We start from the raw sequence: 57,671 nt of genomic DNA, 5'->3' as shown, positions 1-57,671 counted from the left end.
TTGTAGCAACCTTGTAAAGGCTAGGTGATATTCTATTTTTCTCGTACTTTGGTCGAGAGCTGAAACAAAACCGGCTCCGTATTCATTTTCAAATTGAACCACAAGCACATCTCCTACCTTAAAGTACGGCTCCCTCTTTGTTTTTGCTTTTGGAACTTTAAGAGGTTTCGGATTGACACTTTGTAGCTGAATAGCTAGTTTATCAAGTACTTTCTGTCTTTGTTTCAATGCTTTGCTGTCAATTTCAAGCCAGAACTTATCCGCTCCTTTTTCGATAATTTTGAGAGTTTTATTTTTTATGTCTTCTGGTAAATGTCCAATCTTCCACAAGGAGTAGGCAAAGGCTGTCCAATAAATCTCAGTATAAAAATCATCTATACAAAAATTATTTTCATCATTTAAAATATCTTCGATTATCTTAGCAATATTTTCGCCGTTTTTATATCTTCCCACTATGGTGTTATAGATATCGTAAGCATCATCGCTGTCTATAATCTTTACTCCGTCTATTGCCATTGCAACCTCCAGTCTAGTCTCGAACAGTCATTTTACAAAGGGCGAGATTCTCCAGTCCATCACTACCACCGATATAATTGTTTCAACACTTATTGTTTATATACATTTATGTATCTCTATCCGAATCTTGATGCGATTACTATCTGTACTCTTTATCGTAAATCGGAGGAAGATTAAAATACCTGTCTTCAATCTTGATTCGGGCACAGAGTAAGCTATCTTGATAGACATAGCCTTCAAATGGAGGGTATTTGTCTAAGCTTCATAGCCTAAATTTTGCTTATACCCTAAAAATGAAATGTCCCTTCCATCATTTTCACCGTATTGATTGACAAAATTGAAAATATTTTCTTTAGGGTATAAATGATCATGTTTGCTAAGAAGTGATACATATGAAACAGGAAAAACAACCCCTATATCTTCAGCAGATTGTTGAATTGTTCTTATTGGAACCAATCCCTCATCTGATGATATTGATAGTTTGCTCATTTTTACTGACCTTTCTTTAAGGATTTTTGACCAGTATGCCTAACAGCTTTATGAATACTATTAGGAATTAACTGCATATTATTAGGAGGGCTTTGCGCATTATGATGCCAGGTATAACTAGGAATTTTTTCATTTCCTGCTTTAATCTTCGTTAGTTGTTCATTAGTAAATTGATTTTTGGGCACTTGTTCACGTTCAATGGTTTTCCATAAATCTTTAGTGGCTGTCCTCATCTGTCCCGTATTTGTTCAAATATACGGCAAGCCTTTCAACAATTCGCATTGCCGCTTCATCTTTACTTGTTTCGGGAAAAGACAGTTCCCCGTCGTCCCCGATAATGGTAATCCGGTTGGTCGGTTTGCCCATCGCGATTGAAACATCATTGGCAACTATCACCGGTATTTTTTTCTTAATGCGTTTTTCCCGCGCATATGCCAATACATTCTCCGTTTCAGCGGCAAAACCGATACAGAACGGCGGGTTCGGCAATGAGGCAATAGAAGCCAAAATATCGGGGTTTTCATCCAATTCGATGGATAACGGTTTGGCATTTTTATCTTTTTTGAATTTTTGCGTACTCCTGTTTTTAACCTTATAGTCTGAGACGGCGGCAACAGAAATAAAAGCATCTTGTTTGTCGATTAAACGATGCACTGCGCGATGCATATCTTCGGCACTGACAGCTTGAACTGTATCGGATATGCCGAAAGGCAGCGCGGTTTGAAGCTGTCCGTGAATCAGGCTGACTTCCGCACCGGCGGCACGGCACGCCCGCGCCAAAGCCACGCCCATTTTCCCGCTGGAAATATTTGTGATGCCCCTGACAGGGTCAATGGCTTCAAATGTCGCACCTGCGGTAATCAAGATTTTCTTGTCCTTTAAAATTTTCGGTGTCCATAAATCCGGAAGCAGATCCAGCAATTCTGCGGGTTCCGGCATCCTTCCCATACCATTTTCTCCGCAAGCCTGTTCGCCCGAGCCCGGCATATAGACAGTAATGCCGTCTGAAACCAGTTGTGCGATATTCCGTTGGTTGGCAGGGTTGAGCCACATTTCCACATTCATCGCGGGAGCGATGGCAAGAGGACATTTCCGTGCGGCTGCCAGATTGGTCAGTAGGTTATCTGCCACGCCGTTACAGATTTTTGCCACGGTATTCATACTTGCCGGCGCAATCAGAAAAACATCCGCATTCCGGGTTAAGTTGATATGTTCCATACCGTTTGAACCGTTGCCGCCGTGCGTGTCGGTCAGAACGGGATTGCCGCTCAAAGCCTGAAAAGTCAGTGGAGAAACAAATTCAGTTGCCGAGCGGCTCATAATCACCGTAACCGAATGCCCCTGTTTTTTCAGCAGTCGCACCAACTCGCAAGACTTATACGCCGCAATACTGCCCGTTACACCTAAAAGAATATGTTTGCCCATTTTGACAATTTCTAATTACGAAGAAAAAACAGCAGCCATTCTATAACAAAGTACGGATACATTAGTTACCGTTTGGATACAAAATGCCGTCTGAAGCCCCGAGTTTCAGACGGCATATTCACAAAGGCGCACCAGTCAGAGGAGGGGGAGGAAGGGATTTTTGGAGGCGGCGCAGCATTTGGCAGAAATAAAAAACCTTATCCGACAGGGATATGACGAATTTCCCCAAAAAATCCCGCTGAAAGCATTGACCGTATTCGTCTTCGGGCGTATAGTTCGCGTCTTCGCTGCTGACGAAGCGGCGGTGATGAAGCAGTTCAAACGCTCTTTAACAAAACAGATTACCGATAAGTGTGAGTGCCTTGGGCCTCACACTGTTTGAAAGACAGACAAGATAATGTTTTGAACATTGTCCTGTCGGTTTCTTTGAAGCAGACCAGAAGTTAAAAAAGTTAGAGATTGAACATAAGAGTTTGATCCTGGCTCAGATTGAACGCTGGCGGCATGCTTTACACATGCAAGTCGGACGGCAGCGGGGTAGTGCTTGCACTACTGCCGGCGAGTGGCGAACGGGTGAGTAACATATCGGAACGTACCGGGCAGTGGGGGATAACTGATCGAAAGATCAGCTAATACCGCATATTTTCTGAGGAAGAAAGCAGGGGACCTTCGGGCCTTGCGCTATCCGAGCGGCCGATATCTGATTAGCTGGTTGGCGGGGTAAAGGCCCACCAAGGCGACGATCAGTAGCGGGTCTGAGAGGACGATCCGCCACACTGGGACTGAGACACGGCCCAGACTCCTACGGGAGGCAGCAGTGGGGAATTTTGGACAATGGGCGCAAGCCTGATCCAGCCATGCCGCGTGTCTGAAGAAGGCCTTCGGGTTGTAAAGGACTTTTGTCGGGGAAGAAAAGGTCGGGGTTAATACCCTCGGCTGATGACGGTACCCGAAGAATAAGCACCGGCTAACTACGTGCCAGCAGCCGCGGTAATACGTAGGGTGCGAGCGTTAATCGGAATTACTGGGCGTAAAGCGGGCGCAGACGGTTACTTAAGCAGGATGTGAAATCCCCGGGCTCAACCCGGGAATTGCGTTCTGAACTGGGTGGCTAGAGTGTGTCAGAGGGAGGTAGAATTCCACGTGTAGCAGTGAAATGCGTAGAGATGTGGAGGAATACCGATGGCGAAGGCAGCCTCCTGGGATAACACTGACGTTCATGCCCGAAAGCGTGGGTAGCAAACAGGATTAGATACCCTGGTAGTCCACGCCCTAAACGATGTCGATTAGCTGTTGGGCAGCCTGACTGCTTGGTAGCGAAGCTAACGCGTGAAATCGACCGCCTGGGGAGTACGGTCGCAAGATTAAAACTCAAAGGAATTGACGGGGACCCGCACAAGCGGTGGATGATGTGGATTAATTCGATGCAACGCGAAGAACCTTACCCGGTTTTGACATGTACGGAATCCTCCGGAGACGGGGGAGTGCCTTCGGGAGCCGTAACACAGGTGCTGCATGGCTGTCGTCAGCTCGTGTCGTGAGATGTTGGGTTAAGTCCCGCAACGAGCGCAACCCTTGTCATTAGTTGCCATCATTCAGTTGGGCACTCTAATGAGACTGCCGGTGACAAGCCGGAGGAAGGTGGGGATGACGTCAAGTCCTCATGGCCCTTATGACCGGGGCTTCACACGTCATACAATGGTCGGTACAGAGGGTAGCCAAGCCGCGAGGCGGAGCCAATCTCACAAAACCGATCGTAGTCCGGATTGCACTCTGCAACTCGAGTGCATGAAGTCGGAATCGCTAGTAATCGCAGGTCAGCATACTGCGGTGAATACGTTCCCGGGTCTTGTACACACCGCCCGTCACACCATGGGAGTGGGGGATACCAGAAGCAGGTAGGCTAACCGCAAGGAGGCCGCTTGCCACGGTATGCTTCATGACTGGGGTGAAGTCGTAACAAGGTAGCCGTAGGGGAACCTGCGGCTGGATCACCTCCTTTCTAGAGAAAGAAGGGGCTTTAGGCATTCACACTTATCGGTAAACTGAAAAGATGCGGAAGAAGCTTGAGTGAAGGCAAGGTTCGCTTGAGAAGAGAATCCGGGTTTGTAGCTCAGCTGGTTAGAGCACACGCTTGATAAGCGTGGGGTCGGAGGTTCAAGTCCTCCCAGACCCACCAATAACGGGGGCATAGCTCAGTTGGTAGAGCACCTGCTTTGCAAGCAGGGGGTCATCGGTTCGATCCCGTTTGCCTCCACCAAAACTTTGCAAATCAAAGTAATCCTGTTGCTTTTATTTTTTTATATTTTATAGCAACTTATTTTGATTTGCGGAGTAAAATAACGACGCATCGATCTTTAACAAATTGGAAAGCCGAAATCAACAAACAAAGACAATGAGTTTGTTTTGATTTTTACCCTTTGCAAAGGATAAAAATCTCCCGAGAGGGAAAAGAAGACAAACACAGAATTTGGGTGATGATTGTATCGACTTAATCCTGAAACACAAAAGGCAGGATTAAGGCACAACAAGCAGTAAGCTTTATCAGAGTAGGAATTTCAAGTCTGTTTCCCTAGTCAACGGGTAGACAGACGAAGTCAAAGAAGTTCTTGAAATGATAGAGTCAAGTGAATAAGTGCATCAGGCGGATGCCTTGGCGATGATAGGCGACGAAGGACGTGTAAGCCTGCGAAAAGCGCGGGGAAGCCGGCAATAAGGCTATGATCCCGCGATGTCCGAATGGGGAAACCCACTGCATTCTGTGCAGTATCCTAAGTCGAATACATAGACTTAGAGAAGCGAACCCGGAGAACTGAACCATCTAAGTACCCGGAGGAAAAGAAATCAACCGAGATTCCGCAAGTAGCGGCGAGCGAACGCGGAGGAGCCTGTACGTGATAACTGTCGAGATAGAAGAACAAGCTGGGAAGCTTGACCATAGCGGGTGACAGTCCCGTATTCGAAATCTCAATAGTGGTACCAAGCGTACGAAAAGTAGGGCGGGACACGTGAAATCCTGTCCGAATATGGGGGGACCATCCTCCAAGGCTAAATACTCATCATCGACCGATAGTGAACCAGTACCGTGAGGGAAAGGCGAAAAGAACCCCGGGAGGGGAGTGAAACAGAACCTGAAACCTGATGCATACAAACAGTGGGAGCGCCCTAGTGGTGTGACTGCGTACCTTTTGTATAATGGGTCAACGACTTACATTCAGTAGCGAGCTTAACCGGATAGGGGAGGCGTAGGGAAACCGAGTCTTAATAGGGCGATGAGTTGCTGGGTGTAGACCCGAAACCGAGTGATCTATCCATGGCCAGGTTGAAGGTGCCGTAACAGGTACTGGAGGACCGAACCCACGCATGTTGCAAAATGCGGGGATGAGCTGTGGATAGGGGTGAAAGGCTAAACAAACTCGGAGATAGCTGGTTCTCCCCGAAAACTATTTAGGTAGTGCCTCGAGCAAGACACTGATGGGGGTAAAGCACTGTTATGGCTAGGGGGTTATTGCAACTTACCAACCCATGGCAAACTCAGAATACCATCAAGTGGTTCCTCGGGAGACAGACAGCGGGTGCTAACGTCCGTTGTCAAGAGGGAAACAACCCAGACCGCCGGCTAAGGTCCCAAATGATAGATTAAGTGGTAAACGAAGTGGGAAGGCCCAGACAGCCAGGATGTTGGCTTAGAAGCAGCCATCATTTAAAGAAAGCGTAATAGCTCACTGGTCGAGTCGTCCTGCGCGGAAGATGTAACGGGGCTCAAATCTATAACCGAAGCCGCGGATACGTGCTTGCACGTATGGTAGGGGAGCGTTCTGTAGGCCGATGAAGGCGCATTGTAAAGTGTGCTGGAGGTATCAGAAGTGCGAATGTTGACATGAGTAGCGATAAAGCGGGTGAAAAGCCCGCTCGCCGAAAGCCCAAGGTTTCCTACGCAACGTTCATCGGCGTAGGGTGAGTCGGCCCCTAAGGCGAGGCAGAAATGCGTAGTCGATGGGAAACAGGTTAATATTCCTGTACTTGATTCAAATGCGATGTGGGGACGGAGAAGGTTAGGTTGGCAAGCTGTTGGAATAGCTTGTTTAAGCCGGTAGGTGGAAGACTTAGGCAAATCCGGGTCTTCTTAACACCGAGAAGTGACGACGAGTGTCTACGGACACGAAGCAACCGATACCACGCTTCCAGGAAAAGCCGCTAAGCTTCAGTTTGAATCGAACCGTACCGCAAACCGACACAGGTGGGCAGGATGAGAATTCTAAGGCGCTTGAGAGAACTCGGGAGAAGGAACTCGGCAAATTGATACCGTAACTTCGGGAGAAGGTATGCCCTCTAAGGTTAAGGACTTGCTCCGTAAGCCCCGGAGGGTCGCAGAGAATAGGTGGCTGCGACTGTTTATTAAAAACACAGCACTCTGCCAACACGAAAGTGGACGTATAGGGTGTGACGCCTGCCCGGTGCCGGAAGGTTAATTGAAGATGTGAGAGCATCGGATCGAAGCCCCGGTAAACGGCGGCCGTAACTATAACGGTCCTAAGGTAGCGAAATTCCTTGTCGGGTAAGTTCCGACCCGCACGAATGGCGTAACGATGGCCACACTGTCTCCTCCCGAGACTCAGCGAAGTTGAAGTGGTTGTGAAGATGCAATCTACCCGCTGCTAGACGGAAAGACCCCGTGAACCTTTACTGTAGCTTTGCATTGGACTTTGAAGTCACTTGTGTAGGATAGGTGGGAGGCTTGGAAGCAGAGACGCCAGTTTCTGCGGAGCCGTCCTTGAAATACCACCCTGGTGTCTTTGAGGTTCTAACCCAGACCCGTCATCCGGGTCGGGGACCGTGCATGGTAGGCAGTTTGACTGGGGCGGTCTCCTCCCAAAGAGTAACGGAGGAGTTCGAAGGTTACCTAGGTCCGGTCGGAAATCGGACTGATAGTGCAATGGCAAAAGGTAGCTTAACTGCGAGACCGACAAGTCGAGCAGGTGCGAAAGCAGGACATAGTGATCCGGTGGTTCTGTATGGAAGGGCCATCGCTCAACGGATAAAAGGTACTCCGGGGATAACAGGCTGATTCCGCCCAAGAGTTCATATCGACGGCGGAGTTTGGCACCTCGATGTCGGCTCATCACATCCTGGGGCTGTAGTCGGTCCCAAGGGTATGGCTGTTCGCCATTTAAAGTGGTACGTGAGCTGGGTTTAAAACGTCGTGAGACAGTTTGGTCCCTATCTGCAGTGGGCGTTGGAAGTTTGACGGGGGCTGCTCCTAGTACGAGAGGACCGGAGTGGACGAACCTCTGGTGTACCGGTTGTCACGCCAGTGGCATAGCCGGGTAGCTAAGTTCGGAAGAGATAAGCGCTGAAAGCATCTAAGCGCGAAACTCGCCTGAAGATGAGACTTCCCTTGCGGTTTAACCGCACTAAAGAGTCGTTCGAGACTAGGACGTTGATAGGTGGGGTGTGGAAGCGCGGTAACGCGTGAAGCTGACCTATACTAATTGCTCGTGAGGCTTGACTCTATCATTTGAAGAACTTCAAGGGATAAAAGCTTACCGGCTGATTCAGTCATCACCGAATATATTGATTAAGGCTTTACCGATTTGTAACAGTTTGAGTTTGGCGGCCATAGCGAGTTGGTCCCACGCCTTCCCATCCCGAACAGGACCGTGAAACGACTCAGCGCCGATGATAGTGTGGTTCTTCCATGCGAAAGTAGGTCACTGCCAAACACCCATTCAGAAGACCCCCGGAATCCGGGGGTTTTTGCTTTGCCCGGAAAAAATGTCGGGGATGGCGGGACGGAGTCCGTACGGTGTCCGGCCGGGTTTGCGGAGGAACGGCTTGAAACTTTTGGATATTCATTTTAGAATGGCGCGTTTTATCGTCCGCAGGATGCGGTTTTATTTAAAGGAAAAACCATGAAGAAGATGTTTGTGCTGTTCTGTATGCTGTTCTCCTGCGCCTTCTCCTTTGCGGCGGTAAACGTCAATACCGCCTCGCAGCAGGAGCTGGAGGCGCTGCCGGGGATAGGCCCTGCAAAGGCGAAGGCCATTGCGGAATACCGTGCGCAAAACGGCGCGTTTAAGTCTGTGGACGATTTGACGAAAGTTAAGGGTATCGGCCCCGCGGTGCTGGCGAAGCTGAGGGACCAGGCCTCGGTCGGCGCGCCCGCGCCCAAGGCCCCCGCCAAACCGGCAACGCCCGCAGCTAAAAAATAGGGCGTATGTGCCGATAAAGTGCCGTCCGTGGGCGGTATCTTTTTTTATGGGACGGGATGTCCTTAATGGCGGGCTGTTGAACGGCTGCTTCCCAAGAACATCCTGCGGTTTGCAACCGGCCTTATTCCGGTTGCCATTATAGGTGCCGATATGAAGATGGATGATAGGATGCCTACCCGGGCGGTGAGGGAGTTGGTTACCGTACGCGATTTTCTACGTTTTGCAGTCAGTCGTTTTAATGAAGAGGGGCTGTTTTTTGGTCACGGCAGTGATAATGCTTATGACGAAGCCGCTTATTTGATTTTGCATACGCTGAATTTGCCTTTAGATGTTCTTGATCCTTATCTTGATGCAAGATTATTGAGAGCTGAAAAAGAGAAGGTGTTGGCGATTATTGAGCGTCGTGCTGTCGAACATATTCCTGCCGCTTATTTGACGCGGCAGGCCTGGCAGGGTGAGTTTGATTTCTATGTGGACGAGCGGGTAATCGTACCTCGTTCCTTCATTTATGAATTGCTGGGTGACGGACTTCGACCTTGGATAGAATACGATGAGCTGGTGCATAATGCTTTGGATCTTTGTACTGGAAGCGGTTGCCTTGCCATTCAGATGGCGCATCATTATCCTGATGCCCAAATTGATGCGGTTGATGTGAGCTTGGATGCTTTGGAAGTTGCAGGGATCAATATTGAAGATTATGGTCTGGAAGAACGCATCCGGCTTATTCATACCGATTTATTTGAGGGACTGGCAGGCACTTATGATTTGATTGTTTCCAATCCTCCTTATGTGGATGCAGAGTCGGTTGAGGCTTTGCCTGAAGAGTATTTGCACGAGCCGGAATTGGCATTGGGCAGCGGGGCGGACGGATTGGATGCCACCAGGCAGATTCTTCTGAATGCGGCAAAGTTTCTGAATCCTAAAGGTGTATTGCTGGTGGAAATCGGGCATAACAGGGATGTATTGGAAGCAGCGTATCCGGAGTTGCCTTTTACTTGGTTGGAAACCAGCGGGGGCGACGGTTTTGTTTTCCTCTTGACGCGCGAGCAGTTATTGGGTGAAGAGTGAGTTGGAGGAGAATGCCGTCTGAAGACGATTTGTTTTCAGACGGCATTTTTACGATACCTTGTCTCGGGTTTGACGCTTGGCAGAGAAATCCTTACCATATTGTTTATAAGTTAATTGTTTTTATATCGCTATTGCAATGAAAAAATTATCTCGGATTGTATTTTCAATTGTCCTGTTGGGTTTTTCGGCCGCTTTGCCGGCACAGACCTATTCTGTTTATTTTAATCAGAACGGGAAACTGACGGCGACGATGTCGTCTGCGGCTTATATCAGGCAATATAGTGTGGCGGAGGGTATTGCGCACGCGCAGGATTTTTATTATCCGTCGATGAAGAAATATTCTGAACCTTATATCGTTGCTTCAACGCAAATCAAATCTTTTGTGCCTACCCTGCAAAACGGTATGTTGATTTTGTGGCATTTTAATGGTCAGAAAAAAATGGCGGGGGGCTTCAGTAAGGGTAAGCCGGACGGGGAATGGGTCAACTGGTATCCGAACGGTAAAAAATCTGCCGTTATGCCTTATAAAAATGGCTTGAGTGAGGGTACGGGATACCGTTATTACCGTAACGGCGGCAAGGAAAGCGAAATCCAGTTTAAGCAAAATAAGGCAAACGGCGTATGGAAGCAATGGTATGCCGACGGCAGTATCAAGACGGAAATGGTTATGGCCAACGATGAACCTGTCAAGATTCTGACTTGGGATGAAAGCGGCCGATTACTCTCGGAGCTGTCTATCCGCCACCATAAACGCAACGGGGTGGTTTTGGAGTGGTATGAAGATGGTTCTAAAAAGAGCGAGGCTGTTTATCAGGATGACAAGTTGGTCAGGAAAACCCAGTGGGATAAGGATGGTTATTTAATCGAACCCTGAATCTTGATGCCGTCTGAAATGGCTTCGGACGGCATTTTGTATGGATATATTGTTGACAATATTCTTCAAAATCCGACGGTGGTATAATTTCGGAATTTAATGCATATCTGCAAGGAGTAAGCCTATGAACAATTCAGTCATCACCGTCATCGGCAAAGACCGCGTCGGCATTGTGTACGATGTTTCCAAAATTTTGGCGGAAAACCAAATCAACATTCTTAATATCAGCCAGCAATTGATGGACGATTTTTTTACGATGATTATTTTGGTGGATACTTCAAAATGCACCAAATCGCGGCAGGAGGTTTTGGATTTGTTTGCGGAAGAGAGCAAAAAACTCGCGCTCGACATCCGTATGCAAAATGAAGAAATCTTCCAAGCGATGCACCGCATTTGAGTCGGAGGAATGTGATGAGTATCCAATCCGGCGAAATTTTAGAAACCGTCAAAATGGTTGCCGACCAGAACTTTGACGTGCGCACCATTACCATAGGCATCGATTTGCACGACTGCATCAGCAGCGACATCAATGTGTTGAACCAAAACATTTACAACAAAATCACCACAGTCGGCAAAGACTTGGTGGCAACGGCGAAACACCTTTCCGCCAAATACGGCGTGCCGATTGTGAATCAGCGCATTTCCGTTACGCCGATTGCCCAAATCGCGGCGGCGACCAAAGCCGATTCTTACGTCAGCGTGGCGCAGACTTTGGACAAGGCAGCCAAAGCCATCGGCGTGTCTTTTATCGGCGGCTTTTCCGCGCTGGTGCAAAAAGGGATGTCGCCTTCGGACGAGGTGTTAATCCGTTCCATTCCCGAAGCGATGAAAACTACCGACATCGTGTGCAGCTCCATCAATATCGGCAGTACGCGTGCCGGTATCAATATGGATGCGGTCAAGCTGGCGGGCGAAACCGTCAAACGCACGGCGGAAATCACGCCCGAAGGTTTCGGCTGCGCCAAAATCGTCGTGTTCTGCAACGCGGTGGAAGACAATCCGTTTATGGCGGGCGCGTTCCACGGCTCGGGCGAAGCGGATGCTGTGATTAATGTCGGCGTTTCCGGCCCGGGCGTGGTCAAAGCCGCGTTGGAAAATTCGGATGCAACGACTTTGACCGAAGTTGCCGAAGTCGTGAAAAAAATCGCTTTCAAAATCACACGCGTAGGCGAACTTATCGGCCGCGAAGCCTCAAAAATGCTGAATATCCCGTTCGGTATTCTCGACTTGTCGTTGGCCCCAACCCCTGCCGTCGGCGACTCGGTGGCGCGCATCCTTGAAGAAATGGGTTTGAGCGTCTGCGGTACGCACGGCACAACAGCAGCTTTGGCATTGCTGAACGATGCCGTGAAAAAAGGCGGTATGATGGCTTCCGGCTCGGTCGGCGGTTTGAGCGGCGCGTTTATCCCTGTTTCGGAAGATGAAGGTATGATAGCCGCCGCTGAAGCCGGTGTGTTGACACTGGACAAACTCGAAGCGATGACCGCCGTCTGCTCCGTCGGTTTGGATATGATAGCCGTTCCCGGCGACACGCCCGCGCACACCATTTCCGGCATCATCGCCGACGAAGCCGCCATCGGCATGATCAACAGCAAAACCACTGCCGTACGCATTATTCCGGTAACCGGAAAAACCGTCGGCGACAGCGTCGAGTTCGGCGGCCTGTTGGGCTACGCGCCTGTGATGCCGGTAAAAGAAGGCTCATGCGAAGTGTTCGTCAACCGGGGCGGCAGGATTCCCGCACCGGTTCAATCGATGAAAAACTGATTACGGTTTTGATGGGGAAATGCCGTCTGAAAGGCTTCAGACGGCATTTTTGTTTATGGGCATTGGGTAAAATGTCTTTAGAAAAGAATATTGCAAATTTAGAAAATCCCTGTGTCCTTATTTCTGCTTTCTTACGTCATTCTTTTAAAGGTGGGAATCTGGAAACCAAAAAAAACAATAGGAATTTATCCGAAACAACAAAACCTATCCGCCGTCATCCCCACGAAAGCGGGAATCTGGTTTGTTGTTCAAATAAATTCTGAAACTTTAATTTTGTCATTCCCGCGCATGCGGGAATCTAGAAATGAAAAACGACGAGAATTTATCAGAAATGACGGAAACTCAAAAAACCGGATTCCCGCCTGCGCGGGAATGATGAAATTTTAGGTTTCTGATTTTGATTTTCCGTTTTTGCGGGAAGGATGGGGTTTCAGATTGTGGGCATTATCAGTATTTTCTATTTGGCAATGTCTTTTACTGATTTTGTCAAAACGCATTTATGCCGTCTGAAAGGCTTCAGACGGCATTTTTGTTTGAGCCCGATTACTCGATATAAGTGAATTTTGCACGTTTGATATTGCACATCAATTCGTAAGGGATGGTTCCGGCCGCTTCGGCAACGGTATTGATGTTGACCGTATCGCCCCACAGTTCGACCTCGTGTCCCAAACCTTCTTGCGAAGCGTCCAGTTCGATGGTCATCATATCCATAGAGACCCTGCCGATGACCCGGGTCAATTTACCGTCGACGGCGACGGGGGAATTGCTTGGGGCGCGGCGCGGATAACCGTCCGCATAACCGCAGGCAATCAGGCCGACGCGCGTAGATTTGCTGGTATAAAATGTTGCGCCATAACCGATAGGGGAGTGCGGCTGTAAAACGCGTTCGCCGAAAATACGGGTTGAAAGCCTCATCACGGGCTTCAGCCTGTCATCGCTGCCTCCGAACGGGGAAATGCCGTATAACGCCAAGCCCGCGCGCCCCCAATCCCTGCGTGCTTCGGGGATATTCAAAATAGCCGCCGAATTGGCAAGGCTTTCTTCGCCTTCCAGCCCTTCCGTACCCAAATCGAATGCTTCCATCTGTATTTCCGTCATACCGCTTTCAGGTTCGTCCGCACAGGAGAAATGCGAGAACTTGACAATACTGTCCACATATTCCGACTGTTTCAATGCCGCATATGCCGAAGCGTAATCATGAGGGAAAAATCCGGTACGGTGCATTCCCGAATCCATTTTCAACCAGACCTTGACAGGTTTTTTCCAATGGCGGGAAAGCAAAGCCTCAAGTTGCCATTGGTTTCCGACTGCCGGCCAGAGCGAGTATTGTTCGACCGCTTCGTACTCTGATGCTTCAAATACGCCTTCCAAAAGGACAATCGGATGGGTAATGCCGCTCTCCCGCAGCCTGATTCCCTCATCGATTGTCGCCACGGCGAAACCATCTGCCAAGTCTGCCAGCGCGAAAGCACATCTGACCGCACCGTGTCCGTATGCATCCGCCTTGACCACCGCCAACAGCTTGCCTCCGTGCATTTCCTTCAAAATCCGATAATTGTGCCTAAGGTTGCCCAACCTGATCTGCACGTTCAAAGGGCGCATAAATTCATTCCTTACCAAACAAGTGTTTATTAGCAAAATTAAGAAATCAATTAGGGAATTATAATCCAACGGCAAGGCTTTTAAAATATTAAAGACCCTTGTGTCTTCAAGCAGGAGCAGCAGTTTTCAGGTAGGAAGGCGGTTTGCTTTTCCTGATATAATCGCTTTCCCAAATTTATACTCTATTTGTTAAAATCAATAATAAATACAAGGCAATCCAAATGAAAGAACTAGATAAAATCGATTTCCGCATCCTTAAGATCCTTCAACAGAATGCCCGCATCCCGATGACGGAGCTTGCCGAGAAGGTAGGGTTGTCCACCACGCCCGTTACAGAGAGGGTGCGCCGTTTGGAGCGGGAACATTATATTTCCGGCTATCACGCCCACCTCAATCCCCATCTGTTGGGCAAACCGCTATTGGTTTTTGTCGAGCTGAAGCTGCAATCCAAATCGGGCAATATTTTCGAAGATTTCAAAAAAGAAGTGCTGAAAATTCCGCAAATTATGGAATGCCACTTGGTGTCGGGCGAATACGACTATCTGATTAAAGTACGTTTGCCCGATATGTCTGCCTATCGGGATATGCTCGGCAATATTTTGTTACAACTTCCTGCCGCTTCGGAGAGTAGGAGTTATGTTGTGATGGAGGAGGTCAAAGAAAATCCGGTTTTGGATTTGGATTGAATATTTCAGACCGGATATGCGGTTTGACACCTAAATGAAACATAACAACATCACGCACAGAGGCTTGTTGCTTCAGATAAAAAAATGCACACATTCAATAGAATGTGTGCCAAGTCTACAAAGGAGAAATAGAGGAGAAACTATTAACTGACTACTCGAACCAGCTAACGGAATGGATTATGCAGCTTTTCCGGTCAAAAAGCAAGCGTTTTTCTTGTTAAATTTCTTAAAGAATGGAATTTCAAACAATAAAAGTAATTAAATTTCAAAAAAAGCGGAGATAAAAAAATGCACACATCCGGTTGAATGTGTGCCAAGTCTACAAAGGAGAAATAGAGGAGAAAAATCAAGCTGCATCAAGCAACTCAACGGCGGGAATTATCCGCCGTTTCTTATCCGCTGTCAATTATTTTTTGAAAATTTACCCGACCGATTCAAATTTTGCAAAAAAACTTGCCCGATGGCTATCCGGTAACAAATTCCTTCAAAAACCCGTCAATCCGCTTATTCAAAAAAATCATATGCTTTCATTAAAATAAACTTTTGATTTTTCTTTATCAGCTGATGCTTTTGATTCGCTAAATTTGCCGAAATTCAAAACCTCCGGATGTATTTTTTTGCAGGCATTGTGCGGGCAAATCGCCGTTTTGTCCCTTGTCAGGTCTTGTGCATATCGGGAAAACCGAAATCGTCCGTACCTGCGCCGGTGTTGATTCGTCCCTTGCCATCTCGGGATATATCCAGCAAAATCGGCATATCGGTATTTTGATTGGTGTGTTGAGAAAATGACCCCGTTATTTAGAAAAGCCGTTTGGCTGCTGTTTGCCGTTTCGGTCTGTGCATTTGCCGGGTCTTTGGCGGCACAGTATGTTTTGGGTATGGAGCCTTGCGTTTTGTGTATCAGCCAGCGGTTGTGCGTCTTGGCAACCGCATTATGTGCGGCAATTGTGCTGGCGTGTAAGCCCAAGGGCAGGGTGGGCGGACTGTCAGGCGCAGTGTTTATCAGTATTCCCGCCGTTACGGGCGCGGCTGTTGCGGCATATCAGTTGTGGTTGCAGTCGCTGCCGCCGGGAACCGCTCCTTCGTGCGGCGCGCCGTGGACGTTCCGCTTGAAAGGCTGGCCTTTGTTTGATTGGTTCGAGCCTGTCGTGCGCGGGTTCGGAAATTGTGCCGAACCGGATTATCTGCTGGGAATTGCTTTGCCTGTTTGGAGCGTGGCGTATTTTCTGGCGGTTGTCCTGACGGTTTGGTGGGCGTGGGCAAGGGCTAAATAAATCAATGCCGTCTGAAAGGTTCAGACGGCATTTTATTGTATGTCTGCTGTGCTGCGTATCAGTCCAAATTCAATACGGCGGAAGTGTAAACGTCTTGCACGTCGTCTAAGTCTTCCAGCGCGTCAATCAGTTTTTGCATTTTGACGGCATCGTCGCCGGAGAGTTCGGTTTCGTTTTGGGCGCGCATCGTAACGTCGCCGTCAACGGATTTGTAACCTGCCGCCTCCAAAGCGGATTTTACGCCCGCCCAATCGTTTGGCGCGGTAATGACTTCGATGGAACCGTCGTCGTTGGTAACCACGTCTTCCGCACCGGCTTCCAAAGCCGCTTCCATCAGTGCGTCTTCGTCAACGCCGGGTTCGAATACCAAATAGCCCTGATGCACGAAGTTGAACGCCACGCAGCCGTCGGTACCCAAGTTGCCGCCGTTTTTGGTAAACGCGTGGCGCACGTCCGCAACGGTGCGGGTTTTGTTGTCGGTCAGGCAGTCCACCATCAAAGCCGCGCCGCCGATGCCGTAGCCTTCGTAGCGCAACTCGATGTATTCCACGCCTTCCAAGTTGCCCGTGCCTTTGTCGATGGCGCGTTGCACATTGTCTTTGGGCATATTGTTTTCGGCTGCTTTTTCCAAAGCCAAACGCAGGCGCGGATTTGCGCCGGGGTCGCCGCCGCCCATACGCGCCGCAACGGTGATTTCTTTGATTAAACGGGTGAAGATTTTGCCGCGTTTGGCATCCTGACGGGCTTTTTTATGCTGGATATTCGCCCACTTGCTATGGCCTGCCATAAATTTCCTTTCTTATTTCAAATAATTAATCTGTTTTTGTCAGATTTTTTACGGTCGGCATTTTAACATAAGTTGCAAGTACCCAAAATATCCTGTTTTATGCCGTGCCGTTGTCGATGCCGTCTGAAAACGATTTCCTCCGCTTTCCGCTTAAAATAAAGAAATATTTTAATTAACGATATTTTACGGTATGATGGCACAGCTTTTCCCCGATTGTTGACAATTGAAGGCATCTGTTGCGGCAAATACGGTCTGCTCGCCGTGTTTCCTTATTGGAATGTCTTTGGGAAAGCAGTCATTTTAATCGTAAGATAAGGTTTATTTTATGGAAAATATATTGTCTGTTCTGGTGGGTACAGTCAATCGGTTTCTTTGGGACTACCTGCTGATTTATGCCCTTTTGGGTATCGGCCTGTTTTTTACGCTGTATCTCGGTGCGCCGCAGATTTTGAAGTTTGGCGCGGGATTCAAATCCGTATTCGGCGGCTTGTTTGCCAAAGGCGATAAAGACGATAAGTCTTTATCGCAGTTTCAGGCGTTGGCGGTTGCCATATCTGCGCAAATCGGTACGGGCAACGTCGCCGGTGTGGCGACCGCCATTACCGCAGGCGGGCCGGGCGCGATTTTTTGGATGTGGCTTTCTGCCGTTTTGGGGATGTCCACGATTTTTGCGGAGGCACTGCTGGCGCAGAAATACCGCGTCGTCAGCCACGGCAAATACATCGGCGGGCCGGCGTTTTATATTACGCACGGTCTGACTCCGAAAATCGGCAGGGGCGCGGCGCGTTTCCTGTCGGGCTTTTTCTCCATCGCACTGATTGTCGCATTGGGCTTTATCGGCAATGCGACACAGGCCAATTCCATCGCTTCTGCCGTTACCATTGCATTTGATATACCTTCTTTGGCAGTCGGTATTGTGCTTGCCGTCCTTGCGGGCATGGTTGTGATTGGCGGCGTGAACCGTATTGCCAATATTGCCCAGTTTGTCGTGCCGTTTATGGCGGTTGTTTATATTTTGTGCGCCGTCGTTATCCTGTTTGAATTTTCCGACCATATTGTGCCGATGTTCAACCACATCTTTACCGCCGCCTTCAATCCCGAAGCCGTATTAGGCGGTGCTGCGGGTATCGGTATGCGTGAAGCGATACGTTTCGGCGTGGCGCGCGGTCTGTTTTCCAACGAAGCAGGTATGGGTTCGACTCCGCACGCCCACGCGACTGCGGATGTGAAGCATCCTGTGCAGCAAGGTATGGCGGCATTTGTCGGTGTATTTATCGATACGATTTTGGTATGTACGGCTACAGCATTGATTATCCTGCTGACTGATGCCAACCTTTCGGGCGAACAGGGCGCGGCGGTTACTCAATTTGCCTTTAACAAGGCATTCCCGGGCTTCGGTTCGCAATTGCTTGCGGTATGTCTGACTTTCTTTGCCTTTACCACTATCATCGGCTGGTATTATTTCGGCGAGTCCAACATCCGCTTCCTTTTCAGGGGAAGACACTTGGGCATCTATCGCGCATTGGTTCTGCTTGCCATCGTTTTGGGTACGCTCGGCAAAGTCGATTTGGTTTGGAGTCTGTCCGATATGTTCAACGGCTTTATGGTTATCCCCAACCTGATTGCCTTATTCTTGCTGCGTAAGGAAATCCGCGCCATTTATGATGACTACCTGATGCAGAAAAAGGCGGGACAGGATTTGTCTTATCAGTATGAATTTCACGAATTCCACGATAAGCAATAATGCCCGGCAAAGAGAAAACCTCCCTGCCTTCAGGTTTGGGAGGTTTTTGTGTTTCAGACGGCATATCGGGCGATGCCGCCGCCTGATGCGGGCAAATGCCGGATGGAGCCGGTACTTCCTTGACTACCTCGTAGGTTTATAGGGATAATCCTCCGAGTGGCAGTTAAGCGTCCTTAATATTATAATCACAGAAATACTTGATTATAATCAAAGCAATACTTGCCAAACCCAATATATTTTTAGCGGCATTATTTTTAAATCATTGCAGAATTGATTGCTATCATTGGTTTTCTTATTGCCGACGTTAATTTCCCTGTTTTGCGAACCATAATTATGGGAAATAAATCTCAACATTGATATTTCGGCTTACGTCACGTTTTATAATGAATGTGATTATTTAAAAAGAATGATAAATTAATATTTAAATTGTCCTGATACTGAAAATGCAGAGGTGTACGATGAATAATCAAACTTCATCCAAATCGCAGTATTTGTCCAATGGCAATTATTGGATTTTTAGTGCGTATTTTTTTGTTTTCTTCTTCATTATGGCGACCTGTTATCCTTTTTTGGGGATTTGGCTTGGCGATATCCATGGTTTGAAGGGTGAGGAGGTCGGTTACGTCTTTTCATTTATGTCCCTCTTTGCTTTGCTTTTCCAGCCTGTTTTAGGTTTTTTATCAGACAAATTAGGCATTCGGAAGCACCTTCTTTTAATACTTGCAATATCACTTCTTTTCTATGCGCCATTTTTTATTTATGTTTTTGCACCATTATTGAAAACCAATTTATGGCTGGGCGTTATTCTGGGCGGCGCATATATGGGGTTTGTGTTCCAAGCGGGATCGCCGGCATCGGAAGCCTACGTCGAACGTATCAGCCGGTTAAATGGATTTGAATATGGCAGGACAAGATTATTCGGGGTGTTGGGTTGGGCAATTTGTGCCTCTATCGCCGGCAATTTGTACAGCTCGCAACCCAATGTGGTTTTTTGGCTTGGTTCTGCCGCTGCCATTGTTTTATTAGTCCTTATTTTTCTTGCCAAAATAGACGGTAATAATGCGGCTCAAATAGAGAATGGTTCAAAGGGGGACAATAACCCTATTACATTAAAACAGGCTTTAAGGCTTTTTTCCCTGCCCCGGTTTTGGGCCCTATTGACTTATATTGTCGGAGTTGCTTGTATTTACGATATTTTTGACCAACAATTCGGCAATTTCTTCAATATGTTCTTTGAGTCTAAAGAGCAGGGGGTAAAATTCTTTGGTTATGTGACGACGGGCGGAGAACTGTTAAATGCGGTAATTATGTTTTTTGTGCCTTTGCTGATTAACCGTATAGGGTCAAAGAATGCGTTATTAATTGCAGGCTCGATTATGAGTATCCGTATCTTGGGGTCGTCTTTTGCGTCAGAAACATGGCATGTGGTTGTATTGAAAATACTGCATATGTTTGAAGTACCATTCTATTTGGTCGGGGTTTTCAAATATATCGCCGAGGTGTTTGAGGTACGTTTTTCTGCGACCATTTATCTGGTTTGTTGCAATTTTTCAAAACAGATCGGCAATATGATTTTATCGCCTGCAATAGGAACTTTATACGATAAGTATGGCTTCCAATTTACCTATCTTATCTTAGGCTGTATTGCTTTTGCATTTACATTGGTTTCTGCATTTACCTTGGCCGATACCAAGAAATTAATGAGCGATATTTCAAATTAGGAGGATAAAAATGTTATTAGCGAATTATTATCAAGATCCTGAAATCACGAGAATCAATGCGTTGCCGCACCATAGCTATTTTATCCCTTTTGATAAAAAAGATAAGGTAGATCAGTTTTCTAGGGAAAATTCTTCGTTTTTTACATCATTAAATGGAATGTGGCAATTCGCATATTATCCGAGTATGCAGGATTTGCCTGAAAGTCCGGACGAAATCGCTTTTACGAAACAAATCAATGTGCCTTCAAATTGGCAGAATCACGGGTTTGATGCCCATCAATATACTAATATTAATTATCCTTTCCCTTTCGATCCGCCTTTTGTTCCTTTAGAGAACCCTTGCGGGGTATATCAAAAGCAGGTCAATCTGAAAAAGAATATAAATAAGCGGTATTTATTAGTCCTTGAAGGGGTTGATTCCTGTTCTTATATATATGTAAACCATCAATTTGTAGGATATGGTTCTATCAGCCACAGTACCAATGAATTTGATATTACCGATTATCTTCACGATGGTGAAAACACCCTTACCGTATTTGTCCTGAAATGGTGTGCCGGAAGCTACTTGGAAGATCAGGATAAATTTAGAATGTCGGGAATTTTCCGAGATGTATATTTATTGGAAAGGGAGCATCACTATTTGCAAGACTTGAATATTCGAACCGTGCTTTCTGAAGATTTATCATTGGGGCAGATTTGTCTGGATTTAAATTTTGCGGGGGATGCGGGGGATGTCGGAGTGTCATTGTTTGATACGGACGGGCAAATTGTTCAAGCAGGCAGCGCAATCACGACAGATAAACAACGGATGCAAATCCGCCTTGATAATATTCCTTTAACCAAATCCCGACTCTGGAATGCGGAAAACCCTGCCCTTTATACCTTGGTATTAAACACAAAAGAAGAAATCATTACCCAGAAGATCGGATTCCGCAAGGTAGAGGTCAAAAACGGGGTATTGCTGCTTAATAACCAGCCTATTAAATTCAAAGGGGTAAACCGGCACGATAGCGATCCCAAAACGGGATATGCCATTTCTGTCGCTCAAGCGGTGACTGACTTGTCGTTAATGAAGAAACATAATATTAACGCGATTCGTACCGCGCATTATCCAAATTCACCGTGGTTTTGCGAGCTTTGCGATAAGTATGGTTTCTATGTAATCAGTGAAAGCGACATTGAAAGTCATGGGGCGGCATTCCAAGCAATTTCGCATCCCGAACCGAGTATCTTTCTGAATGTGGAAAATCCGAATGAAGAGCCGCGTATCCGCCAACAAACTATTGACAACTTCTGTTATTTTGCCCGAGAACCATTGTATCGGGCGGCTTTATTGGAGCGGACTAAAGCAAATATAGAACGTGATAAGAACCGCAGTTCTATTTTAATTTGGTCTTTAGGCAATGAATCAGGGTATGGTGAGAATTTCGAATGTTGTGCAAAATGGGTAAAAGAGCGGGATCCGGATCGATTGGTTCATTACGAAAGCAGCATTTATCAGCATTCTGCGTATCAGAATAACACCGGGCATTTGGATTTATACAGTGAAATGTATTCCGACACAGAAGCAATCGATGCCTATTTTGCCGATCGTTCACAAACGAAAAAACCATTCTTATTATGCGAATATTCCCATGCAATGGGAAATTCAAATGGAGATATGGAAGACTATTTCCAAACATTTAACAAATATTCGGGCTGTTGCGGTGGGTTTATTTGGGAGTGGTGCGATCATGCCCAATATATTACCCCGACAAAATTAGGATATGGCGGTGATTTCGGCGAAAAAATCCATGATGGGAATTTCTGTGTGGATGGCTTGGTTTCGCCCGAACGCGTCCCGCACAGCAACCTGTTGGAAGTAAAAAATGTCAACCGGCCCGTACGGGCAAACTTGCGCGGTGAACAAATTGAGTTATATAACTATTTTGATTTCACTAATTTAAAAGATATTCTTTGTGTCAAATATGAATGGGTAAAAAATGGTCAGATAACCGGGACGGGAACATTGGCGGTTGATTGCGAACCCCATCATTCTCAAATCTTACCGATTCAGCTTCCCAAAGAACGGGAAGGGTTGTTATGGTTGAACCTATATTACTGCGCTTCCCGGCAAACTGATTTATTGCCGGCAGGGCATCATTTCGGTTTCGATCAAATTATTTTGAGTAAGGAATACACTCCTGCCATAGGATTGGATAAAGGCAATTGCCCGCCGTTGGAAATAACCGAAACGGTAAGGCAAATCGTTGTTCGGAATAATCGATATTATTTTGAATTTAACAAACTTACGGGGATAATTGACGAAATTAAAGTCAATGATAAGGCTTTCATCCATAAACCGTTGGCTTGGAATATTTGGCGCGCGCCGACGGATAATGACCGCCTGATTCGTTCCCAATGGCAAAATGCCGGTTATGATCAAATGTATTCCAAGGTTTACGATATTTGCGCGCATCGGCAAGGAAACGGTGTTGTCGTGTCTGTGAAAAGTGCATTGGTTGCGGATGCAAAATCAAAAATCATGACATTGGAAACACAGTATCTGCTGTCTGAAAATGGTAAATTGGATATTCAAACAAATGCTGTTTTCCACGAGCATTTGCCATTCCTGCCCCGTTTCGGTTTGCGCTTTTTCTTAGACAAACAGCAAACACCTTTTACCTACTTAGGTTATGGGGCGGGTGAAAGCTATATTGACAAACATCAGGCAACTAAATTGGGTATTTATTCGACGACGGCAGGGGAAAATCATGTTGATTATCTCAAGCCTCAGGAAAACGGCAGTCATTATGGATGCTTTTATGTTCAAAACGATATGATTCGGGTGGAGTCGGGGCAGCCGTTTAGTTTCAACCTGTCCCCTTATACGCAAGAAGAACTGACGCAGAAAAAACATTCTTATGAATTGGTTTGTTCCGGGTATGATGTATTGTGTATCGACTATAAGATGAGCGGTATCGGTTCGAATTCTTGCGGGCCTAATTTGAAGCCGCAATATCGTTTGATTGAAAATAACATCAATTTCGATATAAGTATCCGGTTATAGGGATATATGCTAACCGCAGCAAAAACCGCCTGTAATAAAGGCGGTTTTTTATGGCCTCAGATAACTGTTTATTTATATATTGAAATTTTTATACAAAAAGTATTTTCGCGCGGTTTGTTTGATTCGGGGAAATATTTTGAAAATTTTTAGTGTTTTCTCGATACGGAAAATAATCTTAAGGCAAGCAAGTTGGAAGGGGCTTATTTTATCGTTGTAAAGTTTATATATTTCGGCAGCGCGGTATTCCGCCCGCCGCCTGTCAAGCCGTTCCTGCCGTCGGGGCGGAGGGGACGGCGTTATCGTAAAATCTTCCGGGGTGCGGGCTTTGCGCGGCATCTGCCTGAAAATGGGTGTGTTAAAATCCGTTTTTTATTTTCAGACGGCATTTTATGTTGAATCCTTCCCAAAAACTGGTTGAATTGGTCCGCATTTTGGAAGAGGGCGGCTATATTTTCAGCGGCGATCCTGTGCAGGCGACGGAAGCCTTGAGCCGTGTGGAAGGCGGTATCGGCGGGAAAATGGTACGCCGTGCCGAGATGGTCGATCGGGATCATATGTTGCGGAACACTTTGGAAAATGTTCGCGCCGGTTCGTTTTGGTTGTGGGTGGCGGCGGCAACGTTTATGTTTTTTACCGGTTTTTCAGGTGTGTATCTTTTGATGGACAGCCAAGGGCTGAATTTCTTCCTGATTTTGGCGGGCGTATTGGGTATGAATACGCTGATGTTGGCGGTATGGCTGGCAACGCTGTTCCTGCGCGTGAAAGTGGGGCGGTTTTTCAGCAGTCCGGCGACGTGGTTTCGGGGTAAAGATCCCGTCAATCAGGCGGTGTTCCGGCTGTATGCGGACGAATGGCGGCAGCCTTCGGCGCGTTGGATTGCCGGTGCGGCTTCGCACAGTTTGTGGCTTTGCACATTGGGCGGGATGCTGGTGTCGGTATTGCTGCTGCTTTTGGTGCGCCAATATACCTTCAACTGGGAAAGCACGCTGTTGAGCAATGCCGCTTCGGTACGCGCGGTGGAAATGCTGGCGTGGCTGCCGTCGAAACTCGGTTTTCCCGCACCGGACGCGCGGGCGGTGGTCGAAGGCCGTCTGAACGGCAACATCGCCGATGCGCGCGCGTGGTCGGGTTTGTTGGTCGGCAGCATTGCCTGCTACGGCATCCTGCCGCGCCTGCTGGCTTGGTCGCTGTGCAAAATCTTTTTAAAAACAAGCCGAAGCAGTCCGGATTGGGAGAAGCCTTATTATCAGGCGGTCATCCGCCGCTGGCAGAACAAAATTACCGATGCGGATACGCATCAGGAAACCGTGTCCGCCGTTTCTCCGAAAATTATCTTAAACGACGCGCCCAAGTGGGCGGTGATGCTGGAAACCGGGTGGCACGAAGGGACGTGGTTTGAAGGCAGGCTGGCGCAGGATTGGCTGGATAAGGGCGTGGCGGCGAATCGTGAAGAAGTTGCCGCGCTGGAGGCGGAGCTGAAGCAGAAACCGGCGCAACTGCTCATCGGCGTGCGCGCCCAAACCGTGCCGGACCGGGGCGTGTTGCGGCAGATTGTCCGGCTTTCGGAAGCGGCGCAGGGCGGGGCGGTGGTGCAGCTTTTGGCGGAACAGGGGCTTTCAGACGGCCTGTCGGAGACATTGGAACATTGGCGCAGTGCGCTGTCAGGGTGCGGCGCGGCGTGGCTGGAACCCGACAGGGCGGCGCAGGAAGGCCGTCTGAAAGCCGGCAAACATACCTGACGCGCCTGCCAGGCCGCCATTCTGAAAAACCGTTTGAAAATCTGTTTTTTTAAAAACAGGCATTCCGTTGATGCAACCTTGATTAGTCTGACAAAATACCTTTGTAATACAAACAATTTAGACGTATGTTCCCGAATATTCAATTGATCTTAATTAATGGGACTAGGTAATGACAAGTATATTAATATTTGAAGTGATGGTTATGGATGAGAATATTCTATTAGAAACGATAGGAAAACATAATCAAGCATTCAATACTGATTTTGAAGTAATTAAAATAGATTATGACGAAGCTATTTTTTGTACAATTCAAGTTTCAAAATACACTTACGCAGATTTATTTAATTTAGGGCATCACTTATCTATTGTGGAACATTTGATGCGCGAGCGTGGTGAAACTGATTGGTAAATTATCGTAGCTTGTGTCAGCCGTAGCAAGCAAGGTAGGTATACAACTTATTGCCCATGCCCATACATTCAGTTTTTTCATGTATATTCAATGCTATCAATTTCCGCCCGAATGGAAATAAGCGGCTTTTCCCTTGTAAACGGACGGAATTGAGCGAGTATTCAAGCACAGCAAAAAAATATTATGGACAAACAACCCCTTTCCCTCGCCGTCGTGGGGCACACCAACACCGGCAAAACCTCGCTCCTGCGCACCCTGTTGCGCGACAGCGGCTTCGGCGAAGTCAAAAACGCCCCATCCACCACGCGCCATGTTGAAGAAGCCGCGATTACTGACGGTGTCGACACGCTGCTGTACCTGTACGATACGCCCGGACTCGAAGACGCGGGCGGTGTTTTAGAATGGCTGGAAACCCATACGGATACGCGTTCAGACGGCATCGAGCGGCTGCAACAGTTTCTCGGCAGCCACGGCGCACACCATGACTTCAATCAGGAAGCCAAAGTCTTACGGCAAGTCTTGCAAAGCGATATGGCAATGTATGTCATCGACGCGCGCGAACCCGTTCTCGACAAATATCGGGATGAATTGACCATCCTTTCATGGTGTGCCAAACCGGTTATGCCCGTGTTCAACTTTACCGGCGGACAGCTTCCCGAAGCGTGGACGGCTATGCTGGCGCGGAGAAACCTGCACGTTTTCGCAGGGTTCGACACTGTCGCCTTTGATTTTGAAGGCGAATTGGATTTATGGAACAAACTCGCCACTATGTTGCCGCAACAAGGCATCATCGACCGCCTGACCGCCGCCCGCCGCCGCGAATGGACGCGTTTGGACAAAGAAGCGCGGCACGAAATCGCCGACTTTTTAATTGATGCTGCCGCCTTCAGGCAGGAAGTGGACGAAAACGAGGATACCGCCACCGTGTTGCAAACCATGCAGGCGGAAATACGCCAACTCGAACGGCAGATGCAGCAGCGGCTGTTTGCCCTCTACCGTTTCTATCACAGCGAAATCGACGGCGGCGACTGGATGCCGCAAGCCTTCCGTCAAGACCCGTTCGACAGCGAATTGCTCAAACAATACGGCATCCGCACCGGCACGGGCGCGGCAACCGGCGCACTCATCGGCTTGGGGCTGGACATCGCCACGTTCGGCGGCTCGCTCGGCTTGGGGACGGCAATCGGCGGCTTTTTGGGCGGCATCCTGCCCAATACCCGCACCATTTCCGACAAACTTACCGGCCGCCAAACCTTACACACCGATCCCGAAACCCTGACCCTGCTCGCCGCCCGCGCCCTCGGTTTGCTCCACGTCCTGCAAACGCGCGGACACGCGGCACAATCGCAAGTCGGGTTGCACAGCCTTAAAGCCCCTTGGATGCCGGACAAACTCCCGCCCGAACTCCACAAAGCCCGCAGCAGGTGGAAATGGTCGTCCCTCAATACGCACCGCCCCGAAACCGGCCGCGCCGAACGCAGGGAATATGCGGAGAAGCTCGGGATACGCTTGGCGGGCAAATAATGCCGTCTGAAGCCGGTTTGCGGCAGCCGGGCGGGCGTGCAATCGGGATGGGGTGCTGCGGACGGCGGTAAAAAAACGGGTTCTGCAACATACAGAACCCGTTTTCTGATGCCGTCTGAAGGCTTCAGACGGCATTTTTCCGCATCAAAATCACAGGGTGCGTGCCACTTCGACGATGTCGAAGCATTCCAGTTGGTCGCCTTCCATAATTTCATTGAAGCCTTTAATCATCAGACCGCACTCAAAGCCCATACGGACTTCTTTAACATCGTCTTTGTAGCGTTTCAAAGACGACAACTCGCCGGTATGGATGACCACGTTGTTGCGGATGAGGCGGATATGGGAATCGCGTTTGACCACGCCGTCGGTAACCATACAGCCTGCAATGTTGCCGACTTTGGAAACGGAGATGACCTGACGGATTTCGACCGTGCCGGTAACCTGTTCTTTCTCTTCCGGAGAGAGCATACCGCCCATCGCCGCCTTCACGTCGTCGATGGCATCATAGATGATGTTGTAGTAACGGATTTCCACGTTTTCATTTTCGGCAAGTTTGCGCGAAGAAGCGTCCGCACGCACGTTAAAGCCGATGATGAACGCGCCGGACGCGATGGCGAGGTTGACATCCGATTCGGTAATGCCGCCCACGCCGCTGTGCAACACGTTCACTTTCACTTCGTCTGTGGACAGTTTTTTCAGGCTGCCCGCCAAAGCCTCGTAAGAACCTTGCACGTCTGCCTTGATGATGACCGACAAAGATTGGGCCTGGGTTTCGCCCATATTGTTGAACATATTTTCCAGCTTTGCCGCCTGCTGTTTGGCAAGGCGCACGTCACGGTATTTGCCTTGGCGGAAGAGGGCGATTTCGCGCGCTTTTTTCTCGTCCGCCAACACCATCGCGTCTTCGCCCGCGTTCGGAACGTCGGACAAGCCGAGGATTTCGACCGGGATGGACGGCCCGGCTTCGGTAATGGATTTGCCGTTTTCATCGACCATCGCGCGGATTTTGCCGAATGCCGTACCGGCCAGCAGCATATCGCCTTTTTTCAGCGTGCCGCTTTGAACCAGCAATGTGGCAACCGCGCCGCGCCCTTTGTCTAAGCGCGCCTCAACGATGATACCTTTGGCAGGTGTATCGACAGGTGCGGTCAGTTCCAATACTTCGGCTTCGAGCAATACGGCTTCGAGCAGCACGTCGATGTTCGTCCCTTTTTTGGCGGAAACGTCGATAAACTGCACCGTGCCGCCCCAATCGTCGGGGATAACTTCGTGCTGGGTCAGCTCTTGGCGGATACGTTCGGGGTTGGCGGCATCTTTGTCGATTTTGTTGACGGCAACCACAATCGGAACGCCTGCCGCTTTGGCGTGGGCAATCGCTTCGATGGTTTGCGGCATCACGCCGTCGTCGGCGGCAACCACGAGAATCACGATGTCGGTTGCTTTCGCACCGCGTGCGCGCATAGCGGTAAAGGCTTCGTGGCCCGGGGTATCCAAGAAAGTAATCACGCCGCGCGGCGTTTTGACGTGGTACGCGCCGATGTGCTGCGTAATGCCGCCTGCTTCGCCCTGTACCACTTTGGCGCGGCGGATGTAGTCCAGCAGCGAGGTTTTACCGTGGTCGACGTGGCCCATCACGGTAACCACCGGCGGACGCGGCAATGCCTCGGCTTCCACTGCTTCCGCGCCCTCGTCCAAGAAGGCTTCCGGGTCGTCCGCTGCGGCGGGTTTGCCGATGTGTCCGAGTTCTTCCACCACAATCAGGGCGGTGTCTTGGTCGATGGATTGGTTGATGGTTACCATCATACCCATCTTCATCAGGGCTTTGACCACTTCCACATCTTTGACCGCCATTTTGTGCGCCAAATCGGCAACGGTAATGGTTTCGGGAACCAAAACTTCATGAACGACGGGTTCGGTCGGTGCTTGGAAGGCGTGCTGGTTCGGCTCGAGTTTGAGTTTTTTGCCTTTTTTGCCGCTGCGTACGCGCTCGTCGTCGCCGTTGCGGGCATTGTTGCGGTCGCGTCCGCCTTTTCCGCCTTTGCCTTTGGCGTTGCGGCCTTGACCTTCGTCATCGCGGTTGCGGCGGTCTTCTTTTTTCGCTTTTGCCGGATTGACAGGTTTATTTTCGACGACCGGAGCGGCTGCCTGCGGTTTCTCGGCAGGTTTGGCGGGACGCTGTCTGCCGGTTTTGGCTTCCTGTGCGGCTTTTGCCTGTTGTTCTGCCTGTTGTTTCATGGCTTCGCGGCGTGCCTGGCGTTCCTGTTTCTCTTTCAACAGGGCTTCCTGGTGGGCACGAAGTGCGGCGGCGCGGCGTGCTTCTTCATCGCGTTGCGCCTGTTCTTCCGCGCTGACCACGGGTTGCGGGGCGGCAGATGCGGCAGGTTTCGCCGGTTTTTTGGCATCTTTGCCTTTGCCGTTTCGCTCGTGTTTCGGCTTGGCGGCTTTTTCTTTGGGTTCGGCGGGTTTTTCAGACGGCATTTTGTCGGCTTGGGCTTTTTCCGCTTTGCTTTCTTCGGCGGGTTTGGTTTCCGCCGCAACGGGTGCGGTTTCGGCTTTTGCTTCGGTGGGTTTCTGTGCGGCGGCCTTGGCTTTGCCGCCGGCTTTTGCCGCTTTCAGTTTTGCCGCTTCGGCTTCCGCTTTGGCGCGTGCTTCTGCGCGTGCGGCAGATTCGCTTTCTGCTTTGTCCGCATCTTCCGTCATTTTTTCCGTCCGGACCGGAGATGTTTGGACTTGCGAGGCTTTTGCCTGCGCTGCCAGCTCTTCGGCAGAAGGAATGTTGACGGTACGTCCGCGTTTGCGTGTTTCGACTTTTACGCCGTCAACGGTGCTGACTTCGGTTTTGGTGCGGCGGATGCTGATGGTACCGCCGTTGCTGCCGTTTTTCTTGGTCAGATAGGCGTTTAGAAGCTGTTTGTCGTCCAGCGTCAGGGAATCGCCGCCGCCGGTTTTGCTGACACCTGCTTCTTTTAATTGTTTCAACAGGTCTTCGACGGGGCGTTTCAGTTCGGCGGCAAATTGTTCTACGGTTGTGTTATTCATCTGTACCCCCTTTTATTTGTCTTCGGTAAACCAGTGTTCGCGCGCGGTCAGGATGACGGCTTTGGCGGTTTCTTCATCGATGCCGGTAATTTCAATCAGCTCGTCGACGGACAGTTCCGCCAAGTCGTCGCGTGTGGTTATGCCGGCTTCGGCAAGGTTGCGGAGCATATCCGCATCCACGCCTTCGAGGTTGCGCATATCGTCGGATACTTCGCCCAGTTTTTCTTCGGCAGCAATCGCCATCGTCAGGATGGCATCGCGGGCACGGTTGCGGAGCATATCGACGATTTCTTCGTCAAATCCTTCAATGGCAAGCAGTTCGGCGGCGGGGACGTAGGCGACTTCTTCCAGGGTTGCAAAGCCTTCTTGCACCAATACGTCGGCGGTTTCTTCGTCCACGTTCAAGTGATCCATAAACAGGCGGCGGATGGCGGCATCTTCTGCCGCATTGCGTTCGTCCGCCTCGGCGGAAGTCATGATGTTGAGCTGCCAGCCGGTCAAATCGGAGGCGAGGCGCACGTTTTGACCGCCGCGCCCGATGGCGAGCGCGAGCTGGTCTTCGGCAACGATGACATCGACGGCGTGTTTGTCTTCGTCGATCACGATGCGGCTGACTTCTGCGGGGGAAAGCGCGCTCATCACGAATTGCGCGGGTTCGGGCGACCAGAGGACGACATCGATGCGTTCGCCGGACAATTCGTTGCTGACCGCGTTGACGCGCGAACCGCGCACGCCGATACAGGTGCCTTGCGGATCGATGCGTTGGTCGTTGGCTTTGACGGCGACTTTGGCGCGTTGGCCCGGGTCGCGGGCGACGGAGCGGATTTCCAAAAGGCCGTCTGAAATCTCAGGCACTTCGTTGGCGTAGAGTTTTGCCAAAAAGTCGGCGGAGGTGCGGCTCAGGATGACTTGTTTGCGCCCCGTGTTGCCGATTTCTTCGACGCGTTGGAAGAGGGCGCGGATGCGGTCGCCGCTGCGGAAGTTTTCGCGGGGGATGGACTGGTCGCGCGGAATCAGCGCATCCAGTTTGCCGGCGACGACTTCGACGATGATGCCGTGGCGTTCGACACGTTTGACCGTGCCGGCAACGATGTCTTCCCGGGTGGCGAGAAATTCGTTCAGGTTTTGTTCGCGTTCGGCATCGCGGATGCGTTGCAGGATGATTTGTTTGGCGGTTTGCGCGGCTTGTCGGCCGAAACCTTCGTTGGGCAGCTGCTCTTCGTAGTATTCGCCGATTTGGATGGCGGTGCCGGGGATTTCTTCTTGGATTTCCTCGATGGTTTTTTCGACATCGGGATAGGTATAGTCTTCGTCGGCGACAATCAGCCAGCGGCGGAAGGTTTGGTATTCCCCGGTGTCGCGGTCGATTTGTACGCGCACGTCCATATGTTCGCGCCCCGCCTTTTTCTTGGCGGCGGTAGAGAGTGCGAATTCCAAGGCTTGGAAGACGACTTCGGCATCAACGTTTTTTTCGCTTGCCAGCGCTTCTGCCAGTTGCAACATTTCACGGCTCATTTTGAATATCTCCAATATTGTTGTGTTTTAAAATTTGAATTTGGGGCGCAGGCGGGCTTTGTCGATGTTGTCCAACCCGATTTGCACGGTTTTGCCGTCGAAAGAAACGGTAACAGTGTCGTTTTCGCAGCCTTCGATTTTGCCGATAAAGTTTTTCTGGCCGTCTATCGGCAGGCGTGTTTTGATTTTGGCGTTCTGGCCGGCAAAGCGCACGAAGTCGGCGGCTTTTTTCAGCGGCCGGTCGAGTCCGGGGCTGGAAATTTCCAGATTTTTATAATCGATGTCTTCCACCATAAACACGCGGCTCAAATGGTTGCTGACGGCGGCGCAGTCTTCGACGGTAATGCCGCCTTCCTTATCGATGAACACGCGCAGCGTCCCTTGTGCGGTCAGTTCGAAATCGACCAGTTCGTAGCCCAAGCCGGGCAGGGTTTTTTCGAGGATGGTCTGAATATCCATACGGCTCCCTAAAGTGCATAATAAAAAAATGGCCGGGCGGCCATTTTTCGTTGGGATTGAAAAATTTTCGGGATTATAACCCTTTTTGCGGAGAAATGAAAGCGTTGATTTGTTTTATATTTTCCAATTTGAAAAAATGGCTGTCCGGCAATGGTTTTTGAAAGGGGGCGGCATTGCCGGCAAAATTTCCGGCAGATTCGGTTTTTTGCCGTTTAATCTTTTTTGAATCAGCGCGTTGTTTCTTTTCCCGGCTGCCGGCGTGTTTTGTTGCACGGGGGTGGGTGTTCCCCCGTCTTGCATAAAGCCCGCCCCAAGCCTAAAATCAGGGCATTTTTTTGACAGTTTGGGGCTGCGTTATGTCTCTTTATCCGATTTACAATTTTTCCGCCGGCCCCGCCGTATTGCCCGAAGCCGTGTTGGAAACGGCGCGGCAGGAAATGTCGGATTACAACGGTACGGGTTTTTCCGTGATGGAAATGAGCCACCGTTCGGATATGTTTTTGAGCATCCTGCATCATGCCGAACAAGACCTGCGGCAGCTTTTGAACATTCCGTCCGACTATAAAATCCTGTTTTTACAGGGCGGGGCGACCACGCAATTCAATATGGCGGTTTTGAATCTGGCACGCGGTTTCCGCACCGCCGACGCGGTGGTAACGGGCAACTGGAGCCGTACCGCCTATGAGCAGATGGGGCGGCTGACCGATACGGAAATCCGTTTGGCGGCGCACGGGGGCGAGCAATATGCCTATAAAAACCTGCCTGCGGTGGAGGATTGGGATGTCGATCCGAATTCCGCATTTGTCCATTTTGCGATTAATGAAACCGTAAACGGCCTGCAGTATCAAAACGTCCCCAAGCTTTCAGACGGCCTGCCGCCGCTGGTGTGCGATATGTCGAGCGAAATTTTGTCGCGCGAGTTTGATGTGTCCGATTACGGCTTGATTTATGCCGGCGCACAGAAAAACATCGGGCCGGCAGGGGTTACGGTGGTCATTATCCGTGAGGATTTGCTTGAGCGTTGTCCGAACGATATTCCCGATGTGTTCAACTACCGTTCGCACATCAACCGCGACGGTATGTACAACACGCCGTCAACTTACGCGATTTATATGTCGGGGCTGGTGTTCCGCTGGCTGCAGACGCAGGGCGGTGTGAAAAAAATTGAAGCGGTCAATCGGATAAAGGCGCAAACCTTATACGAGGCGATAGACAGCAGCGGCGGTTTTTACATCAACGATATCCATCCTGATGCGCGCTCCAAAATGAACGTGGTCTTCAAAACCGCGAGCGGGGATTTGGATCGACGCTTTGTGTTGGAAGCCGAGTTGCAGGGCTTGTGCCTGCTCAAAGGCTATAAAACCGTCGGCGGTATGCGTGCCAGCATTTATAATGCGATGCCGCTTGAAGGCGTGCGGGCTTTGGCAGATTTTATGCGCGATTTCCAACGGCGTTACGGTTGATGTCCCGATGCCGTCTGAAAGCGGTTTGCGGCTGCAGACGGCATCGGCTGTTTCGGCGTTTTCTGGCGGCGTTCCGGTGCGGCGGTAGGGGGTAAGGCTGCGCTGCCGGTGTTTTTATTCCGGGCGTGATGCTGTTTGCGCCGGACTGTCCCGCCGGGTTTTTCAAATATGAAATGTGTTGCCCTCGCTTTTCCGGCAAGGGCGTTTTCCGCCCGGTTCGAATCTTGCTTCCGGTGTTTTTATGTCTGCCGGATGTTTGAATGGCGGGCAGAAACCCCGCGCCGCCTACTCGTTTTCTTGCCCCTCTTTGCCCCGTTGCCTTATAATTAAGAATCTTTTTCAATAATCCGGATTCCGGATGCCTTTTCCAACCCTTATCCGACATATTCCAAATGATAAAACCGAACCTGAGGCCGAAGCTCGGCTCTTCCGCGCTGATTGCCTTTCTTTCCCTGTATTTTTCGCTGGTATTGAATTACGCCTTTTTTGCCAAAGTTGTCGAGCTTCATCCTTTTAACGGCACCGGGGCGGATATCTTCCTCTATACGATGCCGGTGGTGCTGTTTTTTTTAAGTAATTTCGTTTTTCACGCCATTGCCCTGCCTTTTGTGCATAAGGTATTGATTCCGTTGATATTGGTTATCAGTGCGGCGGTATCTTACCAAGAAATATTTTTCAATATCTATTTCAACAAGTCGATGTTGAATAATGTCTTGCAAACTACGGCTGCCGAAAGCGCGCGCCTGATTACGCCGGGTTATGTGCTGTGGATTGTATGTTTGGGCGTATTGCCCGCGCTGGCGTATATCGCCGTCAAGGTCAAATACCGCGTTTGGTATAAGGAGCTTTTGACGCGCCTTGTGCTTGCCGCCGTTTCCTTTTTGTGCGCGTTGGGCATCGCGATGTTGCAATATCAGGATTACGCCTCGTTTTTCCGCAACAATAAATCAGTAACCCATTTGATTGTGCCGTCTAATTTCATCGGCGCGGGCGTGTCGAAATACAAAGATTGGAAGCGTTCCAATATTCCTTATACGCAATTGGATATGGCGGTCGTGCAAAACCGCCCGGCCGGCAGCCTGCGCCGTTTCGTGGTGCTGATCGTGGGCGAGACCACGCGTGCCGCCAACTGGGGTTTGAACGGTTACAGCCGCCAAACTACGCCGCTGCTTGCCGCGCGCGGCGATGAAATTGTCAATTTCCCGCAGGTCAGAAGCTGCGGCACATCGACCGCGCACTCCCTGCCGTGTATGTTCTCAACCTTCGACCGCACGGATTATGACGAAATTAAAGCCGAACACCAGGACAACCTGCTGGACATCGTGCAGCGCGCCGGCGTGGAAGTTACCTGGTTGGAAAACGATTCCGGCTGCAAGGGCGTGTGCGGCAAAGTACCGAATACCGACGTTACCTCGCTCAACCTGCCCGAATACTGCCGCAACGGCGAGTGCCTCGACAATATCCTGCTGACCAAGTTCGACGAAGCCCTCAACAAAAACGATAAAGACGCGGTTTTGATTCTGCATACCATCGGCAGCCACGGGCCGACGTATTACGAACGCTACACCGAAGCCGAGCGCAAATTCACGCCGACCTGCGACACCAACGAAATCGACAAATGCGCCCGCGCCACGTTGGTCAACACTTACGACAATACGGTTTTGTATGTGGACCAGTTTATCGACAAGGTTATCCGCAAACTTGAAAACCGCGACGATTTGGAAAGCGCGGTGCATTATGTTTCCGACCACGGCGAAAGTTTGGGCGAAAACGGGATGTACCTGCACGCCGCGCCTTACGCCATCGCGCCTTCCGGACAGACGCATATCCCGATGGTTATGTGGTTTTCCAAAGCCTTCCGCCAACACGGGGGCATAGATTTCCAATGCCTCAAGCAAAAAGCGGCGGAAAACGAATATTCGCACGACCACTATTTCAGCACGGTATTGGGGCTGATGGACATTTCAAACAGCCAAACCTATCGGAAGGATATGGATATATTGGCAGCCTGCCGCCGTCCGCGCTGATGCCGGATATGCCGTCTGAAGCCTTCAGACGGCATATGTGTCCGAACACCCGACCGACGACCGGAGTATAACGATATGGATGCTTTAAAATTATTGACGAACCGCCGATCTTCCAAAAAGCTGAAGCCCCCCGCCCCCGATGCGGCGGAGTTGGAACAAATATTGCAGGCGGCAACCCAAGTTCCCGATCACGGCAATATGCGCCCCTTCCGCTTCACCGTCATCCGGACCGAAGCCGGATTGCAACGTTTCCGCCGTATCTTGGCGCAGACGGTTACCGAATTGAATTTCGGCGCGGAGGCGTTACAAAAGGCTGAAAAAGTAGGCAATATGGCGCCGATGGTCATCGGGGTAACGTTTGCGCCCAACCGGGAAGTCGCCAAGCCGAAGCCGGAATGGGAGCAGATGCTGACGGCAGGCTGTGCGGCGTATGCCTTGCAGCTGGCGGCAACGGCGCAAGGTTTCGATAATGTGTGGATAACGGGAATGTGGGTCAACAGCCCCTTGTTGCGTGAGGCTTTCGGATGTGCGGATAAGGATAAAATCATCGGGCTGATGATGATCGGCACGCCGACAGAGGAAGCGCATAAGCCCAAAAATACCGATTTGGAAGCGTTTGTCAGCCATTGGTAAACGGAATCTCAAACAAAATGCCGTCTGAAAGGCTTTCAGACGGCATTTTGTTTGAAAAATCAGTGCAAGCGCATAAGTTATAGCGGATTAACTTTAAACCGGTACGGCGTTGCCCCGCCTTAGCTCAAAGAGAACGATTCTCTAAGGTGCTGAAGCACCAAGTGAATCGGTTCCGTACTATTTGTACTGTCTGCGGCTTCGCCGCCTTGTCCTGATTTAAAGTTAATCCACTATAAAACATCGGCGGTATTTTGTCAGGTTCGCCGCAAGATAAATCTGTTTTCCGGTAAGCATCTGCCGGATTGCACGACTGTGAGACAACCCCATAATTTTTCAGGAAAAAACAGCGGTACTTTTCAGTACCGCCAAAGCTGCTTTGGTAATTGAAGGGGTTATCGGCTTGCGCAACGGAAGCCCAAGTTGTGCAGGACGTATTTGGATTGCAGGCTGGTGCGGATGCCGTAGCGGAGGAAGGCGGCATAGTTGGACGGATCGCTCGAACCGACAGATGCGCCGCTGCAAAACATTTGCGCGTTGGCATTGCCGGAAGAAAGCAGGCTGCTGTTGAAATCTTCCGTCCATTCCCAAATCAGCCCGTGCATATCATAAACGCCCCAGTAGTTCGGGCGGCCTTTGCCGACATCGTGCAGGCCTTTCCGTCCGCCGTCCGCGTACCAATCAAGAATAGTGCGGTTGTAGCCGGGTTCGTTTGAGCCGTTTTTCTGCGTGGCGGAGGCAAGTCCGGCAAACTCCCATTCGTCGATAGTCGGCAGGCGTTTGCCTTGTGCGGCGCAATAGGCGTTGGCGGCAAACCAGGAAACATTGGTAACAGGCTGTTTCAATTCGCTTGCTTTTGGTGCATAGCTGCGGCTGCCGTTTTTCATCCAATGCTTCAGGTAAGCAGGCTCTGCCTGTTTGGAGCCGATCCTGCCTTTTTGCCATTGGGGGTGGCTGTTGACAAATTCGGCAAACTCGGCATTGGTAACGGGATATTTATCCAGTTTGAACGGTTTGACTTTAATCAGGCCGGTGTCTTTTTTCAGATAAAGCGGGCGGTAGCTGCCGCCTTCGATTTGGGCCATTTCGGCAGCCGCCGCTTGGGTGCCGGCGAGCACCGCGCCGAGGAAAAATAACCGGACATACTTCATAAAGCCTCCTGACAGGCGGTTAACATTGATTTTTCAGACGGCATTTTAAACGAAAGCCGCGAATGCCGTCTGAAGAATCAAGTTCCCAAAGTAGAAAGGTTGATGATTAAAAAACCACTGCCGTGCGTAATGAAGTACGGCGGCAGTGGTTTGTTCCGCTAATGACGGGTATCCGATTTAATAAACGCTTTTTTCGGATGCAGAGGCTGCCGGGGCGGAAGCTGCGGGAGCGGAAGCGGCAGAAGCCGCACCATTGCCGGCGTAAGCGGTATCACTCAATTTTTGAGTCATAATTTCAGGGTTTTCCGCACCCTCTACTTTCAATTGACCCAACGCGCCTTTGTTGAATGCGCGGAAGATGGAGTGGTCGACCAAAGTGTAGCTGCCCGGGATGTCGACTTTGAATTCGACAATGGCAGAGCCGCCGGCAGGAACGATGGTGCTTTGTACGTTTTCGTTAATCAGCTTGCCGCCTTCAACATAAACTTTGTCGAAGATTTCGCCGATGACGTGGAAGGAGGATACCAGGTTCGGGCCGCCGTTACCGACGTACATACGCACGGTTTCGCCTGCTTTGGCTTTCAGCGCGTTGTCGCCGGCGATAGAACCTACGTGGCCGTTGAATACGACGTATTCAGGCTGTTCGGCGACGGCTTTGTCCATATCGAACGGTTGCAGGCCTTGCGCGCCTTTTTTGCCTTTGGTGTAGAAGTCGCCTTGGACGATGTAGAACTCTTTATCCACTTTCGGCAGACCTTCTTTAGGCTCGACCAAAATCAGACCGTACATACCGTTGGCGATGTGCATACCGACCGGCGCGACGGCGCAGTGGTAGATGTACAGACCCGGTTGCAGGGCTTTGAAGCTGAATGTGGAAGTGCGACCCGGAGCGGTAAAGGTTGCGGCTGCACCGCCGCCCTGGCCGGTAGCCGCGTGGAAGTCGACGTTATGGGGAACAGTAGAAGACGGGTTGTTGGAGAATTCGACTTCAACCGTATCGCCTTCGCGTACGCGGATCATACGGCCCGGAACGTCGCCGTCAAATGTCCAGTAGCGGTATTCCACGCCGTCGTCCATTTTCATGGTTTTTTCGACGGTTTCCATTTTTACGCGGACTTTGGCAGGGTAGTCGCGGTCGATTGCAGGAGGCACTTCGGGAGCGTGGGTGGTAACCGCATCGATAACGGGCAGTTCGCCGGACGGCGTTTCGGCAGCAGTTTGTGCGGCGGAGCTTGCGGCTTCTGCGGAAGCGGCAGGGGTTTCGGCAGGGGCTTGCGCGGCAGGTTCGCCGCCGCAGGCGGCTAAGGCGAATAAGGAAGCAATCATTGCGGCTAATGCTTGGCGTTTCATAATGTTTTCCTTTTGTAAGAAAAGTAGGGAGATTGGTTAAGAACTGACGTGATTATGCGGTTGCTTACTTATGTATATTTTGATTTAGGTCAAGTAATTCAATAAATATGAACTTAAAATGACACTTCTAATACTTTATAACTACTAAAAATTACAATAAATAAGCTGATTTACCGGGTGCTTCGGCAAATCAGGCAAAGGCAGGGCAGTTTTTGAGTGAAGAATAATGATAGTTATTATCATATATGTATTTGTTTTATATGCGGGTTTGTTTGAACAAATATTTATTTGCGCGGTAAACCGTGCTACAATCTTTAACATTCATATTCTGTGAATTTTAAACAACTGCTTTATTAAAAGGAGCTCTCAAAATGGGACAGTACAAGAAGCTGTGGTACTTGCTGTTCGCCGTTCTGGCGGTATGCTTTACCATTCTCGGCTATATGGGCAGCGAGGTTTATAAGAAAGCCCCGCCTTACCCCGAACAGGTCGTTTCCGCATCAGGCAAAGTGCTGATGACGAAAGACGATATTTTGGCAGGTCAGTCTGCATGGCAGAGTACCGGCGGTATGGAAGTCGGTTCGATTTTGGGTCACGGCGCATATCAGGCTCCGGACTGGACGGCCGACTGGCTGCATCGTGAGTTGGTTGCCTGGTTGGATTTGACCGCGCAACAGACTTACGGCAAAAAATTTGATGAAGTTTCCCCTGAAGAACAAGCCGTTCTGAAAACCCGCCTGGCTGACGAATACCGCAACCAAAGCCGTGTGAAAGAAGACGGCAGCGTCGTCATCAGCGATACGCGCGTGAAAGCCATCGAAAGCATCCTGCCTTACTATCACGGCGTTTACGGCGACGATCCCAAGCTGCAAACCACCCGCGAACACTTTGCAATGAAAAACAACACATTGCCAAGCCAAGAAGCGCGTGAAAAACTGTTCGACTTCTTCTTTTGGACTTCTTGGTCTGCTTCGACCAACCGTCCCGGCGAGGTCTTTACCTACACCAACAACTGGCCGCACGAGCCTTTGATCAACAATGTGCCGACCACTGAAAACTATATGTGGTCGTTTACCAGCGTTGTTCTTCTGCTGATGGGCATCGGTTTGCTGATGTGGGGTTATTCCTTCCTGACCAAACACGAGGAAGTGGAAATCCCGGCTGAAGATCCGATTTCCAAAATCCAACTGACCCCTTCGCAAAAAGCATTGGGCAAATACGTCTTCCTGACGGTCGCCCTGTTCGTGGTACAAGTATTGTTGGGCGGCCTGACCGCGCACTATACCGTCGAAGGTCAGGGTTTCTACGGCATCGATGAGGCGTTGGGCTTTGAAATGTCCGACTGGTTCCCCTATGCCCTGACCCGTACTTGGCACATCCAATCCGCCATCTTCTGGATTGCAACCGGCTTTTTGACGGCAGGTTTGTTCCTCGCGCCGATTGTCAACGGCGGCAAAGATCCCAAGTTCCAACGTGCAGGCGTGAACTTCCTCTATATCGCCCTGTTTATCGTGGTCGGCGGTTCTTACGCGGGCAACTTCTTCGCGTTGACGCACATCCTTCCCCCCGAATTTAACTTCTGGTTCGGACACCAAGGTTACGAATACCTCGATTTGGGACGTTTCTGGCAACTCCTGTTGATGGTCGGACTGCTGTTGTGGCTGTTCCTGATGTTGCGCTGCACGGTTTCCGCCTTCAAAGAAAAAGGCGTGGACAAAAACCTGCTGGCAATCTTTGTCGCTTCTATGGTCGGTGTGGGCGTGTTCTACGCACCGGGTCTGTTCTATGGCGAAAAATCCCCGATTGCTGTAATGGAATACTGGCGTTGGTGGGTGGTTCACCTGTGGGTGGAAGGCTTCTTCGAAGTATTTGCCACTGCCGCCTTTGCCTTTGTCTTCTACAATATGGGCTTTGTCCGCCGCAGTACCGCCACTGCCTCCACTTTGGCCGCTGCCGCCATCTTTATGTTGGGCGGCGTTCCGGGCACGCTGCACCACCTGTACTTCTCCGGCTCTACCTCCGCCTCTATGGCAATCGGTGCCTGTTTCTCCGCTTTGGAAGTCGTGCCGCTGGTGTTGCTGGGCCGTGAAGCATACGAGCATTGGTCTTACCAACACCTGTCCGACTGGGCGAAACGCCTGCGTTGGCCGCTGATGTGCTTCGTGGCAGTCGCCTTCTGGAATATGATCGGTGCAGGCGTATTCGGCTTCCTGATCAATCCGCCGATTTCCCTGTTCTATATCCAAGGTTTGAACACTTCTGCCGTTCACGCGCACGCCGCCTTGTTCGGTGTGTACGGTTTCTTGGCATTGGGCTTCGTATTGCTGGTTGCCCGTTATTTGAAACCGAACGCGCAGTTTGACGACAAACTGATGACTTGGGGCTTCTGGTTGCTCAACGGCGGCTTGGTCGGTATGATTGCCATCAGCCTGCTGCCTGTCGGCGCGATTCAGGCATACGCCTCCATCACGCACGGTCTGTGGTATGCACGCAGCGAAGAGTTCATGCAAATGGAAATCCTCGACACCCTGCGCTGGGTTCGTACTGCCGCCGACTTGATCTTTATCGGCGGTGCAATCTGCGTTGCCATCCAAGCTACTAAAATCGTATTCGGCCGGGACAAATAAGTTTCAGCCCGAAAATGGAAACCGCACCTGCCATCAGGTGCGGTTTTTTTACAGGAAAATGCCGTCTGAAGGCTTCAGACGGCATTTGTCCGTTTGCGGGTTTATTCCGAAATATCGGCAACACCGCTTTCGGGGAAGATAGGCAAATCCGGCGGCGGGAGCAGGGTATCCAAAGTCAGGGCGGACGCATCGAGTGTGGGATAGCCTTCAAACGCGACCGAATAGCCGCCGTTTCCGTTCATACGGATTCGGGCGTGCGCGCCTAGAGGGAAAGTGATTTTGTCGGCAATGTGTCCGAACGGGAAGCCCGTCAGCACGGGGATTTTCGCCGTGCGCGAAATATGGTTGGCAACGGCGGAAAAATCATAAGACGGATCATAGACATCTCGAATTTTTTCCATACGGAAATTGCCGAACACGATGGCGCGCTGTTTCTTCAAAATACCCGAAAGATACAGCGTATTGAGCATACGTTCGATGCGGTAGGGCTGTTCGCCGACATCTTCGAGGAACAAAATGCCGCCGTCGATGTCGGGCATATAAGGCGTGCCGGCGAGCGAGGCGAGGACGCTTAAGTTGCCGCCCCACAACGTGCCTTCGGTTTCGACATCGGCGCGTTGGATATAAGGAACATCAACGGTCAGGCGGTTTTGGGTTACCCCCTTGATAAAGGCATCCATCGTAAACGCACCGGGGGCGGGTTTGCCAAAATCGCTATAAGCCATCGGACCGGCAAAACTCATCATATTGCCTTTTGCCAAGAGTGCCAGCTGGACGGCGCAAACATCGCTGAATCCGAAAAACAGCGTACCACGTTCGCGCATTCTTGCGCCGAGTGAGGCAAAATCAATATGCGGCAGAATGCGTGCCGCACCATAACCGCCGCGCAAACCCATCAGAACTTTAGGTGTGGCGACGCGGCCCGAAGCGACCTCTTGGAAATCGGCGGCACGTTGTGCGTCCGTACCGGCAAACCGTTGGAAGCGGCGGCTGCCCGCCTGTTGGTTGGTTACGGTAAAACCGGCATTGTAAAGGCGGGTTAAGGCTGTGTTGACACGGTTGGTGTCTTCGGCAAATCCTGACGAAGCGACAACGCGCAGAAGGTTGCCGTCCGAACTTTGACGGCGTGGCGTTTGGAGAGGCACGGTTCGGGCTTTCACAACGGAATGGGAAGAGGGAAGGGGCGGAACGGATGTGGCGGATGTGCCGCAAGCCTGAAGCAGCCCCGCGCCTGCGGCGGCGGTGCAGGTTTTCAGAAAACGGCGGCGGGAGGTCGGTTCGGTCATAATTTCCCTTTCATACGGTTTCAGACGGCATTGGCGGGCTTAAAGCAGCTTTTTAAGTTGTTCCGTCCAATCTTGCGGCAGGGTCATACCATGTTTTCGGACGGGGTTTGCCCAAATCGGCGCAGGGAAAGTCGCATCGTTTTCAAAGCGGGCGATAATATGCCAGTGCAGGTGCGGCACGACATTGCCCAAGCTGGCGAGGTTGATTTTTGCCGGCCGGAACACTTGGCGCATAGCGGCTTCGACTTTGTACACCATTTCCATCAATTCGCCGCGTTCGGCAGCCGAAAGGTCGGTCATTTCGGCAATATGCTTACGCCAAATGACGCGGCAGAATGCAGGCGAACCGCTGTCGTTATGGACGGCGATGACGCGCAGCTTGGGGGTTTGCAGCAAAATATCTTCATCTTGTGCCGTGCAGATGGGGCAGGGTTGGGCGGTCATTTTTCCTTATTCCTGAAAGTGTTTAAAAAACGGTAGGGCAATTTTTAATATTTCAATCTGTCTGTCCGCATTGCCGTTAATTGTACCACTTCATCGTGTTTCCTTTTCGGTTGGAACCCCGCCTTTTGTGGCGGCAGGAACAGACTTTATTTGGGAGGGGTGTAGCCCCTTCCGAATCAGGACGACACATAGGGCGGTGCTTTATGTGTCGTCCTGTGTGTTGAAACATATCGGACGCGTTTGAACAGTTGTGCGGCAAACTGTTTTAGCGGCAGGCAAGAGATGCCGCCTGATGCCGTCTGAAGCCCATTGTCCGTCATTCCCGAGTAGGCAGTTGCTACAATATACGGATGCGTAAATAATGGCAGGGCGGGCTTCGGGAAGAATGGCAGGGTGGGCTTCAGCCCACCGTTTTTTTCATTTTTGCTTGTTGATTGGTGGGCTGAAGCCCACCCTACGGTTGCTGATGCCGTCTGAAGCCCCTTAGCCGTCATTCCCGGGTAGGTAGTTGCTACGGTCACTAAAATCCCGTCATTCCCTCAAAAACAGAAAACCAAAATCAGAAACCTAAAATCCCGTCATTCCCGCGCAGGCGGGAATCTAGGTCTGTCGGCACGGAAACTTATCGGGTAAAACGGTTTCTTTAGATTTTACGTTCCAGATTCCCGCTTTCGTGGGAATGACAGTGGAGGACGATGCCGTCTGAATCCCATTAGCGGTTTCAGACGGCATTTTCTTGTCGGTGCGGCAGTCAGGAAAACTGCGCCGCGCCACGGTTTGCCAAATCGTCGGCGCGTTCGTTTTCCGCGTGTCCCGCGTGTCCTTTCACCCAAGTCCAACTGACTTGGTGCCGTCCGACCAGAGCGTCGAGTTCTTTCCACAAGTCGTCGTTTTTGACGGGCTGTTTGGCGGCAGTTTTCCAGCCGTTGCGCTTCCAGCCGTGTATCCAGTTTTCCATACCGTTTTTAACGTATTGCGAGTCGGTGCAGATGATGACGGTGCAGCGGCGTTTGAGCGATTTCAGCCCTTCGATGACGGCGGTCAGCTCCATGCGGTTGTTGGTGGTTTGCGCTTCGCCGCCGAAAAGTTCTTTTTCGCGGCTGCCGTAGCGCATTAATACGCCCCAGCCGCCCGCGCCGGGATTGCCTTTGCACGCGCCGTCGGTGTAAAGGTAAACGGGTGTGTCCATATTGTGCCTTTGTGTGGTGTCCGGCGTGATTATAAGCGGTTTGCGCACCGTGCCGTCTGAAAGATTGCGGCGGATTGAAATAGGCATATAATGTGCAACTTTATTTTTGAATATGAAGGAGCGGATAGTGGGTCAAAGTGGCGAATTGTTTTGTTTCGGGCAAATGCCCGTATGGAAGGCGGAAAACCTGCCGGAAGTTTTGTTGTCGGGCTATTCGTCCGAAGAAGGGGAGTGGGTCTGCCTGAATGTGTTGCAGGGCGATGTCGAAGTCCGCACGCAGGACGGGGCGGCGGAGGTTTGGTCGGTGGAAAGCGGCGATTGCGTGTTTGCGCCGCAGCAGGTGTTTTCGGTCAAACCGAAAACGGACGATGCCGAAATCCGTTTGTCGCTGTATTGCACGGCGGCAGACTATTTCCACAAAAAATATGGCATGAGTGCCACGCATTCTGCGGTCGCGGCGGCACAGGATACCGTACCGGTGGGCAGGGCGTTGGATATGGGCTGCGGACAGGGGCGCAACGCGCTGTTTCTCGGTTTGAAGGGATTTGAAGTTACTGCAGTCGATCACAATCCGGCTGCTTTGGCAAACGTGGCGGAGCTGGCAGAGGCGGAGGGCTTGAACGTCCGCACGCTGGAATATGACTTGAATGCCGCCGCCTTGCAGGGCGAATTTGATTATATTGTGGCAACAGTGGTGCTGATGTTCCTGATGCCGCAGCGCGTGCCTGACGTGATTGCCGATATGCAGGCGCATACGGCGGCGGGCGGGTACAACTTAATCGTATCGGCAATGGATACGGCGGATTTCCCCTGCCCGATGCCGTTCCCTTTTAAATTTAAAGAGGGCGAGCTGAAGGATTATTATCGGGATTGGGAGCAGGTCGAATATAAAGAAGAATTGGGTTCTATGCACGCCAAAGACGAAAACGGCAATCCGATACGGTTTAAATTTGTAACGATGCTGGCGAAAAAGCCTGAATAATCCGCAAAAATGCCGTCTGAACATTTTGTTTCAGACGGCATTTTTACAGTTAGTCCCGATACGCCCAATGATTGACCGGCCCGTGTCCTGCGCCGATTTCCAAAGGGTTTGAGATTGCCGCCGTGATGTAGACCTTGGCAGTCTGTACGGCTTCGCAAACGTCTGAGCCTTTTGCCAACTCGGCGGTAATGCAGGCGGAAAACGTGCAGCCTGTGCCGTGCGTGTGGGCGGTTGGAAAGCGCGGGCTGTCCAATTCCAGCGTTTCATTTTGCGTAAACAGCCAATCCGTGCAGCGTCCGCTTGTGCTGCCGTTCAAATGTCCGCCTTTGATAACGACATTTTTGACACCGTAATCAAGCAGGATTTTTGCCGCACGTTCCGCATCTTTACGGCTTTCGATATGCACGCCGGTCAGAGCTTCCGCCTCGGGCAGGTTGGGGGTCAACACATCCGTATCGGGAAGCAGCAGGCGCGTCAGTGCCGCAACGGCGGAATCCTGCAACAGCGGCGCACCGCCTTTGGCAATCATCACAGGGTCGAGCACGCGCCTGCCGAAGCGGCAGTGTTTCAGCTTGTCGGCAACGCATTCGATGATTTCCGCCGTGCCGAGCATACCGATTTTGTAGGCGCGGATGTCGAAGTCTTCCCTGATTGCTTGGATTTGTGCGGTGATGGTTTCGGTCGGGACGAGATGAACCGCCGACACGCCCAAAGTATTTTGCGCGGTAACGGCGGTGATGACGCACGTTCCGAACACGCCGCGCATCTGAAACGTTTTCAAATCCGCCTGAATGCCCGCACCGCCGCCCGAATCCGAACCGGCGATGCTTAGGGACTGTACGAAAGAGCCTTTCATTATGTTTCCTTTTCGGTTGAAACCCCGCCCTTTGTGGTAGAGTCAGACTTTGTTTGGAAGGGGTGTAACCCCTTCCGAATCAGGACGGCACATAGGGCGGTGCTTTATGTGTCGTCCTGTGTGTTGAAACCTTAATATTGCGTCCGATAAAAAGGGCTTCTGCCTGTAAAAAAAGCACGGCGATGCCGTCTGAAAACCGCAGCGCGGGGTTTGTGGTGCATTATATGCCGTATTGCAGGACAAGGCACAGGGCAGGGCGGCGGGGTGCATCGTAGCAACTGTATTTTTGCCCGACGGGGTGAAAAATACAGTTGCTACACCCACTGATAATGAAAAAAGAGGGCGATGCCGTCTGAATCGCGTGTTGCGGCGAGTATAAACCAATACGCTTTATTTGCCATTCCCACAAAAACAGAAATCTAAAATCACATCATTCCCGCGCAGGCGGGAATCAGGATCATTGGGCAGCGGCAATATTCAGAAGTCGTCTGAAAATTCAGAAGTTCTAGATTCCCGTTTTCACGGGAATGACGAAAAATTACGGGAATGGCGATTCATAATAAAAAAACCTGCTCGAAACAAGCAGGTTTTTGAATTGGCACGCCCACGGGGATTCGAACCCCGGTTGCCGCCGTGAAAGGGCAGTGTCCTAGGCCTCTAGACGATGGGCGCGTGAAAGTTCGCTATTTTACAAGGCTTCGGAAACTTGTCAAGCCTGTTGCGTAAAACCGACGGCGGAAATGTAAATTTCTGCCGGTTTAAATATATAAAATCTATAAATATCAACAAACTAATTGTTTTTTTTTTTTTTGGATTAGATTACCCGATTGGTATAAAATTAAGGATAATATGCAAGAAGTGTGGAAAACTTATGAAAGATGAAACAATCGCCCGCTGCCTCCTTTCTTCCTGCCTGCTGGCTGCGGGTATGGAAAAAAGCATTGCCGCTTCCGGTACAATTTTGGAAAAAAACAATTATACGGCGGCGATAGCGGGAAAAAATCAGACCAACGAACATACTTTCGATTATTCGGGCGAAACCCCCGTCAAGCCGATTAATTCCCTGATTATTGCCGCCTATGACAAAGGCGCGAAAAATACCATTACCGTCAAGGGCAACCCGTCTGTCGGGGAAAAGGATTTGAAAGATGCAAGTGGTGAAGCGTCGTTGAAAGATGCAAGGGGCGAAGTGTTGAAAGAACCCGCGCATTGGACCATCCAAAAGGAAAAACCTACGGGGTATGTAAACGGAGGTCGATACACGCTTCAGTCATCTGTTGAGAATGCTGGGATTTTGTTGGCAGACAAAAGCTATGAAGGGAAGAACAATATTACTTTGGAAAACGTATCCGTCAAAAATACCTCCTCAAGGAATGCCATTTTCGCAAACGACACTTTAGACCTTCGTGGTATGTCGGACACAACCCTGACTTTTAAGGGAAACAACTATCTTTATACCGGCTCCAAAGTAACCGCCAAAACCGAAATGAACGGCATATGGTTATTAAAGAATGATGGAACCGGACAACGCACAGAAACCAAAAACCATACCAAAATCGAGTCGGAAGCGGGTTCCAATCTGAACATATACGTCCAATCCGGAACGTCTAAAGGGCGCGGCATCGGGGTAACGCAATATAGGGACGTAATCATCAACACGTCGGGACCGAGAAAAACGGTTATCAATCAGACCGAAATGGATTTTCGCGGCGCGGTCAGCATCAAGGTGGATCGCGGCGATAATAAGAACGCCGAAAACTACGGTGTTTATGTGGGAAATCTGCCGAAAAAAAGCAGAAGAAGCGAGGATGTGCCGGACGATTCGTACAACCGCGTTACCTTCCATAGCGATGTTAAAATCGACGTGCGGCCGGTGCTTGAAGAAAGTGGGAAACAAAAATCCATCGGAGATGCTTTGAATGTGGACGGTAAAAACAGCAGGGTGGACATCAAGGGCGACGGAACGGTGCAAATCGACGGCGATATCCACGTCCTCAACGGCGGCGTGATTGATTTAAACCTGAAGAACAAAAATTCTTATCTCAACGGGGAAGCCCATATCGGCAAACAAAGATATACCGGCGATCCCGACGATCCCGATAATCCTCCCGGCGGGCAACCCCTGTTTGAGGAAGACCGTAAAAACAGCGCGTCATCCATCAATATGACGATGAAGGACGGCGCGCGTTGGAATGTGCAGAATACTTCAAAAATCAATGGTTTGGACATCAGCAACGGCGCGGAAGTGAGCTTTTCGGACGGAGGGCGTAATGTAAACGTCTCCGTGTCCAGACTGAAGGGCGACGGCGGCGTGTTCAAGATGCAGGGCGACATCGTCAGCGGAAAGACGGACAAGCTGATTACGCGCGAAAGCAGCGAAGGGACGCACATCATCGAATATACGGACGATGCCAGGGAAAAAACGACCGGCAGGGAATTTTTAAGGCTGGTCGAAAATCAGGGGTCGTCCGGCGGCGGGGCATCCTACAGGCTGCACGTCCCATGTACGGAACACGGGGCGTGGTGCTTCAAATTGGGCGAGTCGGAAAACTCCAAATATGTCAAAATTGCCTCCACCGCCAGGGGGGATATGTTCCTTTTCCCTTTCGTTCTGTCGACGGGCGCATCGAGCAGCGTCCTTTTCGGCGAGGCGTTATATCAGTTGAACGCGGTTTCCGATGAAACGCTGGTGCAGCGTATGGGCGAAATCCACGCCGACGGAACGCCGCAGGAAGACAACAACGTTTGGATCAAACGCGTCGGCGGAAAATTCGCCGGCAGCCGCAGCGATTACCGCGTGGGCGGTTACGGCAACCGCTATTGGGGCTTTGCCGGCGGCTTCAACAGGACGGGGTTCGGCGACAAATGGATTCATTACAAAGGGCTGATGCTCCGCCACCTCCAATCGTCCTACAGCCCCGAAGACTATGCCGGAAGCGGCAAAATCTACGGCAGGACGGCAGGCGTTTATTCCACCTGGCTCAACCGGGAAAGCAGGGCTTATTACGATTTGGTCGCCAACATCGCCCGATATAAGGGCAGCTACGGGCTGACCAATTACGCCGGCAAACGGGTCGAATCGGACGAGGCGCGCCTGAATGCCTATATGCTTTCCGCCGAAACCGGCAGGCGGATGGAAAAACAAGACGGCGGCAAAACCTATTGGTGGCAGCCGGAAGCGCAGTTGTCTTACTGGTTTACGCGCGGCTACGGCTTTTCGCTGTCAAACGGGCTGTCTGCCAAGACGGACAATTTCCGCAGCCTGATGGGGCGGTTCGGCTTTCGGGCGGGTGTGGACGGTTTGGACGGCGGCAGGCTGAACATCTACGGCAAGCTGATGTACAAACGCGAGTTTATCGGCACGATCCGTCACAGGTTCAACGGCTCTGCCGTGGAGGAATTCAAACACCGGGGCGGCTGGTTGGAATACGGCTTGGGCGTGGTGCACCGCAATGCCGAAAACGGACGGCAGCTTTATTTTGAGGCGCAAAGGTCTTCGATGCACAAGATGAGGCAGAATTGGCAGGTCAATATGGGCGTGCGCAGTATGTTCTGATGCGCGGATGCGCCTGAAAACAATCCGGAACGGTCAGACGCGTTCCGGATTGTTTTTTGTCGGGGGATTTGTTTAAGGCGCGGCGGTTTGGTTTGTCGGGGCGGTTTGTCAGGGTGGTTTGTTAGTAATGGTAGGGTGGGCTTCAGCCCACCAAACCCCGAATGCCGTCGGAAGCCCGACAAGGCATTTGATGCCGTCTGAAGCGGTGGGCTGAAGCCCACCCTACCATTACTAAACTTTCAGATAATCTTTGAATATTGCCGCTGTCCAATGGTCCGGATTCCCGCCTGCGCGGGAATGACGGTCGGGCGGATGCGCCGTCATCACGACTTTTCGTTATTTCCGCCACTTTTCGTCATTCCCGTGAAAACGGGAATCTAGAACCTCTAAATCTTCAGATAACCTTTGAATATTTCCTCCACCCCGAAGGTCTGGATTCCCGCTTATGCGGGAATGACGGCGGTGGGCGATGCCGTCTGAAGCCCGACAAGACATTAAATGCCGTCTGAAACTCCGTCATTCCCGTGAAAACGGGAATCTAGAATCTCAAACTTTCAGATAATCTTTGAATATTGCCGCTGTCCAATGGCCTGGATTCCCACTTTCGTGGGAATGACGAGTCTTTTATAACCTTTAAGGCTGCTGCTGCCCAATGGTTTGGATTCCCGCTTATGCGGGAATGACGGCAGAGGGTGGACGATGCCGTCTGAAACTTCATCATTCCTGCAATTTTTCGTCATTCCCGCAAAAGCGGGAATCTAGAACTTTTAAATTTTCAGACGACTTTTAAATATTGCCGCTGCCCAATGGTCTGGATTCCCACTTTCGTGGGAATGACGATTTGGAAATTACCCGAAACCCAAAAACAACTGAAACCGAACCGCCTGCGCGGGAATGACGGAATTTTAGGTTTCTGTTTTTTGTGGGAATGACGGCGGAGGGTGGGCGATGCCGTCTGAAGCGGTGGGCTGAAGCCCACCCTACCATTACTAAACTTTCAGATAATCTTTGAATATTTCCGCCGCCCCGAAGGTCTGGATTCCCGCCTGCGCGGGAATGACGGCGGATGCCGTCTGAACCGCGAAACGGTTTCAGACGGCACTTTTGCCTTAACATTCAAACAGCCGGCGGTTTACCAGTAACCCAAAGCTTTCCACCACAAAATACCGGCAGTGGCGAAAATCAGGATTTCGATAACGCTCATAATGAAGCCCGCCTTCCACCATTCGCCCATATTGACGTAGTTTGAGCCGTAAATCACAGGCGCGGAACCGGTGGCGTAGTGGGTCAGCGACATCATTATGCCGGTGGCGGCCGCCATCATCAGGGCAAACAGCATAGGCGGCGCGCCCAATGCCAGGCCTGCGCCGTAAAACGCGCCGAACATCGCGGTAACGTGTGCCGTGCCGCTGGCGAAAACGTAGTGGGCGTAGAGGTAGGCAAGCATCAGCAGGGCGCAGCCGGCTTCCCAACCCAAACCCAAATGGGCGATACCGCTTTGCATAGATTCGGACAACCAGCCGATAAGCCCCAGTTTGTTGAGGAAGTTCGCCATCATCACCAAGGCGGCAAACCAAACGATGGTGTCCCACGAGCTTTTTTCCTTCAGCGCGTCGTCCCAAGTCAGTACGCCGCTCAGAAGGCACAGGCTCAAGCCGAGGAAGGTGGTGGCGGCGGCATCGACTTTCACGCCGAACAGCATTTCGGGAATACCCGCCCACAACAGCAGCAGAATCACAAAAATGCCGAGCATCATTTTTTCGTCGCGCTTCATCGCGCCCATTTCTTTCAGTTTTTCTTTGGCAAGGGCGGTCGCGTCAGGCGTTTGTTTGATTTCGGGCGGATACAGGAAATACAGCACCGGCGGCATCAGCAGCATCGCAATCAGGCCGGGTACGATCATCGCCAAGAACCAAGTGCCCCAAGAGAGTTGGATTTGCGAATTGGTGGCTTTGGCAACCAGTTCGACAACCAGCGGGTTGGGCGCGGTGGCGGTGATGAAAATCAGGCAGGTAATCACGTTGGCGTGGAAGTTGACCAGTGAAAGGTATTTGCCGATTTTGCCTTCCGTCCCTTTTTCAGGATCGGAGTCGAAACTCAAGGCGATGGATTTCATAATCGGATGCACAATCGCCCCGCCGCGCGCGGTGTTGCTCGGCGTAACCGGGCCGATGGCCAAGTCCGCCAGTGCCAAACTGTAACCCACGCCCAGCGTGCGTTTGCCGAAAAGGGAAATCAAAAGGTAGCCGATACGCATCCCCAAACCGGTTTTCAACAGGCCGCGCGAGATGATGATGGCGATACCGATCATCCAGATTAACGAGTTGTTGAGGCTGCTCAAAGCGTCTTTGGTTGCGTCGGCGGCTTTTTCGTTGGTTACGCCGGTCAGCGCGACCAAGGTAATGCCCAAAACCGCCATTGCGCCGATGGGCATCGCTTTGCCGATGATGCCGGCAATGATGCCGACGAACAACGCCAAAAGATGCCACGCGTCAGGTGATACGCCTTGGGGAACGGGGATGACGAACCAGATAAGCAGCGTCAGCGCGAGTGCGGCCGCTGCAGGAATTGGCTTGAAGCCCATATTAGTCTCCTAGTTTGAAGTATCGGGAAAATCGGGTTTCAGACGGCGTGTGCCTGATTTGGGCGGGGGATGCCGTCTGAACGTGTTTTGCGCCGTTCTCTTTTTCAGACGGCATTTCTTGAGTTTTGCGTTTTGCACTTTGTGTTTTGCCCTCTCCCTAACCCTCTCCCACGGTGAGAGGGGATAATGGCTTTGAAAACCAACCGTTATCGTTTTCCCTGCAATCCGTCCCCTCTCCCACGATGAAAGGGGATAATGACTTTGAAAATCAACCATTATCGGGTTTCCTGCAATCCGTTCCCTCTCCCTGTGGGAGAGGGTTAGGGAGAGGGCAAAACCTCAAGATACGCCGTATCGTTTTTTCTGCCGGCAAAGCATCCGGCAAGTGATTTACGTTGTAACCCCCGACAAATGCTTAAACCCCAATCAATTTGTCGGCCGACAACCCTGCCTGCCGTCTGAAACGCCTTAGCGGCTTAATCCTGTCCCGCCGGCAGCCCGTACTCTTCGGGGAAGGTACGCAGCGAGCTTTGCAACACGGTAACCGCGCCGTCAATCAGACCGCAGCGGCCGCTTCGTGGCAGCAGTTGGCACAGGCTTTGCAAGGCGCGGAGGTCGTCTGAAGTGCCGATGCCGGTGTCAACGCGGTTGAGCAGGCGCGAGAGTTGGAATGTGCCGCCTTTGCACGGCGGGCATTGTCCGCACGAGTTGGACGCAAAAAATTCCACATATTCGGACACTTTACGCACCACGCTCGTGCCTTCGGAAATCACAATCATCGCGCCGGTACCGAGGCTGGATTTGCGTTCGCGCACGGACACGAAGTCCAAAGGCACATCCAAATCTTTTACGGTCAGAAGCGTATTGGACGGGCCGCCGGTAAACACGGCTTTAAACGTGCGCCCTTCGAGCATACCGCCGCCGTGGTCGAAAATCAGCGATTGCAGGGTCGTGCCCATCGGCAGTTCGTACAGGCCCGGATTCAATACGTCGCCGGAAAGCGAGTAGAGTTTCGTGCCTGCGGCATCGCCCAAACCCAGCGATTTGTACCATTCCGCGCCTTTGGCAAGGATTTGCGGGATGTTGGCGAAGGTTTCGGTGTTGTTGATAAGGGTTGGTTCGCCCTCTACGCCGCTTTCGGCGGGAAACGGCGGCTTGCGGCGCGGGAACGGGAAACCGCCTTCCAACCATGAAATCACGGCGGTTTCTTCGCCGCCGATGTAGCGGCCTGAAGTTTCAACCAGTTGCAAATCCAAAGGTTTGCCCAAGTAGTTTTCGATACGGATAAACAAATCGCTGTTTTTCCATTGCTCGATGGCGGGTGTGATGGAGGCGATGGAGTCGGTCTGATGAGGGTTGACGTACAAAACCGCTTTGTTGGCGCGGCAGGCGACGGCGGCAATCAATACGCCCTCGATGACTTGGTGCGGCGTTTTCGCCAGCAATACGCGGTCTTTGAACGTACCCGGTTCGTCTTCGTTGGCATTGCAGACGACGTATTTGTCGCCGTGTTTGCTCTGCGCGGCAACCGCCGCCTCCCATTTGCGCCAGGTCGGGAAACCTGCACCGCCCATACCGCATAGGTTGGCTTCTTGCAGTTTGGAAACAATGCTTTGAGGATCGGCAAGTGCCGCCAGCAGGCCTTCGCCGCCGCCGACTTTGCGCCACGCGGCCAAATCCGCGCCGACTTGGCGGGACGGGTGCAGTAAGTTTTGATTGGCTTGGTTCATAATTGTTGCTCCTGCAAACCGGCGTGTTCGCGCAAATCGAATTTGCCGTAGTCGGGATATAAAATGGGGGCTTTGATGTCGCCGGTCAGTCCGGCGCGGGTCATTTCGCGTTGCAGATCGTGGACGTGTCCGACACCGCCGCGCACTTTTTTCAGCGGCAGGCCGCAATTTGCCGCAGCTTTACCGGCACGGCGGCCGAAGCTGATGATGTCCAGAAGCGCGTTGCCCATCAGGCGGTTGCGGCCGTGGATGCCGCCGGTTACTTCGCCGGCGCAATAAAGTCCTTCGACGCAGGTCGCGCCGTCGCCGTTGATTTCGACACCGCCGTTTTGATAGTGCAGGGTCGGATGAATCATTACGGGTTCGACAGCGGGATCGATGCCGCATTTGTGGGCGACGTGTCCGAGCGTAACCAAACGGTTCAACACATCAGGATCGTTGGCAATCAGGCGCGGGGTGTCGAGAAACACGCCGACTTGTCCGTCGCGTACCACGCCGCGCCCTTCGCGGCATTCGCGCAAAATGGCGGCGGCAACCACGTCGCGCGGCTGCAATTCGTCAACGAAACGCTCGCCCAAACCGTTGACCAATTTGGTGCCTGCGGAACGGACGGCTTCGGAAATCAGCGCGCCTGCCAAGTGCGGCGGATGGGCAACGCCGGTCGGATGGTATTGGAAGGAATCGACATCTCGCAGTTTCGCGCCGATGCGGTACGCCATTACCAGGCCGTCTGCGGTTGCGCCGTAGTGGTTGGAAGTGGCGAAACCCTGCAAATGCAGCCTTCCACTGCCGCCGGTTGCCAATACCACGGCTTTGGCGTGAACCAACACCAAAGAGCGTTTTTCCAAATCGTACAAAATCGCGCCGACGCAGCGACCGTGTTCGTCTGATAATAATTCGATGGCAGGGTGGCGGTTGAGCTGGGTGATGTTTTCATCGAGTTCGACCGCCTCGCGCAGCACGCGCATCATTTCGAGGCCGGTAAAGTCGCGGTAGCTCAAAATACGCGGCACGGTCGTACCGCCCGCGCGTTTGCGGCTCAACATACCGTTGCTGTCCGCGCCATTGGCAAGGTCGAAGGTCATACCCAAACCGATCAGCCAGCGGATGGCGGACGGCGCGTCGGTAACCATTTGCGCCACCAATTCTTTTTTGCCTGCGTTGTGGCCGCCTTTGACGGTGTCGTCAAAGTGTTGTTGCAGGCTGTCTTCCGCGCCAACCGCAGCTTGAATGCCGCCTTCCGCCATCACGGTATTGCTGTCGCCGATACGCAGCTTGTTCGCCATAATCACGCGCGCGCCTGCTTCGGTCGCAGACAACGCCGCCGCCGCACCCGCGCCGCCGCCGCCGATGACCAATACGTCGGTGTTCAAATGTTCCGCGCCCGACAAATCATAATCGTCAATCAGCGGCCGGCTGATTAAGAGTTTCGCCAAATCAGGATGGCAGTAATCGCCCGCGTTCGGGCCGATGGGCAGTTTCACACGTGCATTTGCCTGATAATCGGGATGGAACCGGCTCAGCAATTCGTTTTTTTCAGGTAAATCGCCGCGCAGTTCCAATGAGGACGCGCGCAGGTTGGCAAGGGCGGTTTCGTAGTCTATGCCTTGGATTTTATTCACCATCACACTGACTCCCCTTCAAATTCGACTTTCATTTTGCCGCTGTCGATTTCGCGCAGGCGGCGCATCAAATCCACAGGGCGCAACGTACGCGCCGCTTTCATACGGCGTGCGAACAGGCCCAAGTGGTTCGGACGGATGTGTTCCGGGCAGGAAAGGGTGCAGAGGTTGCACATCACGCATTGGTCGAAGGTCAGCGCGGCCGCGCCGAAATCGCCGGAAACTACTTGCGCCACGCCGTTTTCCACTTCCAAACCTTTGGGACAGGCGCGGTTGCAGCCGCCGCAATGACGGCAGTTTTGTGCTTCGGGGAAGGCTTTGGCAGTATCGTCCAACCAGTTCCAGCCGTCGCCGACTTCGCCCACGTCGTAGTATTGGATATGCTCGGGGATAAAGTAGTCCAAGAAGCTGACCTGCATCCCTTCTTCGACTTTGGTTTCACACGCCAACGCAGTCGTTACCTCGCGCTCGCCTTCTTTACGGATCATGCAGCGGCACGAACCGCATACGCCCTGCCCCATGCAGCCGACATTGGCGGTAATCGCGTTGCCGGAACGAGCATAGGCTTGGATGATGGATGAATCAGCGGAAGCCTTGACTTCGCGGCCGTCTATGGTCAGGGTTAACAAATTTTCACTCATGGCAGCGTCCTGTCGGAAGGGAGCAAATTTAGTTTTGTATTTTTATTACACATAAGACAAAAACTTCCTTCGCATATTCCCAATTATATTTATAACTTAATGTTTATTATGCGAAACATAGTGTATCAGAATTTATGTCTTCCCTGCTGTCAAACTACAATCCCCGCTTTAAAACGCCCGCTTCCGGCAAACATTTTTTAAAAATTTGAAAAACATTTGTTATATAAAGAAATTTAAATTAGCTTTTACCGGAAAAGGCAGGAAACAAACAGAACGATGCAAGACGTTTTCATTATCGTATAGGACGTTAATAAACATACTACTTTGTATTTTATAAAAATTTATCGTGGAATCAGATAATCGGGGAAAAGTTATAAAATTTCAGAAAAACAAAATACATTTGACCTAAGTCAGAAATCCGCCTTTGGGGTATGACAATCCCCGCCTGCCGCTATATCCTCCAACCCATTGAAATAAATTTAAAATAGTTTAAGAATCATTTTTATACCGCAAGAACAGATGCCCCTTCGGAATCGGGCGGCATTTGAAAAACCGTGGGCGGCAGGCTTTGTTTGTAGTTTTATTTCTACCGCAAAGTAACAGGCAAAGATTACAAATATCAAAATCCGAGTAAAACAGTATTTTATTAAAACAAATTGATAATCAATAGATTAGAATTATGTATTGTCTTTACCGTACAAACGCCGGCACTATTGCGCCCTAACAGAAAACAAAATCCAAAAGCGGCTTGCACTTACCGCCACAACCTTGAAAAGGAACACAATCATGACCGTCATCAAACAGGAAGACTTTATCCAAAGCATTTGCGATGCCTTCCAATTCATCAGCTACTACCATCCGAAAGACTACATCGACGCGCTTTATAAGGCGTGGCAGAAGGAAGAAAATCCCGCCGCCAAAGACGCGATGACGCAGATTTTGGTCAACAGCCGTATGTGTGCGGAAAACAACCGCCCCATCTGCCAAGACACAGGTATCGCAACCGTGTTTTTGAAAGTCGGTATGGATGTGCAGTGGGATGCGGACATGAGCGTGGAAGAGATGGTTAACGAAGGCGTGCGCCGCGCCTACACTTGGGAAGGCAACACCCTGCGCGCCTCCGTCCTCGCCGACCCCGCCGGCAAACGCCAAAACACCAAAGACAACACCCCCGCCGTCATCCACATGAGCATCGTGCCGGGCGGCAAAGTCGAAGTAACCTGCGCAGCAAAAGGCGGCGGCTCTGAAAACAAATCCAAACTCGCTATGCTCAATCCTTCCGACAACATCGTCGATTGGGTATTGAAAACCATCCCGACCATGGGTGCGGGCTGGTGTCCCCCCGGCATCTTGGGCATCGGTATCGGCGGCACGCCCGAAAAAGCCGTGTTGATGGCGAAAGAATCCCTGATGAGCCACATCGACATTCAAGAGTTGCAGGAAAAAGCCGCGTCCGGCGCGGAATTGTCCACCACCGAAGCCCTGCGCCTCGAACTCTTTGAAAAAGTCAACGCGCTGGGCATCGGCGCGCAAGGCTTGGGCGGACTAACCACCGTGTTGGACGTGAAAATCCTCGATTACCCGACCCACGCCGCCTCCAAACCGATTGCCATGATTCCCAACTGCGCCGCCAC

38 protein-coding genes, 3 tRNA genes, 3 rRNA genes and 3 pseudogenes (2 of these 47 running past the window's edge) are annotated in these 57,671 nt (G+C 51.0%); 26 read left to right on the top strand and 21 right to left on the bottom strand.

Annotated elements, in window-relative coordinates:
* The 4 genes and pseudogenes from FGL10_RS05745 to coaBC form a co-directional block, all read right to left on the bottom strand.
* Positions 1 to 516, bottom strand: the 5' portion of a protein-coding gene (locus FGL10_RS05745) for a hypothetical protein (RefSeq protein ID WP_003706812.1). Its footprint begins 285 nt before the window's first position; the window shows 516 of its 801 coding nt (coding positions 1–516); the start codon lies at positions 514 to 516; the stop codon falls past the left edge of the window.
* A 261-nt stretch (positions 517 to 777) separates the two neighbouring features.
* Positions 778 to 1,005 (bottom strand): annotated as a pseudogene (locus tag FGL10_RS05740) (SMI1/KNR4 family protein); the annotation flags it as partial.
* Positions 1,006 to 1,007: 2 nt separating this feature from the next.
* Positions 1,008 to 1,238: an HNH endonuclease gene (locus FGL10_RS05735; RefSeq protein ID WP_003706810.1), complete on the bottom strand. Its 231-nt coding sequence runs from the start codon at positions 1,236 to 1,238 to the stop codon at positions 1,008 to 1,010.
* Positions 1,222 to 2,430 carry a bifunctional phosphopantothenoylcysteine decarboxylase/phosphopantothenate--cysteine ligase CoaBC gene (coaBC, locus tag FGL10_RS05730; RefSeq protein WP_003706808.1) on the bottom strand — a complete coding sequence of 403 codons (1,209 nt, stop codon included), beginning with the start codon at positions 2,428 to 2,430 and terminating at the stop codon, positions 1,222 to 1,224. The genes FGL10_RS05735 and coaBC overlap by 17 nt, the downstream gene beginning before the upstream one ends.
* A gap of 461 nt (positions 2,431 to 2,891) precedes the next feature.
* On the opposite strand from coaBC, the gene FGL10_RS05715 reads away from it, so the two are divergent.
* From FGL10_RS05715 to FGL10_RS05670, 10 genes and pseudogenes are all read left to right on the top strand, one after another.
* Positions 2,892 to 4,432 (top strand): 16S ribosomal RNA (locus FGL10_RS05715).
* A gap of 100 nt (positions 4,433 to 4,532) precedes the next feature.
* Positions 4,533 to 4,609, top strand: a tRNA-Ile gene (locus FGL10_RS05710).
* A 5-nt stretch (positions 4,610 to 4,614) separates the two neighbouring features.
* A tRNA-Ala gene (locus FGL10_RS05705) sits at positions 4,615 to 4,690 on the top strand.
* A gap of 361 nt (positions 4,691 to 5,051) precedes the next feature.
* A 23S ribosomal RNA gene (locus FGL10_RS05700) occupies positions 5,052 to 7,943 on the top strand.
* A gap of 96 nt (positions 7,944 to 8,039) precedes the next feature.
* Positions 8,040 to 8,153, top strand: a 5S ribosomal RNA gene (rrf, locus tag FGL10_RS05695).
* Together the 16S, 23S and 5S rRNA genes with 2 tRNA genes alongside form the textbook arrangement of a ribosomal RNA operon.
* A gap of 34 nt (positions 8,154 to 8,187) precedes the next feature.
* A pseudogene (locus FGL10_RS05690) lies at positions 8,188 to 8,642 on the top strand (helix-hairpin-helix domain-containing protein).
* Between the two features lie 168 nt (positions 8,643 to 8,810).
* Positions 8,811 to 9,710, top strand: a complete 900-nt coding sequence (gene prmB / locus FGL10_RS05685; protein WP_036469764.1) for a 50S ribosomal protein L3 N(5)-glutamine methyltransferase — start codon at positions 8,811 to 8,813, stop codon at positions 9,708 to 9,710.
* A 136-nt stretch (positions 9,711 to 9,846) separates the two neighbouring features.
* Positions 9,847 to 10,584 (top strand): toxin-antitoxin system YwqK family antitoxin, encoded by a 738-nt coding sequence (locus FGL10_RS05680; protein ID WP_003709195.1) that lies wholly within the window; start codon positions 9,847 to 9,849, stop codon positions 10,582 to 10,584.
* Between the two features lie 124 nt (positions 10,585 to 10,708).
* Positions 10,709 to 10,981, top strand: coding sequence for an ACT domain-containing protein (locus tag FGL10_RS05675; protein ID WP_003680574.1), 273 nt, complete (start codon positions 10,709 to 10,711; stop codon positions 10,979 to 10,981).
* 14 nt (positions 10,982 to 10,995) lie between these two features.
* Positions 10,996 to 12,351 (top strand): PFL family protein, encoded by a 1,356-nt coding sequence (locus FGL10_RS05670; protein ID WP_003709189.1) that lies wholly within the window; start codon positions 10,996 to 10,998, stop codon positions 12,349 to 12,351.
* Positions 12,352 to 12,894: 543 nt separating this feature from the next.
* Here FGL10_RS05670 and alr read toward each other — a convergent pair.
* Positions 12,895 to 13,953, bottom strand: coding sequence for an alanine racemase (gene alr / locus FGL10_RS05655; RefSeq protein ID WP_003709184.1), 1,059 nt, complete (start codon positions 13,951 to 13,953; stop codon positions 12,895 to 12,897).
* A gap of 221 nt (positions 13,954 to 14,174) precedes the next feature.
* On the opposite strand from alr, the gene FGL10_RS05650 reads away from it, so the two are divergent.
* The gene (locus FGL10_RS05650; RefSeq protein WP_002216720.1) at positions 14,175 to 14,639 is read left to right on the top strand and encodes an Lrp/AsnC ligand binding domain-containing protein; all 465 of its coding nucleotides are present in this window, start codon (positions 14,175 to 14,177) and stop codon (positions 14,637 to 14,639) included.
* Positions 14,640 to 15,424: 785 nt separating this feature from the next.
* Entirely contained in the window at positions 15,425 to 15,913 is a 489-nt protein-coding gene (locus FGL10_RS05635; protein WP_003709179.1) for a disulfide bond formation protein B, read from the top strand.
* A gap of 58 nt (positions 15,914 to 15,971) precedes the next feature.
* On the opposite strand, the gene FGL10_RS05630 is transcribed toward FGL10_RS05635, so the two are convergent.
* Complete coding sequence (locus FGL10_RS05630) at positions 15,972 to 16,700, bottom strand: YebC/PmpR family DNA-binding transcriptional regulator (RefSeq protein WP_002212681.1); 729 nt, start codon at positions 16,698 to 16,700, stop codon at positions 15,972 to 15,974.
* A gap of 325 nt (positions 16,701 to 17,025) precedes the next feature.
* On the opposite strand from FGL10_RS05630, the gene FGL10_RS05625 reads away from it, so the two are divergent.
* From FGL10_RS05625 to FGL10_RS05600, 6 genes are all read left to right on the top strand, one after another.
* On the top strand, positions 17,026 to 18,444 hold the full coding sequence (locus FGL10_RS05625; protein WP_003709173.1) for an alanine/glycine:cation symporter family protein: 1,419 nt from the start codon (positions 17,026 to 17,028) through the stop codon (positions 18,442 to 18,444).
* Between the two features lie 458 nt (positions 18,445 to 18,902).
* Positions 18,903 to 20,165 (top strand): MFS transporter, encoded by a 1,263-nt coding sequence (locus FGL10_RS05620; protein ID WP_003709169.1) that lies wholly within the window; start codon positions 18,903 to 18,905, stop codon positions 20,163 to 20,165.
* 10 nt (positions 20,166 to 20,175) lie between these two features.
* Entirely contained in the window at positions 20,176 to 23,214 is a 3,039-nt protein-coding gene (locus tag FGL10_RS05615) for a glycoside hydrolase family 2 TIM barrel-domain containing protein (protein WP_003709167.1), read from the top strand.
* A 389-nt stretch (positions 23,215 to 23,603) separates the two neighbouring features.
* Entirely contained in the window at positions 23,604 to 24,953 is a 1,350-nt protein-coding gene (locus FGL10_RS05610; protein ID WP_003709163.1) for a DUF2868 domain-containing protein, read from the top strand.
* A gap of 169 nt (positions 24,954 to 25,122) precedes the next feature.
* Positions 25,123 to 25,362, top strand: a complete 240-nt coding sequence (locus FGL10_RS05605; RefSeq protein WP_003709161.1) for a hypothetical protein — start codon at positions 25,123 to 25,125, stop codon at positions 25,360 to 25,362.
* Positions 25,363 to 25,545: 183 nt separating this feature from the next.
* Positions 25,546 to 26,886: a DUF3482 domain-containing protein gene (locus FGL10_RS05600; RefSeq protein WP_003709158.1), complete on the top strand. Its 1,341-nt coding sequence runs from the start codon at positions 25,546 to 25,548 to the stop codon at positions 26,884 to 26,886.
* Positions 26,887 to 27,036: 150 nt separating this feature from the next.
* On the opposite strand, the gene infB is transcribed toward FGL10_RS05600, so the two are convergent.
* From infB to rimP, 3 genes are read right to left on the bottom strand one after another with little or no spacing between them, the layout of a single operon-like run.
* Complete coding sequence (infB, locus tag FGL10_RS05595) at positions 27,037 to 29,925, bottom strand: translation initiation factor IF-2 (RefSeq protein ID WP_036475137.1); 2,889 nt, start codon at positions 29,923 to 29,925, stop codon at positions 27,037 to 27,039.
* A gap of 12 nt (positions 29,926 to 29,937) precedes the next feature.
* Positions 29,938 to 31,440 (bottom strand): transcription termination factor NusA, encoded by a 1,503-nt coding sequence (gene nusA / locus FGL10_RS05590; RefSeq protein WP_003709153.1) that lies wholly within the window; start codon positions 31,438 to 31,440, stop codon positions 29,938 to 29,940.
* Positions 31,441 to 31,467: 27 nt separating this feature from the next.
* Entirely contained in the window at positions 31,468 to 31,899 is a 432-nt protein-coding gene (gene rimP, locus FGL10_RS05585; protein ID WP_003709151.1) for a ribosome maturation factor RimP, read from the bottom strand.
* A 356-nt stretch (positions 31,900 to 32,255) separates the two neighbouring features.
* Between rimP and serC the strand changes: the two genes are divergently transcribed.
* From serC to FGL10_RS05565, 4 genes and pseudogenes are all read left to right on the top strand, one after another.
* Entirely contained in the window at positions 32,256 to 33,362 is a 1,107-nt protein-coding gene (gene serC / locus FGL10_RS05580) for a phosphoserine transaminase (protein ID WP_003709147.1), read from the top strand.
* A 7-nt stretch (positions 33,363 to 33,369) separates the two neighbouring features.
* Positions 33,370 to 33,692, top strand: a pseudogene (locus tag FGL10_RS12555) (hypothetical protein).
* Positions 33,693 to 33,754: 62 nt separating this feature from the next.
* Positions 33,755 to 35,389, top strand: a complete 1,635-nt coding sequence (locus FGL10_RS05570) for a phosphoethanolamine transferase (RefSeq protein ID WP_036475136.1) — start codon at positions 33,755 to 33,757, stop codon at positions 35,387 to 35,389.
* A 75-nt stretch (positions 35,390 to 35,464) separates the two neighbouring features.
* The gene (locus FGL10_RS05565) at positions 35,465 to 36,022 is read left to right on the top strand and encodes a nitroreductase family protein (RefSeq protein ID WP_003709142.1); all 558 of its coding nucleotides are present in this window, start codon (positions 35,465 to 35,467) and stop codon (positions 36,020 to 36,022) included.
* 392 nt (positions 36,023 to 36,414) lie between these two features.
* Here the strand turns inward: FGL10_RS05565 and FGL10_RS05555 are convergent, their stop codons facing one another.
* Positions 36,415 to 37,170, bottom strand: coding sequence for a formylglycine-generating enzyme family protein (locus tag FGL10_RS05555; RefSeq protein WP_003709140.1), 756 nt, complete (start codon positions 37,168 to 37,170; stop codon positions 36,415 to 36,417).
* Between the two features lie 177 nt (positions 37,171 to 37,347).
* Positions 37,348 to 38,520 carry a copper-containing nitrite reductase gene (gene nirK, locus FGL10_RS05550; RefSeq protein WP_003709138.1) on the bottom strand — a complete coding sequence of 391 codons (1,173 nt, stop codon included), beginning with the start codon at positions 38,518 to 38,520 and terminating at the stop codon, positions 37,348 to 37,350.
* Positions 38,521 to 38,891: 371 nt separating this feature from the next.
* On the opposite strand from nirK, the gene FGL10_RS05545 reads away from it, so the two are divergent.
* A complete protein-coding gene (locus tag FGL10_RS05545) occupies positions 38,892 to 41,147 on the top strand; it encodes a nitric-oxide reductase large subunit (protein ID WP_003709135.1) in 2,256 nt (751 codons plus the stop codon).
* A 101-nt stretch (positions 41,148 to 41,248) separates the two neighbouring features.
* Here FGL10_RS05545 and FGL10_RS05540 read toward each other — a convergent pair whose 3' ends face one another.
* From FGL10_RS05540 to rnhA, 4 genes are all read right to left on the bottom strand, one after another.
* The gene (locus FGL10_RS05540; protein WP_036469753.1) at positions 41,249 to 42,433 is read right to left on the bottom strand and encodes an LD-carboxypeptidase; all 1,185 of its coding nucleotides are present in this window, start codon (positions 42,431 to 42,433) and stop codon (positions 41,249 to 41,251) included.
* Between the two features lie 39 nt (positions 42,434 to 42,472).
* The gene (locus FGL10_RS05535) at positions 42,473 to 42,877 is read right to left on the bottom strand and encodes an HIT family protein (RefSeq protein ID WP_003709130.1); all 405 of its coding nucleotides are present in this window, start codon (positions 42,875 to 42,877) and stop codon (positions 42,473 to 42,475) included.
* Between the two features lie 176 nt (positions 42,878 to 43,053).
* Positions 43,054 to 43,398, bottom strand: a complete 345-nt coding sequence (locus FGL10_RS12050; protein WP_155270584.1) for a hypothetical protein — start codon at positions 43,396 to 43,398, stop codon at positions 43,054 to 43,056.
* 230 nt (positions 43,399 to 43,628) lie between these two features.
* Entirely contained in the window at positions 43,629 to 44,066 is a 438-nt protein-coding gene (rnhA, locus tag FGL10_RS05530; RefSeq protein WP_036469750.1) for a ribonuclease HI, read from the bottom strand.
* 112 nt (positions 44,067 to 44,178) lie between these two features.
* Here rnhA and tehB point away from each other — a divergent pair, with 112 nt between their 5' ends.
* Positions 44,179 to 45,048: an SAM-dependent methyltransferase TehB gene (gene tehB / locus FGL10_RS05525; protein ID WP_003709121.1), complete on the top strand. Its 870-nt coding sequence runs from the start codon at positions 44,179 to 44,181 to the stop codon at positions 45,046 to 45,048.
* A 49-nt stretch (positions 45,049 to 45,097) separates the two neighbouring features.
* On the opposite strand, the gene thiD is transcribed toward tehB, so the two are convergent.
* Together thiD and FGL10_RS05510 are read right to left on the bottom strand one after the other, a co-directional pair.
* Positions 45,098 to 45,904, bottom strand: a complete 807-nt coding sequence (thiD, locus tag FGL10_RS05520; RefSeq protein WP_003709119.1) for a bifunctional hydroxymethylpyrimidine kinase/phosphomethylpyrimidine kinase — start codon at positions 45,902 to 45,904, stop codon at positions 45,098 to 45,100.
* A gap of 596 nt (positions 45,905 to 46,500) precedes the next feature.
* Positions 46,501 to 46,576, bottom strand: a tRNA-Glu gene (locus FGL10_RS05510).
* A gap of 199 nt (positions 46,577 to 46,775) precedes the next feature.
* Here FGL10_RS05510 and FGL10_RS12045 point away from each other — a divergent pair.
* On the top strand, positions 46,776 to 49,460 hold the full coding sequence (locus FGL10_RS12045) for an autotransporter outer membrane beta-barrel domain-containing protein (RefSeq protein ID WP_051926229.1): 2,685 nt from the start codon (positions 46,776 to 46,778) through the stop codon (positions 49,458 to 49,460).
* A gap of 1,132 nt (positions 49,461 to 50,592) precedes the next feature.
* Here the strand turns inward: FGL10_RS12045 and FGL10_RS05480 are convergent.
* The 4 genes from FGL10_RS05480 to FGL10_RS05460 form a co-directional block, all read right to left on the bottom strand.
* On the bottom strand, positions 50,593 to 52,044 hold the full coding sequence (locus FGL10_RS05480; RefSeq protein ID WP_003709104.1) for a DASS family sodium-coupled anion symporter: 1,452 nt from the start codon (positions 52,042 to 52,044) through the stop codon (positions 50,593 to 50,595).
* Between the two features lie 476 nt (positions 52,045 to 52,520).
* Positions 52,521 to 53,774 carry a complex I 51 kDa subunit family protein gene (locus FGL10_RS05470; RefSeq protein ID WP_003709100.1) on the bottom strand — a complete coding sequence of 418 codons (1,254 nt, stop codon included), beginning with the start codon at positions 53,772 to 53,774 and terminating at the stop codon, positions 52,521 to 52,523.
* Positions 53,771 to 55,399, bottom strand: a complete 1,629-nt coding sequence (locus tag FGL10_RS05465; protein WP_036475134.1) for an FAD-binding protein — start codon at positions 55,397 to 55,399, stop codon at positions 53,771 to 53,773. Before FGL10_RS05465 ends, FGL10_RS05470 begins: the two co-directional genes overlap by 4 nt.
* Positions 55,399 to 56,037 carry a 2Fe-2S iron-sulfur cluster-binding protein gene (locus FGL10_RS05460; protein ID WP_003709092.1) on the bottom strand — a complete coding sequence of 213 codons (639 nt, stop codon included), beginning with the start codon at positions 56,035 to 56,037 and terminating at the stop codon, positions 55,399 to 55,401. Before FGL10_RS05460 ends, FGL10_RS05465 begins: the two co-directional genes overlap by 1 nt.
* 786 nt (positions 56,038 to 56,823) lie before the next feature.
* Between FGL10_RS05460 and FGL10_RS05455 the strand changes: the two genes are divergently transcribed.
* Positions 56,824 to 57,671, top strand: the 5' portion of a protein-coding gene (locus FGL10_RS05455) for a fumarate hydratase (RefSeq protein WP_003709088.1). 676 nt of this gene lie beyond the right edge of the window; only the first 848 of its 1,524 coding nucleotides appear in the window; it begins with the start codon at positions 56,824 to 56,826; the stop codon falls past the right edge of the window.

It is taken from the genome of Neisseria lactamica, from assembly GCF_901482445.1.
Classification (GTDB): domain Bacteria; phylum Pseudomonadota; class Gammaproteobacteria; order Burkholderiales; family Neisseriaceae; genus Neisseria; species Neisseria lactamica.
Note: the sequence above shows the minus strand (reverse complement) of the source record. Positions and strands in the feature narration are given on the sequence as shown.

What these genes read in the sequence shown, in the direction of transcription:
- FGL10_RS05545 (WP_003709135.1), top strand. Translation starts at nt 38,892, where the DNA reads ATGGGACAGTACAAGAAGCTGTGGTACTTGCTGTTCGCCGTTCTGGCG.
- FGL10_RS05735 (WP_003706810.1), bottom strand. Translation starts at nt 1,238, where the DNA reads ATGAGGACAGCCACTAAAGATTTATGGAAAACCATTGAACGTGAACAA.
- coaBC (WP_003706808.1), bottom strand. Translation starts at nt 2,430, where the DNA reads ATGGGCAAACATATTCTTTTAGGTGTAACGGGCAGTATTGCGGCGTAT.
- FGL10_RS05675 (WP_003680574.1), top strand. Translation starts at nt 10,709, where the DNA reads ATGAACAATTCAGTCATCACCGTCATCGGCAAAGACCGCGTCGGCATT.
- infB (WP_036475137.1), bottom strand. Translation starts at nt 29,925, where the DNA reads ATGAATAACACAACCGTAGAACAATTTGCCGCCGAACTGAAACGCCCC.
- FGL10_RS05670 (WP_003709189.1), top strand. Translation starts at nt 10,996, where the DNA reads ATGAGTATCCAATCCGGCGAAATTTTAGAAACCGTCAAAATGGTTGCC.
- FGL10_RS05680 (WP_003709195.1), top strand. Translation starts at nt 9,847, where the DNA reads ATGAAAAAATTATCTCGGATTGTATTTTCAATTGTCCTGTTGGGTTTT.
- FGL10_RS05555 (WP_003709140.1), bottom strand. Translation starts at nt 37,170, where the DNA reads ATGAAGTATGTCCGGTTATTTTTCCTCGGCGCGGTGCTCGCCGGCACC.
- FGL10_RS12045 (WP_051926229.1), top strand. Translation starts at nt 46,776, where the DNA reads ATGAAAGATGAAACAATCGCCCGCTGCCTCCTTTCTTCCTGCCTGCTG.
- prmB (WP_036469764.1), top strand. Translation starts at nt 8,811, where the DNA reads ATGCCTACCCGGGCGGTGAGGGAGTTGGTTACCGTACGCGATTTTCTA.
- rnhA (WP_036469750.1), bottom strand. Translation starts at nt 44,066, where the DNA reads ATGGACACACCCGTTTACCTTTACACCGACGGCGCGTGCAAAGGCAAT.
- alr (WP_003709184.1), bottom strand. Translation starts at nt 13,953, where the DNA reads ATGCGCCCTTTGAACGTGCAGATCAGGTTGGGCAACCTTAGGCACAAT.
- FGL10_RS05620 (WP_003709169.1), top strand. Translation starts at nt 18,903, where the DNA reads ATGAATAATCAAACTTCATCCAAATCGCAGTATTTGTCCAATGGCAAT.
- serC (WP_003709147.1), top strand. Translation starts at nt 32,256, where the DNA reads ATGTCTCTTTATCCGATTTACAATTTTTCCGCCGGCCCCGCCGTATTG.
- FGL10_RS05460 (WP_003709092.1), bottom strand. Translation starts at nt 56,037, where the DNA reads ATGAGTGAAAATTTGTTAACCCTGACCATAGACGGCCGCGAAGTCAAG.
- FGL10_RS05650 (WP_002216720.1), top strand. Translation starts at nt 14,175, where the DNA reads ATGAAAGAACTAGATAAAATCGATTTCCGCATCCTTAAGATCCTTCAA.
- thiD (WP_003709119.1), bottom strand. Translation starts at nt 45,904, where the DNA reads ATGAAAGGCTCTTTCGTACAGTCCCTAAGCATCGCCGGTTCGGATTCG.
- tehB (WP_003709121.1), top strand. Translation starts at nt 44,179, where the DNA reads ATGAAGGAGCGGATAGTGGGTCAAAGTGGCGAATTGTTTTGTTTCGGG.
- FGL10_RS05570 (WP_036475136.1), top strand. Translation starts at nt 33,755, where the DNA reads ATGATAAAACCGAACCTGAGGCCGAAGCTCGGCTCTTCCGCGCTGATT.
- FGL10_RS05635 (WP_003709179.1), top strand. Translation starts at nt 15,425, where the DNA reads ATGACCCCGTTATTTAGAAAAGCCGTTTGGCTGCTGTTTGCCGTTTCG.
- FGL10_RS05480 (WP_003709104.1), bottom strand. Translation starts at nt 52,044, where the DNA reads ATGGGCTTCAAGCCAATTCCTGCAGCGGCCGCACTCGCGCTGACGCTG.
- nirK (WP_003709138.1), bottom strand. Translation starts at nt 38,520, where the DNA reads ATGAAACGCCAAGCATTAGCCGCAATGATTGCTTCCTTATTCGCCTTA.
- FGL10_RS05540 (WP_036469753.1), bottom strand. Translation starts at nt 42,433, where the DNA reads ATGACCGAACCGACCTCCCGCCGCCGTTTTCTGAAAACCTGCACCGCC.
- FGL10_RS05565 (WP_003709142.1), top strand. Translation starts at nt 35,465, where the DNA reads ATGGATGCTTTAAAATTATTGACGAACCGCCGATCTTCCAAAAAGCTG.
- FGL10_RS05470 (WP_003709100.1), bottom strand. Translation starts at nt 53,774, where the DNA reads ATGAACCAAGCCAATCAAAACTTACTGCACCCGTCCCGCCAAGTCGGC.
- FGL10_RS05625 (WP_003709173.1), top strand. Translation starts at nt 17,026, where the DNA reads ATGGAAAATATATTGTCTGTTCTGGTGGGTACAGTCAATCGGTTTCTT.
- FGL10_RS05535 (WP_003709130.1), bottom strand. Translation starts at nt 42,877, where the DNA reads ATGACCGCCCAACCCTGCCCCATCTGCACGGCACAAGATGAAGATATT.
- nusA (WP_003709153.1), bottom strand. Translation starts at nt 31,440, where the DNA reads ATGAGCCGTGAAATGTTGCAACTGGCAGAAGCGCTGGCAAGCGAAAAA.
- FGL10_RS05610 (WP_003709163.1), top strand. Translation starts at nt 23,604, where the DNA reads ATGTTGAATCCTTCCCAAAAACTGGTTGAATTGGTCCGCATTTTGGAA.
- FGL10_RS05600 (WP_003709158.1), top strand. Translation starts at nt 25,546, where the DNA reads ATGGACAAACAACCCCTTTCCCTCGCCGTCGTGGGGCACACCAACACC.
- FGL10_RS05630 (WP_002212681.1), bottom strand. Translation starts at nt 16,700, where the DNA reads ATGGCAGGCCATAGCAAGTGGGCGAATATCCAGCATAAAAAAGCCCGT.
- FGL10_RS05615 (WP_003709167.1), top strand. Translation starts at nt 20,176, where the DNA reads ATGTTATTAGCGAATTATTATCAAGATCCTGAAATCACGAGAATCAAT.
- FGL10_RS05605 (WP_003709161.1), top strand. Translation starts at nt 25,123, where the DNA reads ATGACAAGTATATTAATATTTGAAGTGATGGTTATGGATGAGAATATT.
- FGL10_RS05465 (WP_036475134.1), bottom strand. Translation starts at nt 55,399, where the DNA reads ATGGTGAATAAAATCCAAGGCATAGACTACGAAACCGCCCTTGCCAAC.
- rimP (WP_003709151.1), bottom strand. Translation starts at nt 31,899, where the DNA reads ATGGATATTCAGACCATCCTCGAAAAAACCCTGCCCGGCTTGGGCTAC.